Origin of the sequence: Lentzea sp. CC55 (genome assembly GCF_021056325.1) — a bacterium.
GTDB classification, from domain to species: domain Bacteria; phylum Actinomycetota; class Actinomycetes; order Mycobacteriales; family Pseudonocardiaceae; genus Lentzea; species Lentzea jiangxiensis.
In genome coordinates this window covers 676,861-733,087 of sequence record NZ_JAJCXE010000022.1, presented here as the reverse complement: position 1 = coordinate 733,087, position 56,227 = coordinate 676,861, and the positions used below count along the sequence as shown (strand labels likewise).

Here is a 56,227-nt window from a genome sequence, read left to right as displayed (position 1 = left end):
AAGCCGCAGGTCTGCGGCTGGAACCTGCCGGACGCGCACGTCGTGCAGGACGCACTCGTCGAGGCGGTCCGCACCCCGGCGGGCTACCAGCTCGAAACCGTCTGACACAACCGAAAAGCCCGGCCGTGCTGGGTGTCGTCGTGGACTCTCCCCGACAACCCCGAAGGCGATGCCCTGCACGGCCGTTCCACCAAGCCCGGTCCGATGACCGGCCTCCGCACCCCGCACGTCGGGGGCCGGCGAAGGAACGGGCGGAAAAGCCGAACACGCACCCCGAAGGACAGCCTCCCGCAACAGTGACCGGACCGAGGACAGTAGTGGCAGAGCCCCCGCTCTGCCGCGGTCGGTGAAGCCGGCTCCTCCCCGGAGTTCGTCAGCAGACAGTCGACACCGTCGCCTCCCGCGTGTCCTGTCGAGACGAACGAACCAGATTCCACCGATGTTCCAAGGGATCCGGTCACGAAGCGGTAGCAGGCGGGAACACGGTGTTCGGCACGTGGAGAGCGCGGCGGGGGTACCCGTGAGCCCCCGCCGCGCCCACGAAAGCTAGAAGTGGAGCCCTTCCGCGTACGCCGCGAAGGCGAAGGTCTCCTCCGAGGATCCGGGCCGCGGTACCGCGTCGGCGTCCCAGCCGAGGTCCCGGTCGCGCAGGACTTGCTCGATCAGCGGTGCCACCGCTGATCGAGCACATTCAACGCCCACAGCAGGGCGCCGCGCTTCGACTCCACCTCTCCGGTCCGGATGGTGTAGAGCGTGCGGCAGTACGTCGAGACGATGTAGCGCTGCGTCCAGGCGTTCCCCATCGGCGCCCACTCCCGGATGCCCGCCAGCACGTGTGGCAGCTCGGCCCGCATCGACGAGCGCAGGACGGAAGCAGGCACCTCGTCGACCAGCGACGTGATCGGCGGGCCGTCGAGCACGATGCCGTGGCGGCGCAGGATCCAGCGGGCGTGCGGGTTGTTGCAGTGCAGATCCCACTCCAACGTCCGCGTGCCGTGGTCGTTGAACAGCCACGGCACCCCGAGGCCGGCGATGGAGCGCAACGACTCGACGTCGGCGTACGAGCCCTCGATCTCCGTCGACCAGCGGCCTGGGCGCTGGGGGATCTCGTCGTGCAGCCGCCGCAACCCGGCTTCGCGGTCACCGGACGGCGGTTCGGTGCAGGCGACGATGAAGTCGCAGTCGCTGTGGACGTCACCGGCACCCAGGGCGAACGAACCCTGGACGTACGTGCCGACGTAGGTGGGACCGAGGATCTCGCGAACCGAGGAGACCAGGTCGGCGAGCAGGGCGTTCAGGTCGGAAAAGGGTGTGAACAAGGCAGACTCCCGTGGCTCGTGGCTCGTGGCTCGTGGCCCGTGGCCGGTGGAGGGGACGGGCGCGGCGGAGGCGGCCCGGGACACGGGGGCGGCTCGCTGCACCAGGGTGCGGCGGGGGCGACCCCTTAGTGACCAGTTCAAAATGAGCTGGCGTGTCGGCTTTGCCTGCGGGGCAGGACATTCCAAGATCACTGTGTGCGTGAGGAGGTCCTGACCGACGAGCTGTGGGCTCGGCTGGAACCATTGATCCCGATGTCCCCGAGGCGTTTCCGCTATCCCGGTCGCAGACGCGCCGACGATCGGGCCGCGCTGGAAGGCATCCTCTACGCGGTGCGCACGGGCATCGGCTGGAACCGGCTGCCCACCGCCTTGTTCGGCGCGTCGGGCTCGACCTGCTGGCGGCGGTTGACCGAGTGGCACGAGGCCGGCGTCTGGCAGCAACTGCACGAGCAACTGCTCGCCGAACTGCGCGCCGCCGGGCTGCTGGACCTGTCCGCAGCCCTGGTCGACTCCACCCACCTGCGCGCGCTCAAAGGGGGGACCACACCGGCCCGAGCCCGGTCGACCGCCGCAAACTCGGCTCCAAGCACCACCTGATCACCGACGCGGGTGGCATCCCGCTGGCCGTCACACTCACCGGCGGGCACCGCAACGACGTCACCCAGCTGATCCCGCTCATCGACGCAATCCCACCGATCCGCGGCGTGGTCGGCAAACCACGCCGCCGGCCACGGCGGATCTACGCCGATCGCGGCTACGACCACGACAAGTACCGGCGCCTGGTCCGCGCCCGCGGCATCACACCCGTCATCGCCCGCCGCGGCGTCGCACACGGCTCCGGCCTGGGCACAGTCCGCTGGCCGGTCGAACGCACCTTCGCCTGGCTCAAAGGCTTCCGACGACTCCGCATCCGCACCGAACGACGAGCCGACGTCCACCAGGCCATGCTCAGTCTTGCCTGCTCGATCATCTGCCTGCGCAAACTCATTCTGAACTGATCACTTAGGCCACTCGGTCAAGGCGCCACTCGGTTAAGGCGACCACCCCGGTTAAGGCGACCACTCCGGTCGGGGGCGGGTGAGGCGGGGCGACCACCCCGTCGGGGCGGTGCGCCGGGCTCAGCCGCGCCTAAGCGCGACGGGTCCGGTTCGTGGCGTTGCAGCCGCAGGCGTTCACCAGGCCACGGTAACCGGGCAACGACCACCCGGTCAGGCGATTTTGCCCAGCACCACGTCCAGCACCAGCACGGCGCCGGCCTTGTCCAGCGGGTCGTTGCCGTTGCCGCACTTCGGCGACTGCACGCACGACGGGCAGCCCATCGGGCACGAGCACGCGCTGATCGCCGCTCTCGTCGCCGTCAGCCAGGCCCGCAACGCCGAGTGCCCGCGGTCCGCGAAGCCCGCGCCGCCGGGGTGGCCGTCGTGCACGAACACCGTCGGCATTCCGGTGTCCGGGTGCGCCGCCGTCGACACGCCGCCGATGTCCCACCTGTCGCACGTCGCGAACAGCGGCAGCAGACCGATCGCCGCGTGCTCGGCGGCGTGCAGGGCGCCGGGGATCCGCTTGGCCTCCACACCGGCGTCGAACAGGAGCGACTCGTCGACGCCGTACCAGACAGCGCGGGTCCGCAGCGTCTGCTCCGGCAGGTCGAGCGGGATCTGGTCGAGCACCACCCCGGACGGCAGCCGCCGCAGGTAGCCGACGACCTGGGTCGTCACCTCCACCTCGCCGAGCGACACCGACACCCCGTCGAACTCGGCGCGTTCGACCTCGCGCACGACGGTGATGTCCACGCAGTCGCGCGGCTGCGTCGTCCACTCCGGGTCTTCGCGGTGGACCATCGCGAGGCCGCTGTCCAGGTCGAGCTCGTCGACCACGTACGCGCGCCCCTGGTGCAGGTAGACCGCACCCGGATGAACCTGCCAGCAGGCCGATCCGGGGTCGACCGTGCCGAGCATCCGGCCGGAGTCCGCCTCCACGACGACCACCTGCTCGCCGCCGGAGCCGCGGATGTCCACCCCGGCGTGCGGGCGGTCGTGCGACGCCCAGTACCAGCCCGCGGGGCGCTTGCGCAGCAGTTTCTCCGCCACCAGCTCTTCCAGGACGGACTCCGCGAGCGATCCGCCGAAGTCGTCCAGGCAGGCCGGTGTCAGCGGCATCTCCGACGCGGCGCACGCCAGCTGCGGGCCCAGCACGTACGGGTTCAGCGGGTCCAGGACCGTCGCCTCGACCGGCCTGTCGAGCACCGCGGACGGGTTGTGCACCAGGTACGTGTCCAACGGGTCGTCGCGCGCCACGAACACCACCAGCGCGCTGTCACCCGATCTGCCGGCACGGCCCGCCTGCTGCCAGAACGACGCCAGCGTGCCGGGGAAGCCGGCCACCACCACCGCGTCCAGCCCGGCGATGTCGACGCCGAGCTCCAGCGCGTTCGTGGTCGCGACGCCGAGCAGATCGCCCGTGGTCAGGGCTTTCTCGAGCGCCCGCCGCTCCTCCGGCAGGAACCCGCCCCGGTACGCGGCCACCCGCGACGGCAGCTCGCTGTCCACTTCGGACAGGATCCGCTGGGTGCCGATCGCGGTCAGCTCCGCACCGCGGCGCGAGCGCACGAACGCGAGCGACCGCGCACCCTCCACCACCAGGTCCGCGAGGATCCGCGACGTCTCCGCGCCCGCCGACCGCCGGACGGGAGCACCGTTCTCACCTTCCAAAGAGGTCAGCGGTGGTTCCCACAACGCGACCGTGCGCGACGCACGGGGCGAAAAGTCGTCCACGACAGCGGAAACCGGCACGCCCAGCAATCGTTCGGCGGACCCGGAAGGATCAGCCACAGTGGCCGATGCGAGAACGAACACCGGATCCGCGCCGTATTTCCGCGCGACCCTCCGCAACCGCCGCATCAACAACGCCACGTGCGAACCGAAAACGCCTCGGTAGGAATGGCACTCGTCGATCACCACGTACTTCAGCCGGCGGAAGAAGCGCAACCATTTCGGGTGCTGCGGGAGGATTCCGCGGTGCAGCATGTCCGGGTTGGTGAAGACCCAGTTGGCGTGCGCCTTGACCCAGTCGCGTTCGGCCATCGGGGTGTCGCCGTCGTAGGCCGACGCGCGCACGCCCTTGATCCCCAGCTCACCCAGCGAGCGGAGCTGGTCCGCGCCAAGGGCTTTGGTCGGCGACAGGTACAGCGCGGTGGCCTTCGTGTCCGCCAAAAGAGTGGAAAGCACGGGCAACTGGTAGGCGAGCGACTTGCCCGACGCCGTGCCCGTCGCGAGCACCACGTGCTGCCCCGACCACGCCAGCGACGCGGCCTCCACCTGGTGCCGCCACGGCTCCCGCACACCCGTCTCGACGAACGCCTCGACGACCGGGAGAGCTGTCCACGCAGGCCACTCCACGTGATCTGCCTGCCGCGACGGCAGATTCCGCGCGTGCGTGAGAGGTGACTCCCCGGCGGGCACCCCCGCCAGCACGCGGTCCAGCAACCGGCGTCCCTGATCCACCACGAGGCCGAGCTTCGCATACACCACCGACAGTCCCGGCCGGGCAGTGCTCGACTTCCAGCGCAGATAACGGTGTGTGCACGGATCGGGACGTTTCGTCGCCTCGTTGCAACCACCCCCTAGACTCCCCGCTCATCGCATCCAATGAGGGATGCGTCACATCGCGCTGGGCGGCCGGTCTGCCTCGGCGCTGCACATGGCAACTCACCAGGAGGACGGATGTCCCGGCATTTCCTCGCGGAGGGCCTAGAGCTCTCCGGGGGTGATCGCGGCGTCGTAGCCGTGGTCGCCGTGGTCGCCCTGGCTGCTCTCGCCGTCGGGTACGTGCTGCTCAAGGAGGTGCTGGCCGCGGGCCAGGGCACCGACAAGATGCAGGACATCGCCAAGGCGGTTCAGGAGGGCGCAGCGGCTTACCTCAACCGGCAGTTCCGCACGCTCGGCATCTTTGTCGTGATCGTGTTCGTGCTGCTGTTCGCGCTACCGGCGGATGATTTGGGCGAACGAATCGGCCGATCATTGTTCTTCATCGTCGGTGCCGCGTTCTCGGCGACCATCGGCTACCTGGGCATGTGGTTGTCCACGCGCGCCAACGTGCGTGTCGCCGCCGCCGCGAACGAAGGTGCGGGCGGGCGCGAAAAGGCGATGCGCGTCGCTTTCCGCACCGGTGGTGTGGTCGGCATGACCACGGTCGGCCTCGGCCTCTTCGGTGCCGCGCTCGTCGTGCTCGTGTACGCCGGTCAGGCCCCGAAGGTCCTGGAGGGCTTCGGCTTCGGTGCCGCGCTGCTCGCGATGTTCATGCGCGTCGGCGGCGGCATCTTCACGAAGGCCGCCGACGTCGGTGCCGACCTCGTCGGCAAGGTCGAGCAGAACATCCCCGAGGACGACCCCCGCAACGCCGCCACCATCGCGGACAACGTGGGCGACAACGTCGGTGACTGCGCCGGCATGGCCGCGGACCTCTTCGAGTCCTACGCCGTCACGCTGGTCGCGTCGCTGATCCTCGGCACCGCGGCGTTCGGCGTGCAGGGCCTGCTGTTCCCGCTGATCGTCCCGGCGATCGGTGTGCTCACGGCGGTCATCGGCGTCTACACGACGCGGGCGAAGGCGGGCGAGAGCGGCCTGGCGGCCATCAACCGCTCCTTCTACATCTCCGCGGTCATCTCCGCGGTGCTGTGCACCATCGCGGCGTTCGCGTACCTGCCGAGCTCCTTCGCGGACCTCAACGGCATCAGCGACGCGGTCAAGTCCACCAGCGGCAACCCGGCGCTGATCGCGTCCGTCGCGGTGATCATCGGCATCGTGCTCGCCGGCGTCATCCTCTGGCTGACCGGCTACTACACCGGCACCGAGCACAAGCCGGTCAAGGAGGTCGGCCAGACCTCGCTGACCGGTGCGGCCACGGTCATCCTGTCCGGCATCTCGGTCGGCTTCGAGTCGGCCGTCTACACCGCGCTGGTCATCGGTGCCGCCGTCTACGGCGCGTTCCTGCTGTCCGGTTCGGTCGTCGTCGCGCTGTTCGCGATCGCGCTCGCCGGCTGTGGCCTGCTCACGACCGTCGGCGTCATCGTCGCGATGGACACCTTCGGCCCGGTCTCCGACAACGCGCAGGGCATCGCCGAGATGTCCGGCGACGTGCACGGTGAGGGCGCGCAGATCCTCACCGAGCTCGACGCGGTCGGCAACACCACCAAGGCCATCACCAAGGGCATCGCGATCGCCACGGCCGTGCTCGCCGCGACGGCGCTGTTCGGCTCCTACCAGGACGCGATCACGCAGGCCCTGGTCAAGGTCGGCAACGTCGCGGGCGACCTGCCCGTGTCGTTCAGCAACGTGGTGTTCAGCCCGAACGTGCTCGTCGGCGTCGCGATCGGTGCCGCCGTCGTGTTCATGTTCTCGGGCCTCGCGGTCAACGCCGTGACGCGCGCCGCCGGTGCCATCGTGTTCGAGGTGCGCCGCCAGTTCCGCGACAACCCCGGCATCATGGACTACTCGGTGAAGCCGGAGTACGGCCGCGTCGTCGACATCTGCACCAGGGACTCGCTGCGCGAGCTCGCGACCCCCGGTCTGATGGCCGTGCTCGCCCCGGTCGCCGTCGGCTTCGGCCTCGGTGTCGGCCCGCTGGCCGGGTACCTCGCCGGTGCGATCGCGACCGGCACGCTCATGGCGGTCTTCCTGGCCAACTCCGGTGGTGCCTGGGACAACGCCAAGAAGCTGGTCGAGGACGGCAACCACGGCGGCAAGGGCTCCGAGGCCCACGCCGCGACGGTCATCGGCGACACCGTCGGCGACCCGTTCAAGGACACGGCCGGCCCGGCCATCAACCCGCTGATCAAGGTCATGAACCTGGTCTCGGTGCTGATCGCGCCCGCCATCGTCACCTTCTCCATCGGTGACAGCGCGTCCGACCCGATCCGCATCGCGATCGCCGTGGTCGCGGCACTGATCATCGTCGGTGCGGTGGTCGTGTCGAAGCGCCGTGGCACGGCGATCACGGACACCCCCGCGGAGACCGTGCGCAACGGCGTCGCGTAGTCCGCCACCTCCGGTCGGGGTACGTTCGGGTATTCCCCGACGTACCCCGACCGAGGAGTTACGACATGAGGCGCAGCCTCGTCGCCACTGCCGCTGTTGCCGCCCTCGCGCTGGCCGGGTGCACCAACGGCGGCGACTCCGGCACCACCACGACGACGCCCACCAGCGGCGCGGTCAGCCCCGAGACCGTCGCCTACATGGACAAGGTGTGCGGCGCCGCGTCCGAGTTCGCCAAGGTGGAGAAGACCGCCCCCAAGCTCGACGCAGGCGACTCCGCCAAGCTCAAGGCCGAGATGGCCGCTTACATGGGCCAGCTCGCCGACGCCTTCACCAAGTCCGCGGAGGGCCTGAAGAACGTCGGCCCGTCGCCCGTCGCGGGCGGCGACGAGGCCGTCACCAAGATGTCGGAGACCTTCACCTCGCTCGGCACCGTCTTCACCGACGCCAAGACGAAGGTCGAGCAGGCCGACGCCAACAACGCCACCGGAGGCCTCCAGGCCGCCGGAGAGGCCATCGCCAAGCTCTCCGAGCTCGCCGACCCGCTGCGCGACCTCCAGGGCGTCCCCGAGCTGCAGAAGGCCACGCAGACGGCGCCGAAGTGCCAGGAGATGCAGCGCCTCAACCTGACGCCGACGAGCTGAGCAAGGCCGTTCGGAGTAACTTCCGCCCCATGCGTCGCACAGTCATCGCACTTCTCGCCGGCTGCCTGCTCGCGGTCACCGCGTGCAGCACCGGAGGTTCGTCCACGTCTTCGGCACCGACCGCCAGCGAGGCGGACGTGGTCGCGTGGATGGACAAGGTCTGCGGTGCCGTCGACGGCACCATGAAGTCCCTGTCCGACGAGCCCCCGATCGACATGAGCGACCCGTCGAAGCTCAAGTCGGGCATGTCGGAGTGGCTCGGCGCGAAGGTCGCCGCGGCCGACAGGTCGGTCTCGGACCTCAAGGGGCTCGAGAACGGCCCGCACCCGAGGTCGAAGGAGCTGGCCACCGCCGCCCGGGAGGGCATGGGCCAGATCAAGGTCCTGCTCGCGGACACGAAGTCGAAGCTCGACTCGGCCACCGACGAGACCCAGGCCGTGACCGCCTTCACCGAGATGGCCTCGAAGGCCGGTGAGCTCGAGAAGGCGGGTGCGGACGTGCAGAGGAAGTTCGACGAGACGGGCCTCGCCACGGCCGCGCGGAAGGCTTCGAACTGCCAGGGCCTCCAAGCCTCCCGGCCCACCTCCTGACGAGCGGAAACCCCGGCTGATCGGATCGCCCGAACGTGTACTGTTCGGCGTCCGATCAGCTTTTTCTGGGGGTTTTCCACCATGAACGCACGTTTGTCGCTCGTCACCGCCTGCGCGGGTGTCGCCCTGGTCGTCACCGGGTGCGGTGGCGGCGCGGCTCCGGCGTCGCAGGGCAGCAGCGCGCCCACGACCACCACGACGACCCAGCCGGCCGCCGACCCGGTCAAGTGGGCCGGTGCGTTCTGCAGCGGCACCACGCCGGTGCTGACGGGCGCGGTCGAGCTCATCACCGTCGTCGCCGCCAACGCCGAGAACCCGCCGGCGATCAAGGAGGGCATGCTCAAGCTGCTCGACACCGGCGGCAAGGCCATGGCCGACACGGAGAAGAAGCTCAAGGACGTCGGCGCGCCCGGCCCTGAGCACCAGGCCATGCACGACGAGCTGGTCAAGATGTTCGGCGACGGCGCCAAGGAGTACGTGACCGTCCGCGAGCAGATCAGCAAGATCGACGCGAACGCGCCCGACTTCATGGCCCAGGTCGAGAAGATCGGTGGCGACTCCGCGGACCCGTCGAAGCTCTCGGCGCAGATCAAGAAGCTCGACTCCGACCCGAAGCTCAAGGACGCCGTCAAGACCGCGCCGGAGTGCACCGAGATGCGCACCAAGCTCGGGAAGATCATCGGTCAGTGAGACCGTTTTCGCTGGTGGCGGCCGTGCTGAGCGCGGCCGCACTCGCTTCCTGCGGCACGCCGCCGCCCGCCCCGGTCCAGCAGGCCGCACCCACGACCACGACGACGGCGGACGTTCCCGGCGCCGACCCGAAGGCGTGGTTCGAGGCCTACTGCGGTCCGATGGGCGTCTCCGCGGCCGCGTCGCGCGAGCTGCGGGGCATCGCCGGGGCCGGTCCGGCCGCGGCCAAGGACGCCGTGGTGCGGTGGGTCTCACTGGCGTCGACGACGCACCGCAAGATCGCGGCCGACATCCAGGGGCTGGGTGCCCTGGGCTCCGACGTGCGGAGCCTGCACGACAGGCTGGTCCGGGAGCTGAACACCGACGCGGACGGTTTCGGCCGGGTGGCCGCGCGGCTGGCGGCCCTCCCGGCGGACGGCGCGTTCCTGGAGCGCTACGAACAGTCCGTCGCCGTGGAGATGGGCAACGCGGGCGAACGGGTCGCCGCGTTGTTCAACCAGATCGCGACCACCCCGAAGTACGCCGAGGCGTTCCGCTCGAACGAGGTGTGCTCGAACTGGCAGGGCCTGGCCACAGCAAAATAGGTCTCATGAGGACGCGCCTGATCGCAGCCGCGCTGGCCGGCACAGCCGTGCTGGCCGGCGCCTGCGGTTCCGACGAGGACAAGCCGCTCACCGAGGCCCAGGGCCGGTGGGTCGACACCTTCTGCGGTGGCCTGCTGCCCGGCATCAAGGCGGGCAGGGAGCTGCAGGCGCAGGACCCGGCCAACCCGGCGGCGGTCAAGGCGGCTTACCTGGAGCTCATCGCCGAGAACGCCACGGCGCTCGCCGCGGCCGAGAAGCAGCTCGGCGAGCTCGGGCCGCCCTCGGACGAGCTGAAGACCGTCCACGAACGGCTGACGAAGTACTTCAGCGAGTCGGCGCGGTCCTACGAGGCGGCGAAAGCGCCGGTGACGGCGTTGGAGCCGAACGCGCGGTTCTGGGAAGGCGCCGAGAAGGTGCTCGCGGACACCTCCCAGGTCAGCAGTCCGGAAGAGCTGCGGGCGACCTTCGACACGTTGGAGAAGTCGCCCAAGTACTCGGCGGCGATCAGCAAATCCGCGCCGTGCGGCGAGCTGAAGAACTCCGGGCAGCGGTGATCGCTCGACCGGCGTAGTCCCAAGCGCACCACTGGTCACAGTCGAACGTCTGTTCTACCCTGTGGGCCGTGGTTGGGCAGCTGTCCTTCTTCTCGGCCGAGGCACGCACCCCGGCCAAGGCGGACCTCGCCGGCTTCCTCTGCGGGCCGGGGCAGGCCGTCAGCTTCGCGCGCGGCACGGCGGCCCGCGTGTACGTGGAGCTGCGCGACGAGTGGCGCCACGGGCCGCTCAAGCAGGCGTGCGCCGAGCGCGGCGTCACCACGGAGCTGTGCGTCAACGAGGAGGGCACGCGGTTCGTCCGCACCCCGTTCCGCACCGACCTCACCGGACTGGCCGCCCGCTGGCTGGACGGCCCCGTCAAGCGGGTGCCCGCCGACTTCGAGCTCAACGGAGCGGTGCTCCGCGTCTGGGCGCTCGCCGCGGGGTGCTGGATGGAGTCCGCCTACCTGCTCGGTTTGGACCCGAATGCCCCCCAGACACACCTACCGTTGCAAAATGCGCTGCTTGCGTCCGGACTTCCGTGCACCCTGGTAGGGGCACCCGCGTTGCGGGTGACCGGCCGGCGACGGCTGGCACGGCTCGCTGAGCTGGTCGGAAGCCCTCCGCAGGGAGTGGCGATGAGCACCTGGCCGGCGGCCTGAGGCGGGCGGTCCGGCAAGGTTGTGTCACTCTGTCACGTCGTACAGGCGTCGCGGACACACGACGGATGGTGTGCTTTTCGGCCGGCGCTGGGCAACACTGGCGGGCCTGGGAACCGGGTTTGGAAGAGAGCGGGACGGCGAGTGGCTGGATCGACACGGACGAAAAAGAGCAGCGGAGGCGGGGGCAGCACCCGACGACTGGTGATCGTCGAGTCGCCCACGAAGGCGCGCAAGATCGCCTCGTACCTCGGCAGCAACTTCGTCGTGGAGTCCTCCAGGGGGCACATCCGGGACCTGCCACGCGGTGCCGCCGACGTCCCCGCGAAGTACAAGGGCCAGGCCTGGGCCAGGCTCGGCGTGGACGTCGACCACGGCTTCGAGCCCCTCTACGTGGTCTCCGCCGACAAGAAGTCGCTGGTCACGGAGCTCAAGGAAGCCCTGAAGGACGTCGACGAGCTCTACCTCGCGACAGACGGTGACCGCGAGGGCGAGGCCATCGCCTGGCACCTCCTCGAGACGCTCAAGCCCAAGGTCCCGGTCCGCCGGATGGTGTTCCACGAGATCACCGAGTCCGCGATCCAGGCCGCCGCCGCCAACCCCCGCGATCTCGACCAGGACCTGGTCGACGCGCAGGAGACCCGCCGCATCCTCGACCGCCTCTACGGCTACGAGGTCAGCCCGGTGCTGTGGAAGAAGGTCATGCCGAAGCTCTCGGCGGGCCGTGTGCAGTCCGTGGCGACGCGTCTGGTCGTGGAGCGCGAACGTGAGCGGATGAAGTTCGTCTCAGCGAACTACTGGGACATCTCCGCGCAGATGGACGCCGGTGAGGACGCCACGCCGCGCCAGTTCGGCGCACGGCTCGTGGCCGTCGACGGCACCCGTCTCGCCACGGGCCGCGACTTCGGCTCCGACGGCAAGCTGACCGGCAGGGCCGACGTGGTCGTGCTGGACGAGGCGCAGGCCAGGGCCATCGCGACCGGACTGGAGAACGCGCCGGTCAAGGTCTCCTCCGTCGAGGAGAAGCCGTACACGCGCAAGCCGTACGCGCCGTTCATGACCTCGACGCTGCAGCAGGAGGCGGGCCGCAAGCTGCGGTTCTCCGCCGACCGCACGATGCGCACGGCGCAGAAGCTGTACGAGAACGGCTACATCACCTACATGCGCACCGACAGCACGACGCTGTCGGAGACGGCGATCAACGCGGCCCGCACGCAGGCCACGGACCTGTACGGCGCGCAGTACGTCGCGGACAAGCCGCGCCAGTACACGCGCAAGGTCAAGAACGCGCAGGAGGCGCACGAGGCGATCCGGCCGGCCGGAGAGGTCTTCCGCACGCCCGGTCAGGTGGCCGCCGAGCTCGACTCCGACGAGTTCAAGCTCTACGAGATGATCTGGCAGCGCACGATCGCGTCCCAGATGGCCGACGCGCGGGGCAACACGACCAGCATCCGCATCCAGGGGCGTGCCGCGACGGGCCAGGAGGTCACGTTCGCCGCGTCCGGCCGCACGATCACGTTCGCCGGCTTCCTCAAGGCCTACGTCGAGACGGTCGACGCCGAGGCGGGCGGCGAGTCCGACGACGCGGAGTCGCGCCTCCCGCTGCTGGTCAAGGACCAGGACCTGACGATCGCGGAGCTGTCCGCGGACGGTCACACCACCTCGCCGCCCTCGCGCTACACCGAGCCGTCGCTGATCAAGACGATGGAGGAGCTCGGCATCGGCCGTCCCTCCACGTACTCGTCGATCATCAGCACCATCCAGGACCGCGGCTACGTGTGGAAGAAGGGTGCCGCGCTGGTCCCGTCCTGGGTGGCGTTCGCCGTGGTCGGGCTGCTGGAGCAGCACTTCGGCCGCCTGGTCGACTACGACTTCACCGCCGCCCTCGAGGACGAGCTGGACGGCATCGCCGCGGGTCGTCAGGGCCGCACGACGTGGCTGTCCGGGTTCTACTTCGGCGGCAGCATCGGTCCCGACGGCTCGATCGGCCGCTCCGGCGGCCTGAAGAAGCTGGTCGGCACGGGCGTCGAGGACATCGACCCGCGCGAGATCAACTCGATCCCGCTGTTCAGCGACTCCGAGGGCCGCACGGTCGTCGTGCGCGTCGGCCGCTTCGGGCCGTACCTGGAGCGCGAGGTCGACGGAGTCGCCCAGCGCGCGAACGTGCAGGACGACCTGGCGCCGGACGAGCTGTCCGCGGAGATCGCCGAGAAGCTCTTCTCGACGCCGCAGGAGGGCCGTTCGCTCGGAACCGACCCGGTCTCGGGCAACGAGATCGTGGCCAAGGAGGGCCGCTTCGGCCCGTACGTGACCGAGGTGCTGCCCGAGCCGGCCGAGAACGGCACGTCGAAGGCCAAGGCCCCGAAGCCGCGCACCGGCTCGCTGTTCAAGTCGATGTCGCTGGACACGGTGACGCTCGACGACGCGCTCAAGCTGCTCTCGCTGCCGCGCGTGGTCGGCAAGGACCCGGAGACGGGTGCCGAGATCACCGCGCAGAACGGCCGCTACGGCCCGTACCTGAAGAAGGGCACGGACTCGCGGTCGCTGGTCGACGAGTCCCAGATCTTCACCGTCACGCTCGAAGAGGCGTTGAAGATCTACGCCGAGCCGAAGAAGCGCGGCCGGGCGGCCGCCGCGCCGCCGTTGCGCGAGCTGGGCAACGACCCGGTGTCCGGCAAGCCGATGGTGATCAAGGAGGGCCGCTTCGGCCCGTACGTCACCGACGGCGAGGCGAACGCGTCGCTGCGCAAGTCGGACAGCGTCGAGACGATCACCGACGAGCGCGCGGCCGAGCTGCTGGCCGAGAAGCGCGCCAAGGGGCCGGTCAAGAAGAAGGCCCCGGCCAAGAAGGCCGCCACGGCGAAGAAGCCCGCGGCGAAGAAGGCTCCGGCGAAGTCCAAGAGCTGAGCTGACGGAGGTGGCGGTGCCGAGTTCCGACTTCGGTCCCGACGGGACGCAGGCCCCGCCGCCTCCCCGGCTGTTCCCCGACCCGCTGGCAGGGCTCGTGACGGCGGCCGATCGGGTCGCTCCGCAGTGGGCGTCTCCCAGCTCACGTGTGGTGGTGCCGACACCGCCCGCACCCGCCGAGGCGGTGCGGCAGGCCCTCCACGCGCAGATGAGGCAGGAACAACGCAGGCCGCGTGCCCAGCGCCCGCAGCCGCAACAACAGCGGCAGTCCGTGCCCCGGCAGTACCTCCAGGAGGCGCAAACACCTGCGCCACAACAACAGCAGCCCACCCAGCAGGCCAGCGGCGTGGCCACGTTCATCGGGTGCCTGGTCGTGATCGGGTTCTTCGTGCTCGTCCTGCTCGGCGTCCTCGGAGCGATCTTCAGCTAGTCGTGCTGTGAGTCCGGCATCCTGACTCACCACATCCGGTTACGCTGATCGCACGGGAGTGGGCGATTAGGGGTGACTGAAATTCAGGACGCGGACACACCGGTGACCGAGGCAGGCCAGGCAGGGCAGGCCCAGTCCAGCGTGTCCACGGTCCACCGGCTTCGATCGGTGCTCGCCATTCGCCCGTTCCGGCGACTGTGGCTTGTCACCTATTTGTGCAGTGTTGGTGACTGGCTGTCACTGCTCGCGTTGACCGGTCTGGTCTCCACGATGATGAAGAGCTACGAGTGGCAGTCGTTCGCGCTGCCCCTGGTCGTGCTCACCCAGCTGCTGCCCGGCATCCTCTTCGCGCCCATCGGCGGCGTGCTCGCGGACAAGTTCGACCGCCGCAAGGTCATGGTGGTCTGCGACGTCCTGCGCGGCTCGCTGTTCATCTCGATCGCGCTGGTCGGCTCGCCGGTCTGGCTCTTCGTCGCGAACTTCCTGGTCGGCTGCTGCGCGATGCTGTGGATCCCGGCCAAGGAGTCGGCGGTGCCGAACCTGCTGCGCCGCCCGGACCAGGTGGAGTCGGCGAACCAGCTCGGCCTGGTGATGACCTACGGCATCTCCACGATCAGCGGCTTCGGCCTGTACTCGCTGATCTCGGGCATCCCCGGCTACCTGAACCTGCAGGGCGGGAACCTGGAGTTCACCGTCGCGACGATCGCGGTGGTGATCAACGGCCTGCTGTACTTCACCTCGGCGGCCCTGGTCGCGACCCGCCTGCCGGAGCTGTCCGGTCGCATCTCGGCGAACCGCAAGAAGGACGAGGACAAGCCGGGGTTCGTCGCGATGTTCCGCGAGGGCCTGAAGTTCGCCGGCAAGACGCCACTGGTCCGCGGCCTGCTCATCGGCATGATCGGCGCGTTCGCCGCGGCCGGTGTCGTGATCGGCACGGCCAAGCTCTACGCGTTGTCGCTGCTCGGCGGCGCCTCGACGTTCGGGCTGCTGTTCGTGGCCGTGTTCCTCGGACTCGCGGTCGGCATGGCGACGGCACCGCGGCTGGCCCAGCGCCTCGCCTACAACCGCCTGTTCGGCGTCACGATCGTGCTCGCCGGCATCTCGCTCGCGCTGGTCGCGCTGGCTCCGCACCTGTGGATCGCGCTGCTGACGGTGGCGCTGGTCGGCGCGTGCGCGGGCGTGGCGTTCCTGACGGGTCTCACGATCGTGGGCTCGCAGGTGCAGGACGACATGCGCGGCCGCACGGTCGCGCTGATCCAGACGTTGCTGAAGGTCGTGCTGTTCGGTGCGTCGGGAGGCGCGCCGCTGCTGCTCACGTTGCTGCAGAAGCGGCAGGTCAGCGTGTTCGGCCACCCGATGGAGGTCGACGCGAGCCGTCCGGTGATGCTCGGCGGTGCCGTGATCGCCATCGTGCTGGGGCTCGTCGCGTACCGGCAGATGGACGACCGCCGCGAGGAGCGGGTGCTGTCGTCGCTGTTCGCGGCCATCCGCGGCCGCCGGCACAACAAGGGCATGCTGATCGCCGTCGAGGGCGACACCCGCGAGGACACGTCGGTGCAGGCCCGCCGCCTGGCCGCCGCGTTGCGCGCCGAGGGCCTCGACGTCCTGCTGGCCGCCGACCCCGAACACGACGAACGCCGCCTGCGCACGATGCTGTCCTCTGCGGAGCTGGCAGGCGTGCGAGCCCAAGCGCTCGTAGCCGCCGCCGTCCGCGCCGATGTCGTCGAACGGCAGGTGCGCCCGGCGTTGGAAGAAGGCTCCGTCGTCGTGATGGAGCGCTACGTCGACTCGCCGCTGGCTCACTTCACCGCCACGAGCTCGCTGGAGCACCAGGAGCTCGAAGGCCTGGTGGACTGGGCGACGGGCCGCCTGCGCCCCGACCTGACGATCCTGCTGGACCGCCCGGTCGCCGACGGCAAGAGGATCGGCCCGGAGCACCACTGGCGCGTCCAGCGCCTGCTGAGCGAGATGGCCGCCTCCGACCCGGACCGCTACGTCGTGGTCGAGGCCGACGGCGACGCCGACGAGGTGGCCGACCGGGTCCGCTCCGCCGTCGTGCCGCTGCTCGCGACCCGCAAGCGCGCGGTCCCCGAAGCCGCGGTCTGACCCGCCGCTGGAAGACTGCACCCATGAGCGTGTGGGACGAGGTGGTCGGCCAGCCCGACGCGGTGGCAACGCTGTCCGCGGCCGCCGAAGCCGCCGCCGCGATCGTCGCGGGCGGCACTCCGGCACCCGGCGTGATGACGCACGCCTGGCTCTTCACCGGCCCGCCCGGCTCCGGCCGTTCGTCCACCGCCCGCGCCTTCGCCGGGGCCCTGGAGTGCGTGGTGACCGACGACCGCCCCGGCTGCGGCGAGTGCACCGGCTGCCGGACGACGTTGCACGGCACCCACGCCGACGTGCGCGTCGTGGCGCCCGAGGGGTTGTCGATCTCGGTGGCCGAGATGCGGTCCCTCGTCCAGATCTCCGCCCGCCGGCCCACGTCGGGACGGTGGCAGGTGGTGATCATCGAGGACGCCGACCGGCTGACCGAGGGCGCCGCCAACGCCCTGCTGAAGGCCGTCGAGGAGCCGCCGGAGCGGACGGTGTTCCTGCTGTGCGCGCCGTCGGACCACCCGGACGACGTGTCGGTGACCATCCGGTCCCGCTGCCGGCTGGTGTCCCTGGGATCGCCCCGGCCCGCGGCCATCGCCTCGGCGCTGGAAGCCGTGGACGGCGTTTCGCCGGAGATGGCTCAGTGGGCTGCCTCGGTGTGCGGCGGGCACGTGGGGCGGGCCCGGCGGCTGGCCGCGGACGAGCAGTCCCGTGCGCGGCGTGAGGCGGTGCTGCGGATCCCCTTGGCACTGCGGCGTCCCGGGGACGTCTTCACCTGCGCCGATGAGTTGATCAAGGCTGCCGAGGAGGACGCGTCCACCGCCAACGAGGCCCGCAACGAGGCGGAGCGGGAGGCGTTGGAAACCGCGATGGGGGCCGGTGGCACCGGCAAGGGAACCGCTGCCGCCACTCGTGGGGCCAAGGGTGCGTTGAAGGACCTGGAGAAGCGCCAGAAGTCGCGGGCCACGCGGACTCAGCGCGACTCGCTGGACATGGCTCTGGTCGACCTGGCCGGGTTCTACCGGGATGCGCTGGTGGTGAAGACCGGGTCCGAGGCCGCGTTGATGCACCCGGACCGGGCCGGGGACTCCCGAACCGCCGCCGCTCAGTGGTCCTCGGAGTCGATCTTGCGGCGGTTGGAGGCGGTGCTGGCTTGCCGGGAGGCCATCGAGGTCAACGTCAAGCCTCGCATCGCCGTTGAGGCGATGGTGACCACGTTGCACCGTGGGTGAGGTTGTCCTGGGGGCCGTAGGTGGTCGCTACTCGACCTCGGGTGCTCCGGGCCGGGGACGGCGCCTGGCGGGTAGTGCCGCGAAGATCACGACGCCGGCCAGCAGGAGTCCCGTGCCGGTCCAGAACAGCGGGATCGTCTGGTACGCGGCGTTCGTGTAGGCCAGCGGCGGTGCGCCTTCGGTGGTGCGGCCGGTGCGCCGGGTTGCGCGGGTGCGGTCGTCTGCGGTGGTTGCGACGTTCCGCAGATCACGCCGCCCTGCGGTGCCGCTGCCCGCACGATCTGCTCGCCCAGCGAGATCTGCGCGAGCGCCGAGGGCAGGTTCGGCAGCTTCAGCTCGTCCGTCGGCAGGAGCTGGACGTCGAGCATCCTGGCCGTCGCGCCGAGCTGGAAGCCGGTGAAGCCGTTGCCCGAGAAGCTCGACTTCTTCTCGTTGAGGCCCGCGATCTGCAGCTTGACCACGACCAGGTCCAGCAGCAGCGGGACGTCGAGTGCGGGGTGCGCGGCGTCGAGCGTGCCGAGGTCCTTGCCGTTCTGGCTGACCTTCAGCACCGGGGCCGTGTAGGTGATCTTCGAGGTCTTCTCGTCCCCGGTCGCCGTGGCCGTGAGCGTCGGCGGGCTGACCACGTCGATCTTGATGCCGCCCGCCAGTTCGACGCTGACCGCCCGCATCGTCGACGTCGACTCGACCGCCTTGTTCGCGCTGCCGGGCAGGTCGACCAGCCGGACCTGCGAGGTCGCCTCGAACGTGTCCGGAACGCTCACCAGGCTCGTCTTCGCGGGAAGTGGCACCTCGGCCGGCAGCGCGCTGAGGACCTCGAGCCCCGCCAATGACGTCCTGGCCGTGGCCAGCGGGGTGACGCACGGCCCGAGCTTCTCGTCCCACCGCGCGTGCACGCTGCCGTTGAGCACCCGCAGCTTGCCGAGCGGCGTCTCCGGGATCGGCAGCCCTCCGGTCGTGGGCCGCGGGTTGTCCGGGATCGCCGTCTGCACCAGCGTGCCCGGCGACTGCGGCGACCGCCCCGCCACCGCGAAGCCGAACGGGTTCGCCTGCGTCACGACCTTCTCACTGGCCAGGAACGCTTCGGTGTTGACCTGCGCGCTCGCCAGCCCCAGCCCGAACTCCGCGACCGACTGCCTGGGCAGCCGGTCCCCGAACCCGGGAAGGATCGTGCTGGTCGGCACCCCCTGCGGCCCGAGCCGCACGACGCTCAACCCGGTCCCCGCGTCACCGACGGCGTGCGCGAGCGGCTGCGGCCCGTTCGGCGCGGACGCCGGAGGCTGGTTCGGGTCCCGCGGTCCCGGCACCGGCGTGGTCGGAGGCTGCGCGAGTGCGGGCGCCGTGGCGAGCGCGAGCACCAAGCCGGCCAACGGCACGGACAACGAACGGCGCATGAACCTCTCCTCGGGCCTAGGAGGTGGTGACGTCGGTCACGGTCCGTACAACGAACAGGGCCCCCGTGAGTAACGCGCTTGCGGGTCGGTTATAGTTATCGCGTCTCGCCGCCTTAGCTCAGTCGGCCAGAGCGGCTCACTCGTAATGAGCAGGTCATCGGTTCGATTCCGATAGGCGGCTCGGTGAGACGGAAGGGCCAGGTCACTCCGGTGACCTGGCCCTTCTGCTTTGTTCGGCGCTTACGCTGGCGCCATGGCTGTGATGCACGTGAGAAACGGTTCTTCGAGGTGGCTCGTCGTCTGGCTGGAGCCCTGGGGTGAGGACCGCTGGCTCGAACGTGGCGACATGTTGTGCATCCGCACGGACAACAACGGCGAGAAGCTCGGTTTCGACGTCGAGTACCACGCGAACGACGAGGAGCGTGCCGACGGGATCGAGAACCTGACGATCTACGTCGAGAACTGCTCGTACGACGTCGACGTCACCGACGAAGAGGGCAACTTCGTGGCGTGCGGGCACAAGCGGCCCGAGGAGATCGACCGGAAGTGGACGGCTCGGCGGGTCGCGGCGGAGGAGGAGCTCAACCGCACGTCGTGAGTGCCTGCTCCAGGGCGGAACGTTCAGCCGGCGCGACCGAGAGGCCGTAGGCGGCCTTCACCGTCACGTAGATCCGCCCGTACGAGCACGCGTACCCGGCGTTGGGCGGCATCCACTCGTCGGGCGTCTTGTCGCCTTTGGACTGGTTGACCTTCCCCGACACCGCCACGAGGTTGCGCAGGTCGTTGGCCGCGGCGAGGCGCTGTTCGGGTGCCCACCCGGCGGCACCGCTGCGCCACATCTCGGCCAGCGGCACCACGTGGTCGATCTGGATCTTCGAGGTGCCGGTGACCTGCGTGCCGGTGTACGGGTCGTCGAGGGTGCCGGACTGGACGCCGCAGCGGCCCGGTTTGCGCTCCACGCCGGTCAGGTCGCGGGCCAGCACCTGGCTCCGCTGGTCGCAGCCGTCGCCGTCGGTGTCGAACCAGGGCCGGCCGAAGACGCACGCCTTGCCGCCGTCGCAGTCGCGGACGTAGCCGTCGAGGCGGCCCGGTGTGGCCACCGGCAGCGCCGCGAGGGAGGTGCGGGCAGCCACGGCGTCCAGGGTTCCCGCGGGCACCCTGCCGACCTGCGGGGCGGAGGTCGTCGACGGCAGGGGCAACGCGGAACAGCCGGTCAACAGGACGATCAGCAGAAACCAGCGCATGTCCGCGGCATACCCGCTACAAAGGTCGTGATGGCCGCTCAACGGCGTAACCACTGGGGGACGGATGTCGGACGTCAACGAGTTGGCTGACCGCCTTTTCGACGCGATTCTCGACCGCTACCCGGTTGACGCGAGCCTCATGGGCTTCGGCCGCGACGACGGGTTGTTGGTGGACCACAGCACCGAGGGGGAGCGCGTCTACCTCGGCCGGCTGCGGGAAATCGGCGCGGCGGCGCGCAGCATCGACCCGGAGACGTTGTCCGACCGGCTCACCCTGGGGATCGTGCTGCACGAGGTGCGCACGCAGACCGACGCCGTCGAGAGCAGGCAGCTCGAGTTCGGGATCAGCGCGAACATCCGCACCGCCGTTCCCTCCACGCTGGCCTTCCTGCCGAGGCTGCCCGTCGACACGCCCGAACGGCGAGCCGGGTACCTGCAACGGATGCGTGGGCTCGGCGCGTTCTTCGACACGGTGGCCGAACGTCACCGGCAGGGGTTCGCGGACGGCCTCACACCGGTGAGACACCTGGTGGAGCAGGCCGTCGAGCTGCTGGACGGCCATCTCGGCAACCTCAGCGCGTTCGACGTGGTCGACGGTGGCGGTGAGATTGCCAGGCCGGCCATCGAGCGCTACCGGGACTTCTTGCTGGAAGAGGCGCTGCCGTGCGGGCGCGGTACCGAACGTGCCGGGCTGTGCTGGTTGCCGAACGGCGACGACGTCTACCGCAAGGCGATCCGCGCGCACACGACCGAAGACCTGGATCCCGGCGAACTGCACGCGATCGGCCTCGCGATGGTCGAGGACCTCAAGCACGAGTTCGCGCGGTACGGCGACGACGTGTTCGACCGCATCCGCACCGATCCCGCGTTCCGGCACACCAGCGGTGCGGACGTGCTCGACGCCGCGCGCAGGGCCGTCGTGAAGGCGGAAGCCGTTGCGCCGCAGTGGTTCCGGACCACACCCGCCGCGGCGTGCGCGGTCAGGGAGGCTCCGCCTGCGGTGCCCGCGCACGTGCCGCCGCACTACTTCCCGGCCGCGGAGGACGGCAGCAGGCCCGGCACCTACTTCGTCAACACCAAGGAACCCGGCAGCCGGCTCCGCATCAAGGACGAGGCCACGGCGTACCACGAGGCCGTGCCGGGGCACCACTTCGAACACTCCAAGGCCGCGCTGCTCGAAGGGATTCCCTTCGTACGGCGGAAGGCGCCGATCAGCGTGTTCGGCGAGGGCTGGGCGCTGTACTGCGAACGCCTGGCCGACGAAATGGGCCTGTACGGCAGCGACGAGTCGAGGCTCGGCATGCTTACCATGGACGCGATGCGCGCCGGTCGGCTCGTCGTCGACACCGGCCTGCACGCCCTGGGGTGGAGTCGCCGGCACGCCGTCGGCTACCTGGTCGAGAACACCCCCGTCGGGCTCGCGCAGATCGAGTCCGAGGTGGACCGCTACCTCGGTGAACCGGGGCAGGCGCTCGCGTACGCGGTGGGGCGCCTCAAGTTCCAGGAGTTGCGCAGGAAAGCAGAAGCCGCGGGCGAGGACGTCCGCGACTTCCACGAGGTCGTGCTCAGCCAGGGCAGGCTGACGCTCGCGTTGCTGGAGGAGGTCGTCGACGGGTGGCTCGCAGGTCGTCGTGCGTGAAAGTCGTTGTGGCCGTCGCGGTCCTGCTCGTCACCGCCTGCTCGGGTGAGCCCGAGCTGCCACCGAGGGAGCTGCCGCCCGCCGGTGGGCAGCTCGACTACCAGCTCGGCGGCACCTACCAGCCGGACGTGCCGGTCAAGATCGTCGTGCGGGACCGCACCACGTTCGCGGACGGCAGGCGCTACAACATCTGCTACCTCAACGCGTTGCAGACGCAGCCCGAGAAGATGGAGGGCGGCCTCGACTGGTGGCGGCAGCACCACGCCGACCTGCTGGTGAAGAAGGCCGACGGCGAGGTGGTGATCGACCCGGAGTGGCAGGAGGGCGTCCTCGACATCTCCACGGAGGACAAGCGCCGCAGGATCCTGGAGATCCAGAAGAAGTGGATCAAGGGCTGCAAGACGGCCATGTTCAAGGGCGTGGAGCCGGACAACCTCGACTCCTACCAGCGCTCCGAAGGGGCGTTCGACCTCAACGCCACCAAGGCTTTCATGAAGGACTTCGTGCGGTACGCGCACGAGCAGGGACTTGCCGTGGCGCAGAAGAACGTCGCCGAGCTCGGCACCGCCGGCAAGCAGGAGATCGGCTTCGACTTCGCGATCACCGAGGACTGCCAGGCCCTCGGTGAGTGCGGGGCCTACGCCGAGGCGTTCGGCAACGCCTTCTTCCAGATCGAGTACACCGACGAGGGTTTCAAGAAGTCGTGCACCGATCGCGGCGGACGGGTCTCGATCATCCGCCGCGACAGGAACGTGGTGCCGTACGGGCACGACGACTACGTCTACGAGGTCTGCCCGCCCACGATCTGAGCCAGGAAGGCCTGCCACCTCCCGGCCTCGCCGGTGGCGTCACCGAAGACGTGGTGGCCGACGGCGTTGGTGCCGTGGAAGCGGTAGAGGCCGTCGGGGCCGCGCACGCCGAGGAAGTTGTGCGCGTCGTGGCGGACGAGGTAGTCGACGACCCCGTTGATGCCGAACGGCTTCAACGTCACCTCGTCGCCGACCTCGGCGTCGCGCGGGACGCCGAGCGCGTCGAGCAGCACCGGCCAGTTGCCGGCGCCCTCCGGCTGCTCCGGCCACTGCGCGAAGACGTACGTGCCGGGCCGGCCCGCGAAGTGCTCGACGTACTGGCCCAGCGTGAACAGGTACATGTCCCAGCCCTTCGACTGCTGGTCGACGAACTCGTCGCCCCAGCCGTCCGCCAGGATCCCGCTGTGCACGAACCGCAGGACGGTCGAGCCCTGGTCGCGGCCCTCGACCAGGAACTCCATGGCGTGGAACGTGCCGTCCTCGCCCTTGTCGCTCTCGTAGGCGAGGTGCTTGCCCGGCTCCCAGGCCGTGATCGTCGAGGCCTCCTGGAAGAAGCCCATGTCGATCGACATGCGGCCGCCCAGCCGTCCGTCGACGGTGTGCGGACCCATGAACCACGAGTCGATGCCCGGTCCGGTCGCGATGGCGTCCCAGACCTGCTCCGGGGTTCCGGCGACCTCGACTTCCTTCCTGATCTCGAACTCGCGGGTCACGACTCGTCCTCCTTGGAAGCGTTCACGCTCGGGTGCAGGGCGACGACGACTCGGTGCGGACGCCCTCCTTCTGCCTGTTCGTCGTGGTACTTCGCGACCAACTGGGTCATGAAACCGGCCAGCTCCTCGGCGAAGGCCGCGCGGTCCGCGGCGCTCGCGAACCGGACCTCCCCGTCCAGCGCGAACGTCGCCAGCCGCTTCTTCGCCCTGGTCGCGCCCGTGATCAACGTGCCGACGTCGCGCACCAGCCTCGCCGAGACGGCCAGCAGCCACCGCGCGGACAACCGGTCGGGCGACCGCGCCGGGTCGGGCTGCACGGCCGCGAGCGCGGCCGGGGAGATCACGTAGGACGCCGCGGTCGCCTGCAGCAGGCGCTCGTTGACGTTGCCCTTGCGCCGTTCCTCGACGAGCTCCACCAGGCCGTGCTGCTCCAGGGTGCGCAGGTGGTAGTTCACCTTCTGCCTGGGCAGGCCGACCCTCGCGGCGAGCATCGTCGCCGATCCGGGCTCCACCAGCTCCGCGAGCAGTCTCGCCCGCACGGGGTCCAGCGACACCTCGGCCGCGGACGGGTCCTCGATCACCGCCACTTCGAACATGCCGCCAGCGTCACACCGAAAACAAAATTAGTCAAGAACTGCCTTGCTGTCGGTGACTTTGCTCCACCCGGGTGGCTTTGGACCCGGTACCGTAAGCGGTGTCTCGATTGGTCGTTGCACGTTCGCAACCCCTGAGGAGACGACATGATCACGATGCTGGTCCTGACCCTGCTGGCGCTGCCGTTCGCCCTGACCGCCGCGAACGTCGGAAGACGCAGGTGGATCCGCAAGCGCGGCGTCGCCAGAGTGCGCGCCGGGCTCGACGGCTTCCACGCCGAGCTGGCCCGGTCCGGGCTGAGTCACTTCTCCGGGCGCTGAACCGCGCCCGACGACGGCGAAACCCTGGTCACGACGTCGCCGTAGCGGTCCAGCAGCGCGGCCGTGACGGTCTCCGGCGTCCCCAGGACGCAGAACTCGGACAGCACCTCGTCCGTGATCAGCTCGCTCATCTCCGCCCACTGCTGCCGCCGTGACATGCGGTGCAGCTCCTCGTGCAGCGCGCCCCAGCCGTGCAGGTCGAGCACCGGCCGGTACGCGGGCGTCGACCCGTAGAACGCGATCTGCCGCTTGACCCCGGCGACCTCCTCGTCGCTGGTCGCGGTGAACACCGGGCCGCTGATCTCGAAGCCCTCCAGCGTCTTCCCGGCCTTCGCTCGGCCGCGTTCGAGCGCGGGCAGCGTCACCTCGCGCAGGTACCGCTCGGTCGTGAAGTTGTGGCACAGGAAGCCGTCCGCGACCTCGCCCGCCACCTCGGTCATCAGCTCGCCGACGCCGGCGAGGTAGATCGGCGCCGTGCCGTGCGGGTTCGGGCCGGGGTCGAAGAACGGCGTCATCAGCGTGTGCTTGTAGAACTCGCCGCGGAACGCCAGCCGCTCGCCGGTCTCCCACGCGTGCCAGATCGCGCGGATCGCCAGCACGAACTCCCGCATGCGCGCGGCCGGTTTGCTCCACGGCATGGAGAAGCGCTTGGTGATGTGCGCTTCGACCTGCGAGCCCAGGCCGAGGTTGAACCTGCCGCCCGACAACAGGCGCAGGTCGTTCGCCGTCGTCGCGACGGTCATCGGGTTGCGCGCGAACGCCACCGCGATCGCCGTGCCCAGCTCGATCCGCTCGGTCGCCGCGGCGGCACCGGACAGCGCGAGGAACGGGTCGTGCTTGGTCTCGGCGAGCCAGAACCCGTCGTAGCCCTGGTCCTCCGCCCGCTTCGCGATGGCCCCGGCGTCCGCGGGGGTGTACTCGACGGCACTGCTGTCCAGCTTCATGCCGGAGAGGCTATTAGCGGTACCGGGACTCGCAGGCGATGCCGTTGCGGTTCGGGTCGAGCTCGGTCCGGTAGCCGGGCTGGCCCCAGTAGAGCGGTGCGGCACCGGCGCGCCGCGCCTCGTCGCAGTTGGCGTAGAAGACCGGCTTCGGCTGGGGCGGTGCCGGCGGCTTCGTCGTGGTCGGCGCGGGTGCGGGTGGCGGGGGAGCGGGGGTCTCGGTGGCGTCCTTGCCGCCGCACGGCGGGCCCCACAGGCCCATCGGGACGCGTTGCGCGGCCGCCTCGGCCTCCTTCTGGACGGGCGACGGGGCGCCCGCGGTGCGCCCGGCGCCGTTGCCCAGGGCGAGCAACGCGTAGTCCGTGCCGTCGGTGAGGCTGAGGGCGCCGGTGGCCCGGTCGTAGCGGACCTGCTGGTTCAGCAGCATGCTCCTCGCGAAGCTCGCGGCGGCGTCCGCCCAGCACGGCCCGGGCTGGGCGAGGCCGCTGACCTCGGCTTTCGAGCCGTCGGAGAGCATCACGGAGCGGCCGTCGACGATCGACGTGACGCTGATCGCCGGTTGGGCGGGCGAGACCGGCACCGAGGTCGTCGACGACGCGGTGACCGGCGCGTCCCGCGCCGGCTCCTCCACGGCCACGGGCCTCGACTGCTGCGCCTGCGCGGCACATCCCGTGGCGAGCACGACCAGCAGGACCCCGCCCGCAGTTCTCCACCCCGACATGACCCGCACAATGCCTGGTCGTCGCGGTGTGGCCAAGGTTACGTATTTGGTTCGGATCGGTTCACGGGTAGTCCGAACTGAAATACGGGGACGCCCGGTTCAGCGTGCGGGCTTGAGCGTCCAGACGACGGTCATCTCGCCGGTGACGACACCCTCGGCGTTGGTGATCGTGATGGTGACCGGGAACTCGGGTCGCGTGCCGGACTCCAGCTCGGCCAGGACGTCCTCCGCCGACCGGCCGAGAACCGCCTCCGCGCGCAGGACGCCCATCGCGATCTTCTTGTACGAGATGTCGGCGCGGACGGCGAGCGGCGTCGCCTTGCCGAGGTGCGCGGCGAACGCGGCCATCACGACGGCGCCCGAGGCGGACTCGCCGAGGCCGAACATCATCGCCGCGTGCGGCCCGCCGATGTGGTTGTGCAGCGACGGCTCGTCCGGCAGCGACGCGACGATGCGGCTCGCCGACACCTCTTCGAACTCGATGCCGGTCGTCTTCACGTACGGCACGGCCTGCTTCATGGCATCGGCGATGAACGACACGTCTTGGCTCATGAGACGGATGCTACCGACCGGTAACACGGCTGGCTACCCGCCGGTAACCACACTCTCCGCAGCCGTACCACTCCGCGCTGGAGTGAGACCTGAAACTCGCTTGCGTTCTGCTCGACCGAGATGGATGCTTGTACTGAGCAACTAGTTGGGTGATACAAGCAACGAGGTGTCAGATGGTCGATCCGGGCAGGTGCCCCAGCCCCAGCCCCGGCCCCGAGCACGAGCTCGCGGACCGGGTCGGCATGGCGATGGTGCGGCTGAACAAGATGCACGCCCAGGTCGCCCACCAGATGGCCAAGCAGGGCATGGACAAGTCCGCCTTCGTGCTCCTCGCGACCCTCTCCGGCCTCGGGGAGTGCCGTTCGAGCGGCCTCGCGGAGGCGGTGCTCTCCGACCCGTCCACGGTCAGCCGGCAGGTGGCCGGCCTCGTGAAGGACGGGCTCGTCGAGAGGCGCGCCGACCCGGCGGACGGCCGGGCCAGCGTCCTCGCGGTCACCGAAGCGGGCCGCGAGCTGATCCAAGAGCGGCGCCGGCAGCGCAACGAGGCGATCCAGCAGGTGTTCGTGGACTGGGCCGACGAGGACCTCAAGGGCTTCGCGGACCTGTTCGAACGCTTCGTCCACGACTACGAGCGCACGATTCCGGCGCTTTTGAACGAACGCGGGACGGGGACCCGCGCAGGAGGGAACGACTAGAAATGTCATCAACAACCGATGCGACACCCACGCCAGGGGTCTCCCTGACGCATCGCCAGATCATGACGGTGCTGTCCGGCCTGCTGCTGGGCATGTTCCTCGCGGCGCTGGACCAGATGATCGTCGCCAGCGCCATGAAGACCATCGCCGACCAGCTGCACGGGCAGACGCTGCAGGCGTGGGCGACCACCGCCTACCTGATCACCGCGACCATCACGACCCCGCTGTACGGCAAGCTGTCCGACATCTACGGGCGCAAGCCGATGTACCTCGCGGCGATCTCGCTGTTCCTCCTCGGCTCGCTGCTCTCGGGCCTCGCGACGACGATGTACGAGCTGGCCGCGTTCCGCGCGGTGCAGGGCCTCGGCGCCGGTGGCCTCATGTCGCTGGCCTTCGCGATCATGGCGGACATCATCTCGCCGCGTGAGCGCAGCAAGTACTCGGCCTACTTCATGGCCGTGTTCGGTTCGGCCAGCGTGCTCGGCCCGGTCATTGGCGGCGTCTTCGCGGGCCTCGACTCGTTCGTCGGCATCACCGGCTGGCGCTGGGTGTTCCTCGTGAACGTCCCGATCGCGCTGCTCGCGCTGTTCGTCGTGGCGCGCGTGCTGAACATCCCGCACCAGCGGGTGAACCACCGCGTCGACTGGCTGGGCGCGCTGACGCTGACCGTCGGCCTGGTGCCGCTGCTGATCGTCGCCGAGCAGGGCCGCGAGTGGGGCTGGGCGTCCGGCACCGCGATCGCCATGTACGTGATCGGCGTGCTGGGCCTGGTCTCGTTCGTGTGGGCCGAGTTCCGCGCGGGTGACGAGGCGCTGCTGCCGATGCGGATGTTCCGCAACCACACGTTCGCGCTCGGCAACGCGATCAACTTCGTGCTCGGCATCGGCATGTTCGGCGGCATGGTCTCCATCCCGCTGTACCTGCAGATCGTGAAGGGCGTCACGCCCACCACGGCCGGTCTGATGCTGCTGCCGATGACGTTCGGCATCATGTCGGCCACCGCGATCGCGGGCAAGGTCACGTCGAAGACCGGGCGCTACAAGGCGTTCCCGATCATCGGCGCCGGCCTGATGGCGGCCGCGCTGTTCCTGCTCAGCTCCATCGGCACGGACACGCCGAGCTGGCTGGTCATGGTCTACATGTTCGTCATGGGCGCGGGCCTCGGCCAGTGCATGCAGACGCTGCTGCTGGCGATCCAGAACGACGCCGAGCCGCGGGACATGGGCGTGGCGACCGCGTCGGCGACGTTCTTCCGCCAGATCGGTGGCACCGTCGGCACCGCGGTGTTCCTGTCGATCCTGTTCAGCACGGTCGGCGACAAGATCGCGTCCGGCATCCGGGCCGCGCTGCAGACCGACGCGTTCAACGCGGCGCTGCGGCAGAACCCGGAGTTCGCGAAGACGCTGCAGGGCGGGGCCGGCGTGGACATCAACAACACCGAGTTCCTCAACGGCCTGGACCCGGTGCTCGCGAAGCCGTTCCTCGACGGGTTCTCCAGCGCGATCGACACGGTCTTCCTGACCGGCGGCATCGTGATGATCGTGGCGTTCGTCCTCGTGTGGTTCCTGCGCGAGAAGCCGTTGTCGACCAGGTCCGGCCTGGAGCGGGTGGCCGACGCCGAGACCGTCGCCGTCTAGGACTCACCGCGACGAAGAAGAGGGGCCGCTCGCGAGCGGCCCCTCTTCTTTCGCGCGTGTGCCTAGTGGAACGTCTCGCCCCTGGCCTCGGCGTCCTTCAGGCGCTGGTAGGAGCGCTTGATCTCGGCCTCGGCCTCGGTGCGGCCCACCCAGGACGCGCCCTCGACGCTCTTGCCGGGCTCCAGGTCCTTGTAGACCTCGAAGAAGTGCTGGATCTCCAGCCGGTCGAACTCCGCCAGGTGGTGGATGTCGCGCAGGTGCTCGTGGCGCGGGTCGTTGGCCGGGACGCACAGGACCTTGTCGTCGCCGCCCTTCTCGTCCGTCATGCGGAACATGCCGATCGCGCGAGCGGCGATCAGGCAGCCGGGGAACGTCGGTTCCTGGACGAGGACGAGGGCGTCCAACGGGTCGCCGTCCTCACCCAGGGTGTTCTCGATGAACCCGTAGTCGGCGGGGTACTGCGTCGACGTGAACAACGTGCGGTCGAGGCGGATGCGACCACTCTTGTGGTCCACCTCGTACTTGTTGCGCACGCCCTTGGGGATCTCGATCAGGACGTCGAATTCCACTGGTCCTCGCTCATGTAGCCCATTCGTGATGCCCACTAGTGTGGACCACGACGCCTTGTCAACCCTCATCGGAGCGGTGGTTGGTGGGTGTGAGATTGCCCGTACCGAGCTGACGGAGGCCGCTGTGCCGGACGACCCCCAATGGCCGACCGAGGACGACGACATCGATTCAGATGCCGGGCGTTCCGAGCCAACGGTGCAGGTCAGCCGCCCGACAGTCGACCAGCCGACGATGCGGTTCCCGCTGGCCGCCGTCCTCGCGGCACCGTCCACTCAGGAACCGCCGCGGTCGTCGCCGGTGCGCGTCGCCGCGAACGGGCCCGCGTCCGGTTCGGGTGGTTCCGCTGTGCCAACGGCCGGTTCGGGCGGGTCCGGCAGGCCCTCCGCGGAAAAGATCGGTGGGAAGTCTCACGGGGCGATTGGTCCGGAAGTCGGCCAACCCCGGGCCGTTCCGGTGCGCGTCGAACCGAAGGGCGAGCAGAGGACGACCGAGCTCTCGGTGCCGAACGCCAAGACGGCGCGCGTCGACCAGCTGCCGAACTCCGAGCCGTCGTGGTTCGACCAGCACTCCAGGACCGAGCAGCAGCCGCGCCGGCAACCGCAGCAGTCCGAGCGGTCCCAGCGCCCCGAACCGCAGCGTCCCGAGCAGACCAAGCGCGTCGACCAGCTCCAGGCCCAGGCGCCCGCGCGGCAGGAGCCGCCGCGCTCCGAGCAGCCCCGTCCGGTGCCGCCGCCGCGCAAGGAGCCCCGGGAGCTGCCCGTCACCGGCTACGACGAGGAGCCGGAGGACCGCCTCGCCACCGACGAGCCGGGCGGGAGCCGCAAGCCGCTGGTCGTCGTCCTGAGCCTGCTGGTCGTGGCGGCACTGGCCGGCGCCACCGTGTACGCGGTCAACGAGTTCGGCGGCGCCACGGCCGTCGAGACCAAGCCCCCGGCGGCGCCCGCGGTCGTCCAGCCGCTCGTCAAGGCCGTCACGGCGGGCGGACCGGCGCCGAGCCCCGCCGGCGTGAAGCAGGCCCTCGCGGGTCCCGCGGGCAACAGCGCCCTGGGCACGCTCACCGGCAGCGTCGTCGACCCCGCCAGCGGCGCGGCGCTGTGGCAGCAGGGCGACACCACGGCCGCGACCCCGGCGTCCAGCCTCAAGATCCTCACGGCCGCCGCGGCGCTGCTCAGCCTCGAGAAGACCGACCAGCTGTCCACCAAGGTCGTCCAGGGCGCCGAGCCCGGCACCGTCGTGATCGTGGGCGGTGGCGATCCGACGATCTCCGGCGTGCCCGGCAGGTCGGTCTACCCCGGTGCCGCGACCCTCGACGACCTGGTCACCCAGGTGAAGCAGAAGGGCCAGGTCACCAAGGTCCAGTTCGACCTGAGCCGGTACGCGGGCGAGGCGCTCGGGCCGCAGTGGGAGTCGGCGGACATCGCGGGCGGCTCGGTGGCGCCGATCGTGCCGTTCATGCTCGACGGCGGCCGGGTCGACCAGGCCAACGTCAACGGCGTGCGCACCGGCAGCCCCGGTCAGGCGGCGGCGGACGCGTTCGCCCAGCGCGTCGGGGCTCCCGCCGCGTCGGCGGGCGCGGCCCCGCAGGGCGCGCCGGTGCTCGGCGAGATCAAGTCGGCGCCGGTCGAGCAGCTCGTCGACAACATGATGCAGATCTCCGACAACGTCCTCACCGAGGCGATCGCCCGCGAGATCGCGATCAAGACCGGCAACGAGCCGTCGTTCGCGGGCGGGGTCAAGGCCGTGCGGGACGTGCTGACCAAGAACGGGTTCGACCTCACCGGGGCGAGCTTCGTGGACGGCAGCGGGCTGTCCGCGTCGAACAAGATCCCGGCCAAGCTGCTCACCGACGTGCTGACCGCGGCGGCCAAGCCCGCGCTGGACGACCCGCGCACCGCGAAGCTGCGGCCGTTGCTGTCGGCGCTGCCGGTCGCGGGCGGCAGCGGCACCCTCGCCGGCCGCTACGGCGGGACCGCCGCGCAGGGCAAGGGCTGGGTGCGGGCCAAGACCGGCACGCTCACCGGCGTGAACGCGCTTGCCGGCGTGGTCGTCGACGTGGACGGACGGGTGCTCGTGTTCTCGTTCATGTCCGCGAGCAACCGCAACCCGGAGACCGAGGTCCGGCCCGCGCTGGACGTGATGGCCGCTGCGTTGCGGGGTTGTGGCTGTTCGTAGCGGGCCGTGCGCAGGTAGCGTCGGAAGCGTGAACGGCGCGACGGAGGCAGAGCTCGGCCCGGTGGACTGGGACCTGGCGGTTTCGACCGCAGTGCGACTCGTGCGACCAGGTCCGGTGATCGGCAAGGAGGAGGCCGAGCACGTCGTCGGCAGACTGCGGGAGCTCGCTCCGCAGGCGGAGGTGCACGTCCGCGAGCTGACAGGGCTCGGCCAGGGCCTGCCGCTGCTGCCGGGCGAGGTCGTGGACCGCCCGGCGTGGGTGGCGGCCGCCGCGCAGGGCCTCGCCGCGCTGACCGGTCCCGCCATGCCGCGCCAGACGGGTCCGATGGCGGGCATCCTCGCCGGGACGGCCGGTGTGCAGGCGGGCGTCGTGATGGCGTTCCTGTCCTCGCGCGTGCTCGGCCAGTACGACCCGTTCAGCCCCCAGGACCAGCTCGCCGGACGGCTGCTGCTCGTCGCGCCGAACATCGTTGGCGCGCAACAGGCCCTGGACGTCCCGGACGACGACTTCCGCATGTGGGTGTGCCTGCACGAGTGCACGCACCGCCTGCAGTTCACCGGCGTGCCGTGGCTGCGCCGGTACTTCTCGGACCAGGTCACCACACTGCTGTCCTCAATGGACGAGGAACGAGCGCCGCTGTCCGACGTGATCCGCGACTTCCGGCAGAAGCTGCGCGAGGGCGACGGTCCGATGGGGCTGATCGAGCTGGTCCAGTCGCCGCAGCAGAAGGCCGTGCTGGACCGGTTGATCGCTCTGTCCACTTTGCTCGAGGGCCACGCCGACCACGTGATGGACGCCGTCGGGCCGTCCGTCGTGCCGTCGGTGTCGACGATCCGCAGCCGCTTCAGCGCGCGCCGCAAGGGCGGCGGCCTGCTCGACCGGATCCTGCGCACGGTGCTCGGCGTCGAGGCGAAGGTGCGCCAGTACGAGGAAGGCGCCCGGTTCACCGAGTACGTCGTCGAGCGCGTCGGCATGGACGGCTTCAACGCGATCTGGACCTCCGCCGACACCCTGCCGACCAGGGCGGAGATCGCCGAGCCGATGGGCTGGCTGCGCCGCGTGGCGCCGTGAACGGACCGGTCGCCGAGGTCCGGACGGCGGTCCGCCGCTTCCTCGACGCCGTGCGACCGGAGGCGGTGACCGTCGCGGTCTCGGGCGGCGCCGACTCGCTCGCGCTGGCCGCGGCCGTGTCCAGGCTGGTGCCCGGTGCCTCGGCCGTCGTGGTCGACCACCAGCTCCAGCCGGGGTCGGCGGACGTGGCGGCGAAGGCGGCCCGGCAGTGCGCCGACCTGGGTCTCGTGCCGCGCGTGGAACCCGTCGTGGTGTCGGGTCCCGGCGGACCGGAGGCGGCGGCCCGCAACGCCCGCTACGCGGCCCTGAGGCCGTCGTCCGGCGTGGTGCTGCTCGGGCACACCCTCGACGACCAGGCCGAGACGGTGCTGCTGGGCCTCGGCCGGGGGTCCGGCCCGCGCTCGATCGCCGGCATGCGCGCTTTCGACGCGCCGTGGGGCCGTCCGCTGCTCGGCGTGTCGCGGGAGGTCACCCGTGCCGCGTGCGCGGAGCAGGGCCTCCAACCGTGGGACGACCCGCACAACGCCGACCCGTCGTTCACGCGTGTGCGCCTGCGGACCGAGGTGCTGCCGTTGCTCGAATCCGTGCTGCAGGGCGGCGTCGCTTCGTCGTTGGCGCGCACGGCAGCCCAGCTGCGCGAGGACTGTGACGCACTCGACTCTCTCGCGGCCGCCTTCGCAGGCGACTGCTGTGCCGTTGACGACATCGCCGAGCTGCCCGCGGCACTGCGACGCAGAGTGGTCAGGTCGTGGCTCATCGACGAAGGCGTGCCTGAACTGTCCGATTCGCACCTGCGACGAGTCGACGCACTGGTGAGTGAATGGCGCGGTCAGGGCGGTGTCTGGCTACCCGGCGGCTTTGTCGTGCGGCGCGCGCATGGCAGGCTCGTTGTGGAACCACAGTCTTAAGCAGAGGGGACCTGTCCGTGTACGACGGCGACATCGCATCCGTGCTCATCACCGAGCAGGAGATCAGCGACAAGGTCACCGAACTCGCCAAGCAGGTCGCGGATGATCACCCAGAAGGTGACTCCGACCTCGTGCTGATCACCGTGCTCAAGGGCGCCGTGATGTTCATGGCCGACCTTGCCCGCGCGCTGCCCGTTCCGGTGCAGCTCGAGTTCATGGCCGTTTCGTCCTACGGCTCCTCCACGTCGTCCTCCGGCGTGGTGCGGATCCTGAAGGACCTGGACCGCGACATCGCGGACCGGAACGTGGTGATCGTGGAAGACATCATCGACTCCGGGCTCACGCTGTCCTGGCTGTTGAAGAACCTGCAGTCCCGCAAGCCCCGCTCGCTGGAGGTGTGCACGCTGCTGCGCAAGCCGGACGCGGTGAAGGTCGAGGTCCCGGTGAAGTACGTCGGGTTCGACATCCCCAACGAGTTCGTCGTCGGGTACGGGCTGGACTACGCGGAGCGGTACCGGGACCTGCCGTACATCGGGACGTTGGACCCGAAGGTCTATTCGAGCTGAGAGTTGCGTTCGTGGGCGGGGGCGTTGCCGGTTCGGCTGCGCCCCCGTTTTCGTGCGTGGCTCGTTGTTGCACTGGTGAAAGGAAACGCCGGGCCTCCCGTGGGAAACCCGGCGTCGCGTTGAGCGGAATCAGCAGTTCGGACGGCAGCGGCGTTGCGACACGGCGTCGAGGAGAACGCCGCGGATGTCCTCCGGGTTCGGCGCCTGGTACGCCTTGCCGCCCGTGGCCGCGGCGATCGAACGCAGAGCGTCCATGTCCACCTCGTCGCCGAGGCCCACCATGATGATCGGGACCGGCTTGGCGGGGTCGGACTCCCGCTTCAGGGTCTCGATCAGCGCGGCGGTGTCCATGGACGAGATGTCGTCGTTGCGGCCGTCGGTCATGAGGACGACGGAGTTCACCTTCGAGGCGTCGTAGCCCGACAGGACGTGGCGGTAGGCGGCCAGGGTCGTGTCGTTCAACGCGGTGCCGCCGCCGACCAGGCCGGGGAGTTGTGAGGCTCCCGCTTCGAGGCGCTTGCGGCGGGTGACGCCGGCCAGCGGTTCGCCGAGAGGCCCTATCGGGACCAGCTCGATCCAGTCGTTCGGCGGCTTCTTGTCGGTCGAGAACGCCCAGAGGCCGATGGCGGTGGTGTCCGGGAGCATCGAGAGGGCGGTCATCGACGCCGTGGTGGCGGCTTCCACCCTGGTCTTGCCGTTGCCGCTCTTCTCGATCATGGAGCCGGAGACGTCGATGACGGTCAGCATGCGCATGTCGAGGCTGATGGCGCCCCAGGTCCTGAGGAGTTCGGAGACCTGGTCGGCGTCCGGGGTCTCGATCAGCTTGACGTCGCCCGCCTGGACGCCCTCGACGTCGGTCGACCACTTGGCCGGGGCTGCTCCCTGGACGGTGCGGAAGCCCGCTTCGCCGAAGCGCTTCGAGGTGTCGGCGGAGCGCAGGACCTTCTCGAACTCCGCCGCGGCCTCGCCGATGCCCTCCTGCTCGTTCGGGCGCGAGACGCGGACCAGCGGGTAGTCGAACGAGAGCGTGCCCTCCTTCGGCGGGGCGCCGAGGACGGCGTTGTCCTTCACCGCGCGGTTGTTCGCCACGACGGACTGCTCGGTGGCGGCGAAGAGCGGGGCCTTGCCGGCGTCGGTGGTGACCTTGCCGAAGGCGTCGCGGACCGACGGGACGGCGCTGCGGCCCACGCGCAGCAGCGTGCCGACCAGTTCGGGCTTCGGGGTGCCGTCCGCGTTGCCGAGCAGGGTGCGGATCACGAACAGCGAGGCGAGGCCCTCGGAGGTCATCGTCGGGTCGCTCATGGCGATCTGGACCTTCGGGTCCACGACCTTCGCCCACGAGACGGGCTGGACCGGGAAGCCGATCTTCGACATCGCCTGTTCGGAACCCGCCATGACGAGCGGGCTGGACGCCAGCGAGGGCTTGATGTCCAGCTTCGGGGCCTCCGGGCCGGTCTCCGCGGCCTGGCGCTGGGCCTCCGCCGCCCACATCGAGGAGTCGGGGACCCAGAGGGAGTGCGGGTTGATCTGCGCGGTGGGCAGTTCGTTGGCCACGTCGGCCGCGTTGCGCGACTCGACCTGGACCTGCACGCACCGGCCGCGCACGACCGGCTGCGACCGCTGGTAGTCCTGTGCGGCCGCGTTCACCACATCGAGGGCGGCAGGGGTGACGGCGACCTTCAACGGCAGAGCGCCCGAGCAGTCGGCGCCGCTGGTGACCCGCAGGGCCACGACCGTGACGCCCGCCGCCGCGATCACCCCGAGCAGGGCGCCCACGGGCAGGGCCACCCGCCGGAACAGTCCGGGGGACGTGTGACGTGCTGACATACAGTTACTTACCTTCGGTCACGTGTTCACTCTTTCGAGTGGCGGGGAAACACTCGGGGGGACGAATGAGGATGACATGTGACCCTCAAACGTAATGAGATGGCGTGACCTGCGTCACTCGTCTGTCCGGTCGCATTTGTTCCGGATGAACCAAAGTGCGTGAACATGCGTGGTAGGGGTCACCCGTGGGAACCCGGAAGCGCCCCCGCCCGTTGGTTGCTCAGTACCCGGCCAGCGGGCGGTAGGCTGGTCGGACGCGGTATGTGGGTCTTCCACTGCCCGACGCGCAAGTCAGGGAGGGTCGAGGCCGCCCGCCGGCCGTAAGTGCATGGACCGCAAGCGCCTGCTTCGCAACCCGCTGCTGTGGATCGCTGCGGTGTTGCTGCTGTACTTCGTCTTCACCGTTCTCTTTGACGACTCGCGGGGCTACCACCCCGTGAAGACGTCCCAGGCACTGCAACAGGTGCGGGACGGCAAGGTCAAGGAAGCCACGATCGAGGACAAGGAGCAGCGTCTCCGTCTCACCCTCACCGACGGCACCACGTTCGAGGGCAGCAACCGCCTGATCACGCAGTTCCCGGCCAGCTCGACGGACGAGATCTTCACCGTCCTCGACCAGGCCGGCAACAAGCCGACGGTGGAGACCAAGGTCAGCCAGGAGTCCATCCTGATGCAGATCTTGATCTACCTCGTGCCTCTCGGCCTGCTGTTGCTGCTGCTCATGTGGATGATGAACAACGCCCAGGGCGGTGGCAACCGCGTCCTGAACTTCGGCAAGTCCAAGGCCAAGCAGCTCTCCAAGGACATGCCCAAGACGACGTTCTCCGACGTCGCGGGTGCCGAGGAAGCCGTCGAGGAGCTCGAGGAGATCAAGGACTTCCTCCAGAACCCCGGCCGCTACCAGGCGCTCGGCGCCAAGATCCCCAAGGGCGTGCTGCTCTACGGCCCGCCGGGAACCGGCAAGACGCTGCTCGCGAGGGCCGTCGCCGGTGAGGCCGGGGTGCCGTTCTACTCGATCTCCGGCTCGGACTTCGTCGAGATGTTCGTCGGTGTCGGCGCCTCGCGTGTGCGCGACCTGTTCGAGCAGGCCAAGCAGAACGCGCCGTGCATCATCTTCGTCGACGAGATCGACGCGGTGGGCCGCCACCGCGGTGCCGGTCTCGGCGGCGGCCACGACGAGCGCGAGCAGACGCTGAACCAGCTGCTCGTCGAGATGGACGGCTTCGACTCGCGCGGCGGGATCATCCTGATCGCGGCGACGAACCGCCCCGACATCCTCGACCCGGCCCTGCTGCGCCCCGGCCGCTTCGACCGCCAGATCCCGGTGTCCGCACCGGACCTGAAGGGCCGCAAGCAGATCCTGCGGGTGCACTCGAAGGGCAAGCCGCTCGCCGCGGACGCGGACATCGACGGCCTCGCCAAGCGCACCGTCGGGTTCTCCGGCGCCGACCTCGCGAACGTCATCAACGAGGCAGCGCTGCTCACCGCCCGCCAGAACGGCACCACCATCACGGGTGCCGCGCTGGAGGAGTCGGTCGACCGCGTGATCGGCGGTCCGGCCCGCAAGAGCCGGATCATCTCCGAGAAGGAGAAGAAGATCACCGCGTACCACGAGGCAGGGCACGCCCTGGCCGCGTGGGCCATGCCGGACATCGACCCGGTCTACAAGGTCACGATCCTCGCCCGCGGCCGCACCGGCGGCCACACCCTCTCGGTGCCGGAAGAGGACAAGGACCTGATGACCAGGTCCGAGATGATCGCGCGACTGGTGTTCGCACTGGGTGGCCGGTCCGCCGAGGAGCTCGTCTTCCACGAGCCCACGACGGGTGCGTCCAACGACATCGAGCAGGCGACGAAGATCGCCCGCGCGATGGTCACCGAGTACGGCATGAGCGCGAAGCTCGGCGCCGTGAAGTACGGGCAGGAGCAGGGCGAGCCGTTCCTCGGTCGCTCGGCGGGCCGCCAGGCGGACTACTCGCTGGAGGTCGCGCACGAGATCGACGAGGAGGTGCGCAAGCTCATCGAGGCCGCGCACACCGAGGCGTACGAGGTGCTCAACACCTACCGCGACGTCCTCGACGACCTCACGCTCGAGCTCTTCGAGAAGGAGACCCTGCACCAGAAGGACCTGGAGCGGATCTTCGCCCGCGTCGAGAAGCGGCCGCGCATCACCCAGTTCAACGACTTCGGTGACCGCACGCCGTCCGACATCCCGCCGGTCAAGACGCCCGGTGAGCTCGCCAAGGAGCGCGGCGAGCCGTGGCCCCCGGTCGTCGAGGACACCCTCGACGAGGACCCGGAGCCGCTGCCCGAGCCCGCTCCCGGTGAGCAGCCCACCGAGCAGCTGCCGTCCACGAACGGCTCGAACGGCGCCCACCAGCCGGGTCAGCCCGGTGCCCAGGCGGGCCCGCCGAACTACGGCGCCCCTCCCGGGTGGACCCCGGCGACCGTGCCCGGCGGCAAGCCGCACAACGTCTGGGAGCCGAAGAAGCCGCAGCCGGACCAGGACGAGCGGCAGTGACCGAGCAACACCAGCTCGACGGAGACGCCGGCCTCACCCGCAACGGGGAGGCCGGCGTCTCCGCGCGGCGGGTCTTCGACCAGGCCCGCGCCGAGGCTGCGGTGCGCGAGCTGCTGATCGCGTGCGGTGAGGATCCGGAGCGCGAAGGCCTCCGCGAGACACCCGCGCGAGTGGCGCGCGCCTACCGCGAGTTGTTCGCCGGTCTCTACACCGACGCGGACAGCGTGCTCGCGAAGACGTTCGACGAGAGCCACGAGGAGCTCGTCCTCGTCACGGACATCCCCATGTTCAGCTTCTGCGAGCACCACCTGCTGCCGTTCCACGGCGTCGCGCACGTCGGGTACATCCCGAACGAGCACGGCAGGGTCACGGGGCTGTCGAAGCTCGCGCGGCTCGTCGACCTCTACTCGAAGCGGCCGCAGGTGCAGGAGCGGCTGACGTCGCAGGTCGCCGACGCGCTGGTGCGCAAGCTGGAGCCGCGCGGCGTGATCGTGGTCGTCGAGGCCGAGCACCTGTGCATGGGCATGCGCGGCGTGCGCAAGCCCGGCTCCCGCACCACGACGTCCGCGGTGCGCGGGCTGCTGCGCACCTCCGCCTCGTCGAGGGCGGAGGCGATCGAGCTGATCAGGGGCCGGACGCGGTGACCGGTCTGCCTCGTCCCGGCCGCTGCGTCGTGATGGGCGTGCTGAACGTGACGCCCGATTCGTTCTCCGACGGCGGCCGCTACGTCGACCGCCGCGACGCGGTGGCGCACGGCGTCGAGATGTTCAAGCGCGGTGCTGACGTCGTCGACGTGGGCGGCGAGTCGACCAGGCCCGGTGCGCAGCGCGTCGACCCGGCCGAGGAGATCGCCAGGATCGTGCCGGTGATCCGCGCGCTGGTCGCCGAGCAGGTGCCGGTCAGCGTCGACACCATGCGCGCCTCGGTCGCCTCGGCGGCGCTGGAGGCGGGCGCGTCGATCGTGAACGACGTCTCGGGCGGCCTCGCCGACCCGGAGATGGCTTCCGTCGTCGCCGCCGCGGGTGTGCCGTACGTGCTGATGCACTGGCGCGGCCACAGCACGGAGATGGACTCGTTGGCGAGCTACGACGACGTGGTGACCGACGTGCGCGCCGAACTGCTGGAGCGCGTCGAGTCCGCCCTGGCCGCGGGTGTGGCGGAGTCGTCGATCGTGCTGGACCCCGGTCTGGGCTTCGCGAAGCTCGGCGACCACAACTGGGAATTGTTGCAGCGCCTGGACGAACTGGTCGAGCTGGGTTTCCCGGTGCTGGTGGGGGCGTCGCGCAAACGCTTCCTCGGCGCGTTGCTCGGCGGCCGTCCACCGGACGGCAGGGAGGACGCGACCGCGGCGGTGTCCGCTCTGGCCGCGTTCAACGGAGCTTGGGGTGTGCGGGTGCACGACGTCGACCGGACGCTGGACGCGGTCGCCGTCGCCGGTGCGTGGAGGCGGGGACGTGGCTGACCGGATCGCGTTGACGGGCCTGCGGGTGCGCGGGCACCACGGGGTGTTCGAGCACGAGAAGCGCGACGGGCAGGAGTTCGTCGTCGACATCACGCTGTGGCTCGACCTGGGTGCCGCGTCCCGCACGGACGACCTGAAGGAGACCTACCACTACGGCGAGCTCGCGGAGATGGCCGCGGCGATCGTCGGTGGTGAGCCGTACGACCTCATCGAGACGGTGGCGGGCAAGATCGCCGACGCCGCGATGACCGACTCACGGCTGCACGCGGTCGAGGTGACGGTGCACAAGCCGTCCGCACCGATCCCGCTGACGTTCGACGACGTGTCGGTGACGATCCGCCGTTCGCGCCGGCTCGCCGCGCCGCTGCCCCAGGGCAAGCCTTGAGCCGCGCGGTCCTCTCGATCGGCTCGAACCTCGGCGACCGGTTGGCCTTCCTGCAGTCAGTCGTGGACGGGTTGCGCCCGCACGTGGTCGCCGTGTCGCCGGTGTACGAGACGGCGGCGTGGGGTGTCGAGGACCAGCCGGACTTCCTGAACGCCGTCGTGGTCGTCGCCGCGGACGACGTCGACGAGTGGGGCTGGCTGCGGCGCGGCCAGGCGCTGGAGAACGCCGCCGGACGCGTGCGGGAGAAGCGCTGGGGACCGCGCACGTTGGACGTGGACGTCGTTTCGGTGGACGGGGTGACCTCGGACCACCCGGAGCTGCTCCTGCCGCATCCCGGGGCGTTCGAGCGCGCGACGGTGCTGATCCCGTGGCTCGACGTCGAGCCGGACGCCGTCCTGCCGGGCCACGGACCCGTTGCGGCGCTGGAGTTCTCGGCCGAGGGCGTGCGGCGGCGCGACGACCTCGTGCTTTCCGGTTGGATGGACTCGTGAGGTTCACCCGTCCCCGCGACCTGGCGGCCGTCGCGATCATCGCCGCGCTGCTGGCCCACCTGCTGCTACGGCTCGCGTACGACTCGTTGCCGCCACTGCCCGTGCTCGCCGGGTCGACGCTGTTCGCCATCGCGGTCGCGGAGGTCGTGTTCGCGTTCTCGTTGCGCGCCAGGATCCAGCGCCGTCCGGGAGCGCGCCCGGTGCAGCCGCTGACGGCCGCCCGCGCCGTCGCACTCGCGAAGGCTTCGTCCGTTCTGGGCGCTTTGATGTTCGGTGCCTGGACCGGGTTGCTGATCTTCGTCCTGCCCGTCCGCGACTCGTTCCCGGCGGCCTCGAACGACCTGGTGGCAGGCGTTGTCGGGGTGGTCGCGGCGCTCGCGCTGACGGCCGCGGCGCTGTGGCTCGAGCACTGCTGCAGGACGCCGACGGAGAGTTCCGGGAACGAATAGATACCCGGCCGTAGGTCTCAGTCGCATAACTACGCGGTACCGTAGTGCCCATGACCGGGCGAGGCGCGTCGACCGACGGCGAGCAAGAAGATCACGGTCGTGGCTCCGGGCGGTTGCTGTTGGTAGCGGCATTGGCGCTCGCCCTGGTGGCCGCGGCGGTGCTCGTGCTGAGCGACAGTGCCCGCATGCTGCGCCTGGCCGTGGTGGCCGCGTTGTGGGCGGCCCTGGTGGGCGCCTTCCTCGCCGCCAAGTACCGCAAGCAGGTCACCGAGCGCGACGACGAGGTGGCCGATCTCCAGTCGGTCTACGAGCTCGAGCTGGAGCGCGAGGTCGCCGCCCGGCGCGAGTACGAGCTCGAGATCGAGGCGGAGACCCGCAAGCGCATCGAGGAGGAGTCGCGCGCGGACATCGAGGCCCTGCGCGCCGACCTCCACGCCCTGCGCGACAACCTCCAGGCGTTGCTCGGCGGCGACGTGCTGGTCGAACGGGTGGCGTTGCGCGCGGAGTCGACCCGCCTGCGCTCGCTCGGCTCGGAGGCGTCCCGGCTGACCTCCGGCGCCGAGAACCGCGTCATCAACGCCAAGCCCGCGATCACCGCCAGCGCGTCCGTCGTGCCGGAGAAGCCCTCCGAGCGCACCGAGCTGATCGAGCGCATCGCCCACGAGGCCGCCAAGGTGCAGCAGCCGCGCCGCGAACAGGCGAGGCCCGAGCCCGTGCGCCCGGACCCGGCCAGGAACTCGCCGCGCCCGCAGCCCGCCGCCGCGCGCCGCGAGCCCGTGAAGGCCGCGAAGCAGGAACCGGCGAGGCCGCAGCAGCGCCCCGGTGCCGCTGCTGCCTCCGCGTCCGCTCGCCTCGGTGCCGCCGCCGCGCAGCAGAAGGTCCAGCCGCCGGTCCCGACGGTGAAGGCGAAGCCCGTGCAGGCCCAGGCGCACCGCACCGAGCGCGTGCAGCGGCCGACGCAGCCGCCGGCCCGCACCGAGGCGCTGTCGCGTCCGGAGCAGCCGCCGAAGGCGCCCGTGGCGAAGCCCGTCGCGAAGCCCGTGGAAGCCCGCAAGCCCGAGACCCGCTCCCGCGTCGCCGAGCGCACGGAGATGATCGACCCGAAGTCCCTGCAGGCCGCCGGTGGCCGCCGCCGCACCGACGACCGTCCGGCGCCCGCTCAGGACAGCGGTTCGTGGGAGACGTTGAAGCCGGACAGCCCGTCGAGCTCCGGCGCGGGTGGCCGCCGCCGTGCCGACGACGTCCCGCCTCGCCGCACCGCGTCCGAGGACTCGCTCGTGTCGCTGCCACCGGTGAGCCGCCGTGCCTCGGAGCAGTCGTCCACCAGGCTGCCGGTCGTGAACACCGGCCGTCGCTCCGCGGCCGACGAGCCGTCCGTGTCGGGCCGCCGCGTGGCCGAGGACTCGTCGACGCGCCTGCCCGCCGTCTCGACCGGACGCCGCGCGGCACCGGAGGACCCGTCGGGCGCGCACGCGGACGGCAAGTCCGTCAGCGAACTGCTGGCGTCCCTGGGCGGGGGCGACGCACCCCGTCGCCGGCGCCGGCGCGACGACTAGCCGTCACTTGTCGATGTCGCCGACGACGACGGCGAACGAGCTCAGCACCGCGGGCAGGTCGTCGACCCGCGTGCCCGGCAGCAACGCCGACAGCGCCTGGACGTTGTTGAACGACGGCGTGCGGAGCTTGAGGCGCCACGGCGTCTTCTCGCCGCGCGACGACAGGTGCACGCCCGAGGTGCCGAGCGGCGCCTCGACGCGGGTGTAGACCGACCCCTCCGGGGCCTTGACGGCCTTGGGCAGCCGGAGGTTCACCGCCCCCTGCGGCAGCCGCTCCAGGCACGCCGCGGCGAGCTCGACCGACCTGGTGACCTCGTCGACCAGGCACCGCACCCGTGCCGCGGCGTCGCCCGCGGTCCGGACGACCGGCGTGAAACCGAGCTGCGCGTACGCGGGCAACGGGTCGTCGCGCCGCAGGTCGAAGTCCACCCCGCTGGCCCGGCCGATCGGCCCGGTGACGCCGTACGCCAGCGCGTCCTCGTGCGGCAGGACGCCGAGCCCTTCGAGCACGCCGAAGTCGATCTCCAGCGTCGAAACGTCCACAGTGGACAGGAAGTCCCGGACCCTGCCCGTCCAGCCCGCCGGGACGTCCTCGCGCAGGCCGCCGATCCGGTTGAACATGAAGTGGATGCGCCCACCCGACGCCTCCTCCATCAACGCCTGCACGCCTTCGCGGTACGTGGCTGCGTTGGGGGACAACGGGGTCAGGAACACCATGTGCGCCATCAGCCGGTTCAGCTCGCACAGCAGGGCGCGCAACCACTGGGCGCGGGCTGGCACGTCCATGCCCGTCATGCGTTCGACGGCCAGTGCGACCGCGAGCTCGTTGCAGAACGCCGAGAGCCAGTCGTGGCGGTTCGCGAGCGTCAGCACCTGCCGGTAGTCGCGGACCTCGAAGAGCTTCTCGGCGCCGCGGTGCAGGTGGCCGACGAGCGGCTCGGCGGCGGTGATCACGAGCTCGGGCGTGACGGTGAGGCGCAGGCGGTAGGCGCCGTGGGCCGACGGGTGCAGGGGACCCAGGTCGACCACGCGGTCCACGCCCAGGTACTGGGCCCCCGCACCGACGCCGACGGTGATCTGCTCGCTCACCCGAGCATGGTTTCACGAGCCGCGACGTGCGGCTCAGGCCCTGGTGACCGCGAAGAGGAAGCACCCGTGCGACACGCTGCGGACCTGCACGGCGTCGACCTCCGGGTCGTCGAACAGCCTTTCCACCACGCGGTCGAACGAGCCCGGCTCCACCACCTCGCCGTCGTGGATCTGCCCGGCGGCGTTGTAGGACCGCAGGATCCGCGAGCCGGCCAGCAGCTCCTGCGGCAACCGGTCCAGCGCGGGCGAGTCCGGGCACTCCACGTGCAGGAAGACCGGCCCCACCTCGGCGTAGGGCCCCTTGCCGAACGGCGGCGAGTAGCGCAGCAGCCAGACCGGCTCACCCGGCAGCGACTTCCGCAGGCAGCAGCGCACCGGCACCCCGGGCTCGGACTCGCGGTACTCGCGGCCGGGGTCGGAGAACGGGGCGGACGACGGCACGGTGTGGATTCGCATGACGTCCACGATCGCCGTCACGGCAGCGGATCTCCGGCGGATTTCGGACGCCAGGGCGGCAGCGGGGGCAGCAGGTCCGCCACGGCCACCCCGCACCCGTGCAGCAGCCACCCGAACCCGCCGAGCCCGGACGGGTCCCGCAGCTCGGCGATCCGGCCGGCCCGCGACGCCGACTCGAGCCAGTCCCACCCGGAGCCGGACACCGAGCCGGACAGCCCGAGGGCCGCCAGCGCGTCCCGCTGCGACACCAGCACGTGCTCCCCGCCCGCGGCCGCGGCGCAGGCGTCCAGGGCGACGTGCGCGGTGATGTCGCAGGACCCGTCGAACACCACGGGCACCTGGCGTCCGGCCCGGTACCCGGTCAGCGAGAAGTGCCGTGACGACACCAGGTGCCCGTAGTCGACCGCGAGGGCGGCACCGCGCACGGAGGCCACGGCGGCGGCCCAGGCGGCGTCGCGGGGCGCTCCCACCTCGGCCTGCTCGCCGTCCCGCAGCGAAGGCCACCACCGGGTGATCCACGGATCGGAGGACGGCCCGGTCACCACGGGGCAGGGGATCGCGTCGAGCCACTCGTGGCCGACCAGCAGCCCGGTGCAGGGCGGGATCTCGCGCACCCACCGGACCCCGGCCAGCTCGACGGGGGGACCGACCTCCACGGCGGTGACCCGCAGTCGTTCGCCGAGCGATCCCGACGCCAGGGAACGCACCGCGGAGGCCAGCTCACCGCCGCCCGCGCCGACGTCCACGAAGTCCACGACCGGGGGAAATCCGAGGGCGGCGTCCACGCGGGAGAGCAGCGCCAGCAACGCCTCGGCCAGCTCCGTGCCGACCAGGACAGACGTGCGGAAGTGCGAGGAGGGCTTCTCGCCGCGCGCGAAGAAACCGCCCGGCCCGTAGAGCGCGGCGTGCCAAGCGGCTTCCCAGTCGAACATCGGACAAGTGTGCATCTAAGGTCATTTTCGTGACCGACGCCGACCTGACGCCGACGCCGACGCCGAAGAAGCGCATCGAGCAGCGCCGCTGGACCGTTCTGTTCCCCGTCGTGGCGCTGATCGCGCTGGCCGCGGCCGGGCTCGTGCTGTTCGCGCTCGGCACGTCGAGCATCGGCATCGAGCCGCTGCTGGTCGGTGCCGCCGCGGCGCTCATCCCCGTCGCGTTCGTCGTGAGCGCCTTCCTGTGGATCGACAGGTGGGAGCCCGAACCGGCGAAGATGCTGCTCTTCGCGTTCGTGTGGGGCTCCTGCGGCGCGACGATCAGCTCGCTCGCGTTCAACCAGACGTCCCGGGTCCTCGGCGACCTGCTCACCAACGACGGCACGACGTTCACCGCCGTGGTCGGCGCGCCGATCGTGGAGGAGGCCACGAAGGCCGTCTTCCTCATCGCGGTGTTCGCGCGGCGCCGCCACGAGTTCGACGGCGTCGTGGACGGCATGGTCTACGCGGGCATCACGGCCGCGGGCTTCGCGTTCACCGAGAACATCTGGTACTTCGGCCGGGTCTTCCTGGAGGACGGGCTCGGCGACATGGGCGGCGGCGTGGTCGCGCTGTTCGTCCTGCGCGGGGTGCTGTCGCCGTTCGCCCACCCGCTGTTCACGGCCATGACCGGCATCGGTGTCGGCATCGCGGCCACCACGAGCAACGCCAAGGTCCGCGTCATCGCGCCGATCGGCGGCTACCTCGTGGCCGTCGGGCTGCACTCGCTGTGGAACTTCTCGACCACCGTCGGCACCGGGTCCGACTTCATCAACCTGTACTTCCTGATCATGGTGCCGGTGTTCGCGGGCGCCGTCGCGATCGTGGTGTGGCAGCGGCGCAGGGAGCAGCGGATCGTTGCGGGCCAGCTCGCCGCGATGGCGCAGAACCGGTGGATCGCCAACAGCGAGGTGGCCCTGCTGGCGAGCCTCAACGGCCGCCGGAACTGGCTGAGGGCGGTCAAGCGCAAGTCCGGTGACTCGGCGGTGAAGTCCGTGCGCGCCTACCAGATCGCGGTCACCGAGCTCGCGTTCCTGCGGCACCGCATCGAGCAGGGAACGGCGGGCCAGAGCGCCGAGCAGCGGCACGGGGCGCTGCTCGACGCGCTGCACTCCGCCAGGGCGGCCGCCCGCCGGTGAGTCCCGTCACCGATCCCCTCGGCAGGGGATCGGCGGGACTACCCTCGGCGGCGTCGTCTGGTACCCGCACCGGGACTGGAACGTCAGAAGGAGTTGGTCGCATGGACGCGACCCCACGTCCGGCGAGGCTCGCCGTCGGTGTCATCTCGGCAGGCCGCGTCGGTTCCGTGCTGGGTGCCGCGCTCGCCAGGACGGGCCACGTGGTGACCGGCGTCTCCGCCGTCTCCCGGGCCTCCCGCGACCGCGCGGACGAGCTGCTGCCCGGCGTCCCGGTCGCCGACCCCACCGAGGTCGCCCAGCGCGCCGACCTGGTGCTGCTGGCCGTGCCGGACGACGAGCTGGAGGGCCTGGTCAAGGGCCTGGTCGCCACCGGCTCGCTGCGGGCGGGCCAGATCGTGGTGCACACGAGCGGCGCGCAGGGCGTGAAGGTCCTCGAACCCGCCGCCGGGCTGGGCGCCCTCACGATCGCGCTGCACCCCGTCATGACCTTCACCGGCCGTCCCGAGGACCTGCAGCGGATGAGCTCCGCGTGCGTCGGCGTGACGGCCGCGGACGGCGACGAGGTGGCCTGGAGCGTCGGCGAGGCGCTGGTCGTCGAGATGGACGCGGAGCCGGTCAGGGTGCCCGAGTCCGTCCGCCCGCTCTACCACTCCGCGCTGGCCCACGGCGCGAACCACCTGATCACGCTGGTCCGCGACGCCGCGGACCTGCTCACGAACGCCGGCGTCGCCGACGCCGAGCGACTGCTCGGCCCGCTGCTGTCCGCCGCGCTCGACAACGCGCTGCGCCACGGCGACCGGGCCCTCACCGGTCCCGTCGCCCGAGGCGACACGGGTACCTTGCGCAAGCACCTCGGCGTGCTCGCGCAGCAGGCACCCGAGACCCTGCCCAGCTACCGCGTGCTCGCCCGGCGCACCGCCGACCGGGCCGAGCACTCCGGGCTGCTCAAGCCCGGCGCGGCCGACGACGTTCGCACCACTCTCGAGGACTGACGTGACGAAGCCACTGACCAAGGACGACTACCGCCCGGACGACGTCACGGTGCACCGCGACCCCGCGCGGCTGAACCGCGTGGTGCGGGCCCTGCGCGGCGCCGGCCGCAACGTCGCGCTCGTGCCCACGATGGGCGCCCTGCACGCGGGCCACCGGCAGCTGATCCGCGAGGCGAAGGTCATGCAGAACACGGTGGTCGTGGTCTCGATCTTCGTGAACCCGCTGCAGTTCGGGCCGGACGAGGACCTCGCGAAGTACCCGCGGCGGTTCGAGGCCGACGTGGACGTCTGCCGCGAGGAGGGCGTGGGCCTAGTCTTCGCGCCGTCCGCCGAGGACATGTACCCCGAGGGGGCGCAGGTCACCGTCCACCCCGGACCGCTGGGCGACGAGTTGGAGGGCGCCGTCCGCCCCGGCCACTTCGCGGGCGTGCTCACGGTGGTGTCGAAGCTGTTCAACATCGTGCAGCCCACGTACGCGGTGTTCGGGCAGAAGGACTACCAGCAGCTGCAGCTCATCCACAAGATGGCGCGCGACTTGAACTTCCCGCTGGACGTCGTCGGCGTGCCGACCGTCCGCGAGCACGACGGCCTGGCGCTGTCGTCGCGCAACGCCTACCTGGGCGAGGAGGAGCGCCACTACGCCGTGACGCTGTCGGCCGCGCTCACCGCCGGTGCGCACGTGTCGGCCCAGGGCGCGGACGCGGTGCTCAAGGCCGCGCACGACGTGCTGGCGCAGACGCCCGAGGTCGAGCTCGACTACCTGGAGCTGCGCGGGCCGGACCTCGGTCCCGCGCCGGAGAACGGCGACGCCCGGCTGCTCGTGGCGGCCCGCGTCGGTTCCACCCGCCTGATCGACAACATCGCGGTGTTGCTCGGCGAAGGCGACGAGTAGGGGGAATGACATGTTCCGCACGATGCTGAAGTCCAAGATCCACCGCGCGACCGTGACGCAGGCCGACCTGCACTACGTCGGTTCGGTGACCGTGGACGAGGACCTGATGGAGGCCGCCGACCTGCTGGCGGGCGAGCAGGTCGCCATCGTCGACGTCACCAACGGCGCCCGGCTGGAGACCTACGTCATCCCCGGCGAGCGCGGCACCGGCGTGCTCGGCATCAACGGCGCCGCGGCGCACCTCGTGCACCCCGGCGACATCGTGATCCTGATCGCGTACGGGCAGATGGACGACGCCGAGTCGCGCGCCTACCAGCCGCGCGTCGTGTTCGTGGACGCCGACAACAAGGTCGTCGACCTCGGCTCGGACCCCGCCCACGCCCCCGAGGGCTCCGGACTGGTGAACGGCTCGACGAACGCACCGTCTTCGGAGACAGTCGAGGCGACCGCGCTGGACGCGTTGATCAAGACCGAGAACTGAGGAACACACCGTGCTGCTCGCCATCGACGTCGGCAACACCAACATCGTGCTCGGTCTGTACGACGGGGTCGGCGACTCGGCCCCGCTCGTGCGCGACTGGCGCATGCGCACCGACGCCAGGATGACCGCCGACGAGCTCGCGCTGACCATGCGCGGCCTGCTCGGCGAGTACGCCGACAAGATCACCGGCATCGCCGCGCTGTCCACCGTGCCCGCGGTGCTGCGCGAGCTGCGGGTGATGCTCGGCCGCTACTACGACGCCGTGCCGAAGGTGCTGGTCGAGCCGGGCGTGAAGACCGGCGTGCCGCTGCTCGTCGACAACCCGAAGGAGGTGGGCTCGGACCGCGTGATCAACACGCTGGCCGCGCACCACCTCTACTCGACCTCGTGCGTCGTGGTCGACTTCGGCACGTCCACGAACCTCGACGTGATCTCGTCGCGCGGCGAGTTCCTCGGCGGGGCGCTGGCTCCGGGCATCGAGATCTCGGTCGACGCGCTGGCCGCGCGCGCCGCCCAACTCCGCAAGGTCGAGCTGGTCCGGCCGCGCAGCGTCATCGGCAAGAACACCGTCGAGTGCCTGCAGTCGGGCATCGTCTACGGGTTCGTCGGCCAGGTGGACGGGCTGGTGCGCAGGATCACCGAGGAACTCCAGCAGACCGACCCCGGCCCCGTGACGGTGATCGCCACGGGCGGGCTCGCCCCGCTGGTCGTCTCCGAGTCCTCGACGATCGCGCACCACGTGCCCGACCTGACCCTGCTGGGGCTGCGGCTCGTGTTCGAGCGCAACCTGTCGCCTACTCGCTGACCCGCACCATCCGGAAGACCTCGGCGCGCAGGGGGACGTCGAACGGCCCGTTCGACGTCTCCGGGCGTTCGCGCAGGTAGGCGAGCATCTTGTCGTTGATCGCGGCGCGCTCCTGCTCGTCGATGACGATCATGCGCGAATGGGTGTTGATCCAGGCGATGGCGGCCTCGGGGGAGTCCCGGTGGTGGGTGTGCGGGAACGTGGTGCGCTCCTCCGGTGCGAACGACGGGTGCGCCGTGATCGAGACGGGGTCGTGCCGGTCGGACTCGACGCTGGTCGCCGACAGCCGTTCCAGGTCGCGCACCCACTCGACGTCCGTGACCGGCTCGACCCACATGGCCGCCAGCACGCCGCCGGGCCGCAGCACGCGCGCGATCTCCGGGAGGGCCTTCTCCTGGTCGAACCAGTGGAACGCGGTGCCGACGAAGACGGCGTCGACGGTCTGGTCGGGAACGGGGATGTGCTCGGCGTGGCCCGGTAGCGCGCGCACGCCGTGAACGCGGCGCACCAGCTCGGACAGCATCTGCTCGTTGGGCTCCACGGCTGTCACGCGGTGGCCTTCCGCGCACAGGCCCGCGGTCAGCTTGCCGGTGCCGGCGGCCAGGTCGAGCACGTCCAGTCGCTCGTCCGTCCCCAGTGGCTCCAGAGCCCACCGGATCGCCGCCACGGGATAGTCAGGCCGGTGTTCGGCGTAGGCCTCCGCCTGTGCGCCGAACGAGTCCGCTCGCCTCGCGTGTAGATCCATCACCCCAACTTAGTGAGTGGACGGGCGCGCGGGCTGGTCCGGTCGGCGCCGGACGCGGATCTTCCAACGATTTAGTGGTATCCGGTTCGCTTTGAGTTCGCGCGTGTCCGTACCCTTCTCCGCGTGAGTGAGCAGCCGAAGCAAAACCTCGTGACCAGCGAAGAAGACCTGCCAGAGCAGATGCGCGTGCGCCGGGAGAAGCGTGCTCGGCTGCTCGCTTCCGGCAAGGAGCCCTATCCCGTCGAAGTCGCGCGCACGCACACGTTGCGCGAGATTCGCGACGCCCACCCCGATCTCGAACCCGACACCCAGACCGGTCAGCAGGTCGGCGTCACCGGCCGCGTGATGTTCCTGCGCAACACCGGAAAGCTGTGCTTCGCGACGTTGCGCGAAGGCGACGGCACCGAACTCCAGGCGATGCTGAGCCTCGCCGGTGTGGGTGAAGAAGCGCTTTCCGAGTGGAAGTCCGACGTCGACCTCGGCGACCACGTTTTCGTGCGCGGCGAGGTCATCAGCTCGCGCCGCGGTGAGCTTTCCGTGATGGCCGACGCGTGGCAGCTGACGTCGAAGTCGCTGCGCCCGTTGCCGGTCGCCCACAAGGAACTCGGCGAGGAAACCCGCATTCGCCAGCGATACGTCGACCTGATCCTGCGGCCGACCGCTCGCGACACTGTTCGGACCCGTGCGAACGTCGTTCGTTCTCTGCGCGAGTCGTTCCACCGGCGCGGATTCCTCGAAGTCGAGACGCCGATGTTGCAGACGCTGCAGGGAGGTGCCAGCGCGCGGCCGTTCATCACGCACTCGAACGCGCTCGACATCGACCTGTTCCTGCGCATCGCGCCGGAGCTGTACTTGAAGCGCTGCGTCGTCGGCGGCATCGAGAAGGTCTTCGAGATCAACCGCAACTTCCGCAACGAGGGTGTTGACTCGTCGCATTCGCCCGAGTTTTCGATGCTCGAGTACTACGAGGCGTACGCCACGTACGACTCGAACGCGGTACTGACGCGCGAGCTGATCCAGGAAGCGGCGGAAGCCGTGACCGGTTCTCAGGTCGTCACGTTGGCGGACGGCACCGAGTACGACCTCTCGGGTGAATGGACGACGCTCAGCATCTACGAGTCGTTGTCGGACGCGGTCGGTGAGGAAATCACCCCCGAGACGCCGGCCGAGACCCTGCGCAAGCTTTGCGACCGCCACGAACTCGAGGTCAACCCGAAGTTCGGCCACGGCAAGCTGGTCGAGGAGCTGTGGGAGCACCTGGTGTGCGACTCGCTCTACGCGCCCACGTTCGTGCGCGACTACCCGGTCGAGACGTCCCCCCTGACCAGGCAGCACCGCACCAAGCCGGGTGTCGCCGAAAAGTGGGACCTCTACGTCCGCGGATTCGAACTGGGAACGGGTTACTCCGAACTGGTCGACCCGGTGATCGAGCGGGAACGCCTCGAAGCGCAGGCGCGCCTTGCGGCCGCCGGTGACCACGAGGCGATGCCGATCGACGAAGACTTTCTGCGATCACTGGAGTACGGAATGCCACCGAGTGGTGGTGTCGGAATGGGTATCGATCGGCTGCTGATGGCCCTCACCGGTCTGGGTATCCGGGAGACCATCTTGTTCCCGCTCGTTCGCCCTGAATGAGTAACTTTCCGGATGTCGATAGGTGCAATGCGGCACCCGTGCGCTAACCTGCCTCGCAGAAGGCTTTAGTTGGCGACGCGGGTGACCGCGCATTCGGGGTCCAGGAGGATACGCATGGCGCAGAAGGTCACGGTGACCCTCGTCGACGATCTGGACGGTTCCACCGCTGAGGAGACCGTCGAGTTCGGTCTGGACGGTGTCAGCTACACGATCGACCTTTCCTCGGGCAATGCGGGCAAACTGCGGGACGCTCTTGCCGACTTCGTGGGAAGTGCGCGACGTGCCGGTGGCCGCAAGCGCGTCGGTCCGGGTCGTCCGGCCGGCGCCGTGAAGGCCCGTCCGGCGTCGGCGGATCGTGAGCAGAACCAGGCCATTCGCGAGTGGGCACGCAAGCAGGGCATGAAGGTGTCGGACCGCGGCCGCATCCCGGCCGAGGTGCTCGACGCGTACCACCAGCAGGGCTGAAATTCGGTAAAGCACGAAGGGGTTCCGAGGATGATTCCTCGGAACCCCTTCGTGTTATTTGGGTGACTGCTCAACCACTGTGGGCACAACGATGCGATCCAAACGAAATCGCGTTCTCTCTTGCTCCGGACCTTTTGGTTGAGCGAGCAACGTGTCCGCGGCCATTGTTCGGCGATCTTCCGCCGCTCGTTCCCCGCGGCTCGGTGTGATCAGGGCCAAAGCCCCGGACCTCGGTCTGCGCAGGTAGTTCGGTTAGGCTTACCTCTCCTGTGTGGACTGAGGAGGATGGGCCTTGGGTCGTAGGTCGTTGGGCCTGCTCTTCCTCCTGGTCGTGCTGGTCGCCGTCTGCCTGGCGAGCATCGCGATCGGGTCGAAGGAGATCCCGCTGTCCGGGGTGTGGCACGGTCTCTTCACGCCGACCGGTGCCGAGGACGACGTCGTGATCCGCGAGCTGCGGATCCCGCGGACGTTGATCGGCATCGCGGTGGGCGTCGCTCTCGGCGTCGGTGGCGCGCTCATGCAGGGCCACACGCGCAACCCGCTCGCGGACCCCGGCATCCTCGGCGTCACGCACGGCGCGGCGCTGGCGGTCGTGCTCTCGATCTTCCTGCTCGGCGTCAGCTCGCTGTACGGCTACATCTGGTTCGCGTTCGCCGGGGCGATGATCGCGAGCGTGGTGGTGTTCCTGCTCGGCTCTGCCGGGCGGGGCGGACCGTCGCCGGTGACGCTCGCGCTGGCGGGAGCCGCGGTGTCGGCGCTGATGAACGGCCTCGTGTCGGCCATCGTGCTGCTCGACCAGCAGTCGCTCGACGCGTTCCGCTTCTGGCAGGTCGGCGGCATCGCCGGCCGCGACCTGACGGTGCTGACCCAGGTGCTGCCGTTCCTGCTCGCCGGTCTCGGCCTGGCGGCGTTCAACGCGCCGGGCCTCAACGCCCTGTCGCTCGGCGAGGACGTGGCCAGGTCGCTCGGCGTGAAGGTCGGGGCGACGCGGTCGTTGGGCATCCTCGCGATCACGCTGCTGGTGGGCAGCGCCGTCGCGGCGTGCGGACCCATCGGGTTCATCGGGCTCGTGGTGCCGCACGTGGCGCGTGCGTTCACCGGCCCGGACTACCGCTGGCTGCTGCCGTTCTCGGCGCTCGTCGGCGCGATCCTGCTCCTGGTCGCCGACATCCTCGGCCGCGTGGTCGCCCGTCCGTCGGAAGTGGAGGTCGGCGTGATGATCGCGCTGTTCGGCGCGCCGTTCTTCATCTACCTCGTGCGTCGCAAGAAGCTGGTGAGGATTTGACCACCGCGAGGACGGCACTCAGGGTCGGCGCTGTCTCGTTCCGGCTGCGCCGCCGGCCGATGACGGTCGTGGCGGTCGCGCTGGTGCTGCTGGCCGCCGTCCTGGTCGTCGACATCATGGTCGGAGACTTCCCGCTGACCGCGGTGCAGGTCGTGGACACGCTGCTCGGCGGGGGCACCCGCCGCGACCAGTTCGTCGTGACGGAGCTGCGCCTGCCGCGCGCGCTGACCGGCCTGCTGGTCGGCGGCGCGCTGGGCCTGTCCGGCGCGATCTTCCAGGCGATCGTCCGCAACCCGCTGGCCTCGCCCGACATCCTGGGCGTGACCTGGGGCGCGGGCGCCGGCGCGGTCTCCGTGATCACCTTCTCCGGCTCGCTGGGCGTGGTGACCGGCACCGCCGCGTCCGTCGGCGTCCCGCTCGCCGGTCTCGCCGGAGGCCTGGTCGCGGGCCTGCTGGTCTACGCGCTGGCGTGGCGGCAGGGCATCGAGGGCTTCCGGATGGTGCTGGTCGGCATCGGCATCACCGCCGTGGCCGGCAACTTCACGCACTACCTGCTGACCGTCGGCGACGTGCAGGACGCGGGCAGGGCGATGGTGTGGATCGCCGGCTCCCTGAACGGCCGCGGCTGGGAACACGTCGTCCCGGTCGCGCTGGCCCTGGTCGTCCTCGTCCCGGTCGCCCTGGTCGGCGGTCACGTCCTCGGCGCCCTGCAGTTCGACGACCAGACCTCGCGGGGCCTCGGCATCCGCGTCAACGCGGCCCGCTCGCTGCTCATCGTCGTCGCGATCGTCCTGGCCTCCGTGGCCACCGCCGCGGCGGGCCCGATCGCGTTCGTCGCCCTGGCCACCCCGCAGATCGCCCTGCGCCTGGCCGGAACCGCCCAGCCCCCGCTCTTCGGCTCGGTGGTGGTCGGCGGCGTGCTGGTCATGCTGTCGGACCTGGTCGCGCGGACGATCTACCGCACCGAACTGCCCGTCGGCGTCGTGACCGCCGTGCTCGGTGCGCCCTACCTGATGTACCTGTTGGTTCGGAGCCGCCGGGAGGCGCGGATATGAGTGTGCGTCTCGAAGCGTCGTCGCTGTCCATCGGCTACGGGGAGCGGCTGGTCGTCGACAGCCTGGACCTGTCGGTCATCGGCGGCACCGTGACCGCCGTGATCGGGCCGAACGGCTGCGGCAAGTCGACCCTGCTGAAGGCCCTGGGGCGGTTGCTGCCCGCCCGGTCCGGGGCGGTGCTGCTCGACGGCAAGCAGATCGACCGGATGGCCACCAGGGACGTCGCCCGCGTGCTCGGGATGCTGCCCCAGGCCCCGTCCGCTCCCGAAGGGCTGACCGTCGCCGATCTGGTGGCGCGGGGACGGCACCCGCACCAGGCCTGGTACCGGCAGTGGTCCTCCGACGACGCGGCTGCCGTCGATGCCGCGCTGGAGATGACCGGGATCTCCGACCTGGCCGACCGGACCGTGGACGAGCTGTCCGGCGGACAGCGGCAGCGGGCCTGGATCTCGATGGCTCTCGCGCAGGGCACGGACCTGCTGCTGCTGGACGAGCCCACCACCTACCTGGACCTCGCTCATCAGATCGATGTGCTGGACCTGGTGCAGGAGCTGCACGCCTCCATGGGGCGGACGATCGTGATGGTGCTGCACGACCTGAACCTCGCGGCCCGGTACGCGGATCACATCGTCGCCATGCGGGGTGGGCGGATCGTTGCCCAGGGGGCGCCCGGGGAGGTGCTGACCGAGCGGATGCTGCTGGACGTGTTCGGGTTGGATGCACGGGTCGTGGAGGATCCGGTGGCCGGTACTCCGCTGGTTGTTCCCGTGGGGTCTCGGCATCGGTTGCCGTAGGCGTTTTCGGCTGGTGGTTGCGTTGCGTGCGGCCTGGTCGCTTCGGGTGCTTCCCCTGGGGGCTCTGCCCCCAGACCCCCGGCAATCTGATCGGGGGCCTGCGCCGTTGGTGGGTTGATGGCACGCCTGTTTGTGTTGGGCGGCTGCCGGTTGCGTTCGTTGTGGGGTGGGGCCGGTGGGGTGTCCCGTCACGAGTCGCACCAGGAGCTGGCCACATGCCTGGAGGGGTGTCAACTCGACGAAGAGCGTGTCGAGTTGACACCCCTCCAGGCATGCAGCGAGGGCTGTGGCGCGACTCGTGACGGGATACCCCACCGGCGAGGCCGCCTGAAAAGCCAAAAGCAAAAGCCAAGACGGCTCGCCTTCGGCTTCGCGTACGGCTCGGCTTCGCCTTCGCTTCGGCCTCGCGCTGGAGTGCTCCCCGGCCTTCGGCGTCGTGGTGTGAGGTTGCTTGCCCTGGGGCAAGGAAAT

At 70.3% G+C, this 56,227-nt stretch carries 56 protein-coding genes and 1 tRNA gene (1 of these 57 cut by a window edge); 41 read left to right on the top strand and 16 right to left on the bottom strand.

Annotated elements, in window-relative coordinates; translation table 11 throughout:
* Window positions 1-105 carry the end of a bifunctional DNA primase/polymerase gene (locus tag L6E10_RS19380; protein ID WP_236220883.1) on the top strand. It extends 516 nt beyond the left edge of the window, so only the last 105 of its 621 coding nucleotides appear in the window; the start codon falls outside the window, past its left edge; its stop codon occupies window positions 103-105.
* Window positions 106-546: 441 nt separating this feature from the next.
* Here the strand turns inward: L6E10_RS19380 and L6E10_RS40375 are convergent, their stop codons facing one another.
* Together L6E10_RS40375 and L6E10_RS19375 are read right to left on the bottom strand one after the other, a co-directional pair.
* The gene (locus tag L6E10_RS40375; protein WP_275676691.1) at window positions 547-675 is read right to left on the bottom strand and encodes a hypothetical protein; all 129 of its coding nucleotides are present in this window, start codon (window positions 673-675) and stop codon (window positions 547-549) included.
* On the bottom strand, window positions 663-1,319 hold the full coding sequence (locus tag L6E10_RS19375; RefSeq protein WP_236220882.1) for an aminoglycoside adenylyltransferase domain-containing protein: 657 nt from the start codon (window positions 1,317-1,319) through the stop codon (window positions 663-665). Before L6E10_RS19375 ends, L6E10_RS40375 begins: the two co-directional genes overlap by 13 nt.
* A gap of 195 nt (window positions 1,320-1,514) precedes the next feature.
* Here L6E10_RS19375 and L6E10_RS19370 point away from each other — a divergent pair.
* A protein-coding gene (locus tag L6E10_RS19370) for an IS5 family transposase (RefSeq protein WP_374236991.1) occupies window positions 1,515-2,317 on the top strand; the annotation gives its coding sequence in 2 pieces (ribosomal slippage) (window positions 1,515-1,860 and window positions 1,860-2,317; 804 coding nt in all).
* A 210-nt stretch (window positions 2,318-2,527) separates the two neighbouring features.
* Here L6E10_RS19370 and L6E10_RS19365 read toward each other — a convergent pair.
* The gene (locus tag L6E10_RS19365; RefSeq protein WP_236220880.1) at window positions 2,528-4,849 is read right to left on the bottom strand and encodes a DEAD/DEAH box helicase; all 2,322 of its coding nucleotides are present in this window, start codon (window positions 4,847-4,849) and stop codon (window positions 2,528-2,530) included.
* Between the two features lie 192 nt (window positions 4,850-5,041).
* Here L6E10_RS19365 and L6E10_RS19360 point away from each other — a divergent pair, with 192 nt between their 5' ends.
* The 11 genes from L6E10_RS19360 to L6E10_RS19310 all read left to right on the top strand — a co-directional run bounded on the left by L6E10_RS19360 (window position 5,042) and on the right by L6E10_RS19310 (window position 17,714).
* The gene (locus L6E10_RS19360; RefSeq protein ID WP_236220879.1) at window positions 5,042-7,354 is read left to right on the top strand and encodes a sodium-translocating pyrophosphatase; all 2,313 of its coding nucleotides are present in this window, start codon (window positions 5,042-5,044) and stop codon (window positions 7,352-7,354) included.
* Window positions 7,355-7,419: 65 nt separating this feature from the next.
* A complete protein-coding gene (locus L6E10_RS19355) occupies window positions 7,420-7,995 on the top strand; it encodes a hypothetical protein (protein WP_236220878.1) in 576 nt (191 codons plus the stop codon).
* 29 nt (window positions 7,996-8,024) lie between these two features.
* The gene (locus L6E10_RS19350; RefSeq protein WP_236220877.1) at window positions 8,025-8,585 is read left to right on the top strand and encodes a hypothetical protein; all 561 of its coding nucleotides are present in this window, start codon (window positions 8,025-8,027) and stop codon (window positions 8,583-8,585) included.
* Window positions 8,586-8,666: 81 nt separating this feature from the next.
* Window positions 8,667-9,275 (top strand): hypothetical protein, encoded by a 609-nt coding sequence (locus tag L6E10_RS19345; RefSeq protein WP_236220876.1) that lies wholly within the window; start codon window positions 8,667-8,669, stop codon window positions 9,273-9,275.
* Window positions 9,272-9,859, top strand: a complete 588-nt coding sequence (locus tag L6E10_RS19340) for a hypothetical protein (RefSeq protein ID WP_236220875.1) — start codon at window positions 9,272-9,274, stop codon at window positions 9,857-9,859. Before L6E10_RS19345 ends, L6E10_RS19340 begins: the two co-directional genes overlap by 4 nt.
* Window positions 9,860-9,864: 5 nt before the next feature.
* The gene (locus tag L6E10_RS19335; protein WP_236220874.1) at window positions 9,865-10,413 is read left to right on the top strand and encodes a hypothetical protein; all 549 of its coding nucleotides are present in this window, start codon (window positions 9,865-9,867) and stop codon (window positions 10,411-10,413) included.
* Window positions 10,414-10,481: 68 nt separating this feature from the next.
* Window positions 10,482-11,054 (top strand): hypothetical protein, encoded by a 573-nt coding sequence (locus L6E10_RS19330; RefSeq protein WP_236220873.1) that lies wholly within the window; start codon window positions 10,482-10,484, stop codon window positions 11,052-11,054.
* A gap of 141 nt (window positions 11,055-11,195) precedes the next feature.
* Entirely contained in the window at window positions 11,196-13,958 is a 2,763-nt protein-coding gene (gene topA / locus L6E10_RS19325) for a type I DNA topoisomerase (RefSeq protein ID WP_236220872.1), read from the top strand.
* Between the two features lie 16 nt (window positions 13,959-13,974).
* Complete coding sequence (locus L6E10_RS19320; RefSeq protein WP_236220871.1) at window positions 13,975-14,388, top strand: hypothetical protein; 414 nt, start codon at window positions 13,975-13,977, stop codon at window positions 14,386-14,388.
* A 72-nt stretch (window positions 14,389-14,460) separates the two neighbouring features.
* A complete protein-coding gene (locus tag L6E10_RS19315) occupies window positions 14,461-16,494 on the top strand; it encodes an MFS transporter (protein WP_236220870.1) in 2,034 nt (677 codons plus the stop codon).
* Between the two features lie 23 nt (window positions 16,495-16,517).
* Window positions 16,518-17,714 (top strand): DNA polymerase III subunit delta', encoded by a 1,197-nt coding sequence (locus L6E10_RS19310; protein ID WP_236220869.1) that lies wholly within the window; start codon window positions 16,518-16,520, stop codon window positions 17,712-17,714.
* An 86-nt stretch (window positions 17,715-17,800) separates the two neighbouring features.
* Here the strand turns inward: L6E10_RS19310 and L6E10_RS19305 are convergent, their stop codons facing one another.
* A complete protein-coding gene (locus L6E10_RS19305; RefSeq protein WP_308102824.1) occupies window positions 17,801-19,108 on the bottom strand; it encodes a hypothetical protein in 1,308 nt (435 codons plus the stop codon).
* Between the two features lie 107 nt (window positions 19,109-19,215).
* Between L6E10_RS19305 and L6E10_RS19300 the strand changes: the two genes are divergently transcribed.
* A tRNA-Thr gene (locus tag L6E10_RS19300) sits at window positions 19,216-19,289 on the top strand.
* Between the two features lie 72 nt (window positions 19,290-19,361).
* Window positions 19,362-19,706: a hypothetical protein gene (locus L6E10_RS19295; protein WP_236220868.1), complete on the top strand. Its 345-nt coding sequence runs from the start codon at window positions 19,362-19,364 to the stop codon at window positions 19,704-19,706.
* Here L6E10_RS19295 and L6E10_RS19290 read toward each other — a convergent pair.
* Window positions 19,690-20,352, bottom strand: a complete 663-nt coding sequence (locus L6E10_RS19290; protein ID WP_236220867.1) for an HNH endonuclease family protein — start codon at window positions 20,350-20,352, stop codon at window positions 19,690-19,692. The genes L6E10_RS19295 and L6E10_RS19290 overlap by 17 nt on opposite strands.
* 64 nt (window positions 20,353-20,416) lie before the next feature.
* Between L6E10_RS19290 and L6E10_RS19285 the strand changes: the two genes are divergently transcribed.
* Window positions 20,417-21,991, top strand: a complete 1,575-nt coding sequence (locus tag L6E10_RS19285; protein ID WP_236220866.1) for a DUF885 family protein — start codon at window positions 20,417-20,419, stop codon at window positions 21,989-21,991.
* Window positions 21,988-22,800, top strand: coding sequence for an endo alpha-1,4 polygalactosaminidase (locus tag L6E10_RS19280; RefSeq protein WP_236220865.1), 813 nt, complete (start codon window positions 21,988-21,990; stop codon window positions 22,798-22,800). Before L6E10_RS19285 ends, L6E10_RS19280 begins: the two co-directional genes overlap by 4 nt.
* Here the strand turns inward: L6E10_RS19280 and L6E10_RS19275 are convergent.
* Together L6E10_RS19275 and L6E10_RS19270 are read right to left on the bottom strand one after the other, a co-directional pair.
* Window positions 22,773-23,513, bottom strand: coding sequence for an SRPBCC domain-containing protein (locus L6E10_RS19275; protein WP_236220864.1), 741 nt, complete (start codon window positions 23,511-23,513; stop codon window positions 22,773-22,775). The two genes, L6E10_RS19280 and L6E10_RS19275, sit on opposite strands and share 28 nt — an antisense overlap.
* Entirely contained in the window at window positions 23,510-24,109 is a 600-nt protein-coding gene (locus L6E10_RS19270) for a helix-turn-helix domain-containing protein (RefSeq protein WP_236220863.1), read from the bottom strand. The genes L6E10_RS19275 and L6E10_RS19270 overlap by 4 nt, the downstream gene beginning before the upstream one ends.
* 144 nt (window positions 24,110-24,253) lie before the next feature.
* On the opposite strand from L6E10_RS19270, the gene L6E10_RS19265 reads away from it, so the two are divergent.
* Window positions 24,254-24,427: a hypothetical protein gene (locus tag L6E10_RS19265; RefSeq protein WP_236220862.1), complete on the top strand. Its 174-nt coding sequence runs from the start codon at window positions 24,254-24,256 to the stop codon at window positions 24,425-24,427.
* On the opposite strand, the gene L6E10_RS19260 is transcribed toward L6E10_RS19265, so the two are convergent.
* The 3 genes from L6E10_RS19260 to L6E10_RS19250 all read right to left on the bottom strand — a co-directional run bounded on the left by L6E10_RS19260 (window position 24,409) and on the right by L6E10_RS19250 (window position 26,641).
* On the bottom strand, window positions 24,409-25,371 hold the full coding sequence (locus L6E10_RS19260) for a TIGR03617 family F420-dependent LLM class oxidoreductase (RefSeq protein ID WP_236220861.1): 963 nt from the start codon (window positions 25,369-25,371) through the stop codon (window positions 24,409-24,411). The two genes, L6E10_RS19265 and L6E10_RS19260, sit on opposite strands and share 19 nt — an antisense overlap.
* A gap of 13 nt (window positions 25,372-25,384) precedes the next feature.
* Entirely contained in the window at window positions 25,385-26,089 is a 705-nt protein-coding gene (locus L6E10_RS19255; protein ID WP_236220860.1) for a thermonuclease family protein, read from the bottom strand.
* Window positions 26,090-26,188: 99 nt separating this feature from the next.
* Complete coding sequence (locus L6E10_RS19250; RefSeq protein WP_090097562.1) at window positions 26,189-26,641, bottom strand: DUF4442 domain-containing protein; 453 nt, start codon at window positions 26,639-26,641, stop codon at window positions 26,189-26,191.
* Between the two features lie 173 nt (window positions 26,642-26,814).
* On the opposite strand from L6E10_RS19250, the gene L6E10_RS19245 reads away from it, so the two are divergent.
* Entirely contained in the window at window positions 26,815-27,336 is a 522-nt protein-coding gene (locus L6E10_RS19245) for a MarR family winged helix-turn-helix transcriptional regulator (RefSeq protein WP_236220859.1), read from the top strand.
* A 2-nt stretch (window positions 27,337-27,338) separates the two neighbouring features.
* Window positions 27,339-28,973 (top strand): MDR family MFS transporter, encoded by a 1,635-nt coding sequence (locus tag L6E10_RS19240; RefSeq protein ID WP_275676689.1) that lies wholly within the window; start codon window positions 27,339-27,341, stop codon window positions 28,971-28,973.
* Window positions 28,974-29,035: 62 nt separating this feature from the next.
* Here the strand turns inward: L6E10_RS19240 and L6E10_RS19235 are convergent, their stop codons facing one another.
* On the bottom strand, window positions 29,036-29,542 hold the full coding sequence (locus tag L6E10_RS19235) for an inorganic diphosphatase (protein WP_089908272.1): 507 nt from the start codon (window positions 29,540-29,542) through the stop codon (window positions 29,036-29,038).
* A 454-nt stretch (window positions 29,543-29,996) separates the two neighbouring features.
* On the opposite strand from L6E10_RS19235, the gene dacB reads away from it, so the two are divergent.
* Genes dacB through hpt form a run of 4 tightly spaced genes read left to right on the top strand, consistent with a single transcriptional unit; the run spans window position 29,997 to window position 34,261 of the window.
* Window positions 29,997-31,715, top strand: coding sequence for a D-alanyl-D-alanine carboxypeptidase/D-alanyl-D-alanine-endopeptidase (gene dacB / locus L6E10_RS19230; protein WP_236220857.1), 1,719 nt, complete (start codon window positions 29,997-29,999; stop codon window positions 31,713-31,715).
* 28 nt (window positions 31,716-31,743) lie between these two features.
* Complete coding sequence (locus L6E10_RS19225) at window positions 31,744-32,787, top strand: zinc-dependent metalloprotease (protein ID WP_236220856.1); 1,044 nt, start codon at window positions 31,744-31,746, stop codon at window positions 32,785-32,787.
* The gene (gene tilS, locus L6E10_RS19220; protein WP_236220855.1) at window positions 32,784-33,695 is read left to right on the top strand and encodes a tRNA lysidine(34) synthetase TilS; all 912 of its coding nucleotides are present in this window, start codon (window positions 32,784-32,786) and stop codon (window positions 33,693-33,695) included. Before L6E10_RS19225 ends, tilS begins: the two co-directional genes overlap by 4 nt.
* 17 nt (window positions 33,696-33,712) lie before the next feature.
* Window positions 33,713-34,261, top strand: coding sequence for a hypoxanthine phosphoribosyltransferase (hpt, locus tag L6E10_RS19215; RefSeq protein ID WP_045317223.1), 549 nt, complete (start codon window positions 33,713-33,715; stop codon window positions 34,259-34,261).
* A gap of 129 nt (window positions 34,262-34,390) precedes the next feature.
* Here the strand turns inward: hpt and L6E10_RS19210 are convergent, their stop codons facing one another.
* Window positions 34,391-36,088, bottom strand: a complete 1,698-nt coding sequence (locus L6E10_RS19210; protein ID WP_236220854.1) for a substrate-binding domain-containing protein — start codon at window positions 36,086-36,088, stop codon at window positions 34,391-34,393.
* Between the two features lie 328 nt (window positions 36,089-36,416).
* Here L6E10_RS19210 and ftsH point away from each other — a divergent pair, with 328 nt between their 5' ends.
* From ftsH to L6E10_RS19175, 7 genes are read left to right on the top strand one after another with little or no spacing between them, the layout of a single operon-like run.
* Window positions 36,417-38,609: an ATP-dependent zinc metalloprotease FtsH gene (gene ftsH, locus L6E10_RS19205; protein ID WP_236220853.1), complete on the top strand. Its 2,193-nt coding sequence runs from the start codon at window positions 36,417-36,419 to the stop codon at window positions 38,607-38,609.
* Complete coding sequence (gene folE, locus L6E10_RS19200; protein ID WP_236220852.1) at window positions 38,606-39,253, top strand: GTP cyclohydrolase I FolE; 648 nt, start codon at window positions 38,606-38,608, stop codon at window positions 39,251-39,253. Before ftsH ends, folE begins: the two co-directional genes overlap by 4 nt.
* 32 nt (window positions 39,254-39,285) lie before the next feature.
* The gene (gene folP / locus L6E10_RS19195; protein ID WP_236221129.1) at window positions 39,286-40,071 is read left to right on the top strand and encodes a dihydropteroate synthase; all 786 of its coding nucleotides are present in this window, start codon (window positions 39,286-39,288) and stop codon (window positions 40,069-40,071) included.
* On the top strand, window positions 40,064-40,456 hold the full coding sequence (gene folB / locus L6E10_RS19190) for a dihydroneopterin aldolase (RefSeq protein WP_236220851.1): 393 nt from the start codon (window positions 40,064-40,066) through the stop codon (window positions 40,454-40,456). The genes folP and folB overlap by 8 nt, the downstream gene beginning before the upstream one ends.
* Entirely contained in the window at window positions 40,453-40,947 is a 495-nt protein-coding gene (gene folK / locus L6E10_RS19185) for a 2-amino-4-hydroxy-6-hydroxymethyldihydropteridine diphosphokinase (protein ID WP_236220850.1), read from the top strand. The genes folB and folK overlap by 4 nt, the downstream gene beginning before the upstream one ends.
* A complete protein-coding gene (locus L6E10_RS19180) occupies window positions 40,944-41,396 on the top strand; it encodes a DUF3180 domain-containing protein (protein ID WP_236220849.1) in 453 nt (150 codons plus the stop codon). Before folK ends, L6E10_RS19180 begins: the two co-directional genes overlap by 4 nt.
* A 50-nt stretch (window positions 41,397-41,446) precedes the next feature.
* Complete coding sequence (locus L6E10_RS19175; protein WP_236220848.1) at window positions 41,447-42,952, top strand: DUF6779 domain-containing protein; 1,506 nt, start codon at window positions 41,447-41,449, stop codon at window positions 42,950-42,952.
* 3 nt (window positions 42,953-42,955) lie between these two features.
* Here the strand turns inward: L6E10_RS19175 and L6E10_RS19170 are convergent, their stop codons facing one another.
* The 3 genes from L6E10_RS19170 to L6E10_RS19160 are packed head-to-tail and all read right to left on the bottom strand — an operon-like array spanning window position 42,956 to window position 45,429.
* A complete protein-coding gene (locus L6E10_RS19170) occupies window positions 42,956-44,041 on the bottom strand; it encodes an NADH-quinone oxidoreductase subunit D (RefSeq protein ID WP_236220847.1) in 1,086 nt (361 codons plus the stop codon).
* Window positions 44,042-44,074: 33 nt separating this feature from the next.
* Complete coding sequence (locus tag L6E10_RS19165; RefSeq protein WP_236220846.1) at window positions 44,075-44,497, bottom strand: DUF1203 domain-containing protein; 423 nt, start codon at window positions 44,495-44,497, stop codon at window positions 44,075-44,077.
* Window positions 44,498-44,514: 17 nt separating this feature from the next.
* Window positions 44,515-45,429 carry an SAM-dependent methyltransferase gene (locus tag L6E10_RS19160; RefSeq protein WP_236220845.1) on the bottom strand — a complete coding sequence of 305 codons (915 nt, stop codon included), beginning with the start codon at window positions 45,427-45,429 and terminating at the stop codon, window positions 44,515-44,517.
* A gap of 29 nt (window positions 45,430-45,458) precedes the next feature.
* Between L6E10_RS19160 and L6E10_RS19155 the strand changes: the two genes are divergently transcribed.
* From L6E10_RS19155 to L6E10_RS19135, 5 genes are all read left to right on the top strand, one after another.
* Window positions 45,459-46,607 (top strand): PrsW family intramembrane metalloprotease, encoded by a 1,149-nt coding sequence (locus L6E10_RS19155; protein WP_374236976.1) that lies wholly within the window; start codon window positions 45,459-45,461, stop codon window positions 46,605-46,607.
* A 101-nt stretch (window positions 46,608-46,708) separates the two neighbouring features.
* Window positions 46,709-47,599 (top strand): Rossmann-like and DUF2520 domain-containing protein, encoded by an 891-nt coding sequence (locus tag L6E10_RS19150; protein ID WP_236220844.1) that lies wholly within the window; start codon window positions 46,709-46,711, stop codon window positions 47,597-47,599.
* A gap of 1 nt (window position 47,600) precedes the next feature.
* Entirely contained in the window at window positions 47,601-48,491 is an 891-nt protein-coding gene (gene panC / locus L6E10_RS19145) for a pantoate--beta-alanine ligase (protein WP_236220843.1), read from the top strand.
* Window positions 48,492-48,501: 10 nt separating this feature from the next.
* Entirely contained in the window at window positions 48,502-48,972 is a 471-nt protein-coding gene (panD, locus tag L6E10_RS19140) for an aspartate 1-decarboxylase (RefSeq protein WP_236220842.1), read from the top strand.
* Window positions 48,973-48,982: 10 nt separating this feature from the next.
* A complete protein-coding gene (locus L6E10_RS19135; RefSeq protein WP_090097543.1) occupies window positions 48,983-49,777 on the top strand; it encodes a type III pantothenate kinase in 795 nt (264 codons plus the stop codon).
* On the opposite strand, the gene L6E10_RS19130 is transcribed toward L6E10_RS19135, so the two are convergent.
* Window positions 49,767-50,522 carry a class I SAM-dependent methyltransferase gene (locus tag L6E10_RS19130; protein ID WP_236220841.1) on the bottom strand — a complete coding sequence of 252 codons (756 nt, stop codon included), beginning with the start codon at window positions 50,520-50,522 and terminating at the stop codon, window positions 49,767-49,769. The two genes, L6E10_RS19135 and L6E10_RS19130, sit on opposite strands and share 11 nt — an antisense overlap.
* A gap of 180 nt (window positions 50,523-50,702) precedes the next feature.
* Here L6E10_RS19130 and lysS point away from each other — a divergent pair, with 180 nt between their 5' ends.
* The 5 genes from lysS to L6E10_RS19105 all read left to right on the top strand — a co-directional run bounded on the left by lysS (window position 50,703) and on the right by L6E10_RS19105 (window position 55,756).
* On the top strand, window positions 50,703-52,157 hold the full coding sequence (gene lysS / locus L6E10_RS19125) for a lysine--tRNA ligase (protein WP_236221127.1): 1,455 nt from the start codon (window positions 50,703-50,705) through the stop codon (window positions 52,155-52,157).
* Between the two features lie 114 nt (window positions 52,158-52,271).
* Complete coding sequence (locus tag L6E10_RS19120) at window positions 52,272-52,622, top strand: Lsr2 family protein (protein ID WP_090097541.1); 351 nt, start codon at window positions 52,272-52,274, stop codon at window positions 52,620-52,622.
* A 292-nt stretch (window positions 52,623-52,914) separates the two neighbouring features.
* On the top strand, window positions 52,915-53,907 hold the full coding sequence (locus tag L6E10_RS19115) for an iron ABC transporter permease (RefSeq protein WP_236220840.1): 993 nt from the start codon (window positions 52,915-52,917) through the stop codon (window positions 53,905-53,907).
* Window positions 53,904-54,962: an iron chelate uptake ABC transporter family permease subunit gene (locus L6E10_RS19110; RefSeq protein WP_308102822.1), complete on the top strand. Its 1,059-nt coding sequence runs from the start codon at window positions 53,904-53,906 to the stop codon at window positions 54,960-54,962. The genes L6E10_RS19115 and L6E10_RS19110 overlap by 4 nt, the downstream gene beginning before the upstream one ends.
* Window positions 54,959-55,756, top strand: a complete 798-nt coding sequence (locus L6E10_RS19105) for an ABC transporter ATP-binding protein (protein WP_236220839.1) — start codon at window positions 54,959-54,961, stop codon at window positions 55,754-55,756. The genes L6E10_RS19110 and L6E10_RS19105 overlap by 4 nt, the downstream gene beginning before the upstream one ends.
* The last annotated feature ends 471 nt before the right edge of the window (window positions 55,757-56,227 follow it).

What these genes read in the sequence shown, in the direction of transcription:
- L6E10_RS19360 (WP_236220879.1), top strand. Translation starts at nt 5,042, where the DNA reads ATGTCCCGGCATTTCCTCGCGGAGGGCCTAGAGCTCTCCGGGGGTGAT.
- L6E10_RS19355 (WP_236220878.1), top strand. Translation starts at nt 7,420, where the DNA reads ATGAGGCGCAGCCTCGTCGCCACTGCCGCTGTTGCCGCCCTCGCGCTG.
- L6E10_RS19350 (WP_236220877.1), top strand. Translation starts at nt 8,025, where the DNA reads ATGCGTCGCACAGTCATCGCACTTCTCGCCGGCTGCCTGCTCGCGGTC.
- L6E10_RS19345 (WP_236220876.1), top strand. Translation starts at nt 8,667, where the DNA reads ATGAACGCACGTTTGTCGCTCGTCACCGCCTGCGCGGGTGTCGCCCTG.
- L6E10_RS19335 (WP_236220874.1), top strand. Translation starts at nt 9,865, where the DNA reads ATGAGGACGCGCCTGATCGCAGCCGCGCTGGCCGGCACAGCCGTGCTG.
- L6E10_RS19310 (WP_236220869.1), top strand. Translation starts at nt 16,518, where the DNA reads ATGAGCGTGTGGGACGAGGTGGTCGGCCAGCCCGACGCGGTGGCAACG.
- L6E10_RS19305 (WP_308102824.1), bottom strand. Translation starts at nt 19,108, where the DNA reads ATGCGCCGTTCGTTGTCCGTGCCGTTGGCCGGCTTGGTGCTCGCGCTC.
- L6E10_RS19295 (WP_236220868.1), top strand. Translation starts at nt 19,362, where the DNA reads ATGGCTGTGATGCACGTGAGAAACGGTTCTTCGAGGTGGCTCGTCGTC.
- L6E10_RS19290 (WP_236220867.1), bottom strand. Translation starts at nt 20,352, where the DNA reads ATGCGCTGGTTTCTGCTGATCGTCCTGTTGACCGGCTGTTCCGCGTTG.
- L6E10_RS19285 (WP_236220866.1), top strand. Translation starts at nt 20,417, where the DNA reads ATGTCGGACGTCAACGAGTTGGCTGACCGCCTTTTCGACGCGATTCTC.
- L6E10_RS19270 (WP_236220863.1), bottom strand. Translation starts at nt 24,109, where the DNA reads ATGTTCGAAGTGGCGGTGATCGAGGACCCGTCCGCGGCCGAGGTGTCG.
- L6E10_RS19265 (WP_236220862.1), top strand. Translation starts at nt 24,254, where the DNA reads ATGATCACGATGCTGGTCCTGACCCTGCTGGCGCTGCCGTTCGCCCTG.
- L6E10_RS19260 (WP_236220861.1), bottom strand. Translation starts at nt 25,371, where the DNA reads ATGAAGCTGGACAGCAGTGCCGTCGAGTACACCCCCGCGGACGCCGGG.
- L6E10_RS19255 (WP_236220860.1), bottom strand. Translation starts at nt 26,089, where the DNA reads ATGTCGGGGTGGAGAACTGCGGGCGGGGTCCTGCTGGTCGTGCTCGCC.
- L6E10_RS19250 (WP_090097562.1), bottom strand. Translation starts at nt 26,641, where the DNA reads ATGAGCCAAGACGTGTCGTTCATCGCCGATGCCATGAAGCAGGCCGTG.
- L6E10_RS19245 (WP_236220859.1), top strand. Translation starts at nt 26,815, where the DNA reads ATGGTCGATCCGGGCAGGTGCCCCAGCCCCAGCCCCGGCCCCGAGCAC.
- L6E10_RS19240 (WP_275676689.1), top strand. Translation starts at nt 27,339, where the DNA reads ATGTCATCAACAACCGATGCGACACCCACGCCAGGGGTCTCCCTGACG.
- L6E10_RS19210 (WP_236220854.1), bottom strand. Translation starts at nt 36,088, where the DNA reads ATGTCAGCACGTCACACGTCCCCCGGACTGTTCCGGCGGGTGGCCCTG.
- ftsH (WP_236220853.1), top strand. Translation starts at nt 36,417, where the DNA reads ATGGACCGCAAGCGCCTGCTTCGCAACCCGCTGCTGTGGATCGCTGCG.
- folP (WP_236221129.1), top strand. Translation starts at nt 39,286, where the DNA reads ATGGGCGTGCTGAACGTGACGCCCGATTCGTTCTCCGACGGCGGCCGC.
- L6E10_RS19175 (WP_236220848.1), top strand. Translation starts at nt 41,447, where the DNA reads ATGACCGGGCGAGGCGCGTCGACCGACGGCGAGCAAGAAGATCACGGT.
- L6E10_RS19165 (WP_236220846.1), bottom strand. Translation starts at nt 44,497, where the DNA reads ATGCGAATCCACACCGTGCCGTCGTCCGCCCCGTTCTCCGACCCCGGC.
- L6E10_RS19160 (WP_236220845.1), bottom strand. Translation starts at nt 45,429, where the DNA reads ATGTTCGACTGGGAAGCCGCTTGGCACGCCGCGCTCTACGGGCCGGGC.
- L6E10_RS19150 (WP_236220844.1), top strand. Translation starts at nt 46,709, where the DNA reads ATGGACGCGACCCCACGTCCGGCGAGGCTCGCCGTCGGTGTCATCTCG.
- panD (WP_236220842.1), top strand. Translation starts at nt 48,502, where the DNA reads ATGTTCCGCACGATGCTGAAGTCCAAGATCCACCGCGCGACCGTGACG.
- L6E10_RS19130 (WP_236220841.1), bottom strand. Translation starts at nt 50,522, where the DNA reads ATGGATCTACACGCGAGGCGAGCGGACTCGTTCGGCGCACAGGCGGAG.
- lysS (WP_236221127.1), top strand. Translation starts at nt 50,703, where the DNA reads ATGCGCGTGCGCCGGGAGAAGCGTGCTCGGCTGCTCGCTTCCGGCAAG.
- L6E10_RS19120 (WP_090097541.1), top strand. Translation starts at nt 52,272, where the DNA reads ATGGCGCAGAAGGTCACGGTGACCCTCGTCGACGATCTGGACGGTTCC.
- L6E10_RS19105 (WP_236220839.1), top strand. Translation starts at nt 54,959, where the DNA reads ATGAGTGTGCGTCTCGAAGCGTCGTCGCTGTCCATCGGCTACGGGGAG.